This is a genomic window from Promicromonospora sp. AC04, from assembly GCF_003058225.1.
Taxonomy (GTDB): Bacteria; Actinomycetota; Actinomycetes; order Actinomycetales; family Cellulomonadaceae; genus Promicromonospora.
Window position 1 is genome coordinate 1 of the sequence record NZ_QBUG01000018.1, and the last position, 57,671, is coordinate 57,671.

41 protein-coding genes (1 of these 41 running past the window's edge) are annotated in these 57,671 nt (G+C 72.3%); 25 read left to right on the plus strand and 16 right to left on the minus strand.

The window, feature by feature from the left end; translation table 11 throughout:
• Positions 1 to 166: 166 nt before the first annotated feature.
• The 3 genes from C8K30_RS31560 to C8K30_RS29565 form a co-directional block, all read right to left on the minus strand.
• Positions 167 to 1,750, minus strand: coding sequence for an LCP family protein (locus tag C8K30_RS31560; RefSeq protein ID WP_233257566.1), 1,584 nt, complete (start codon positions 1,748 to 1,750; stop codon positions 167 to 169).
• A 4-nt stretch (positions 1,751 to 1,754) separates the two neighbouring features.
• Positions 1,755 to 3,080: an LCP family protein gene (locus tag C8K30_RS29560; protein ID WP_233257567.1), complete on the minus strand. Its 1,326-nt coding sequence runs from the start codon at positions 3,078 to 3,080 to the stop codon at positions 1,755 to 1,757.
• A gap of 146 nt (positions 3,081 to 3,226) precedes the next feature.
• Complete coding sequence (locus C8K30_RS29565) at positions 3,227 to 3,970, minus strand: TIGR03089 family protein (RefSeq protein WP_108496489.1); 744 nt, start codon at positions 3,968 to 3,970, stop codon at positions 3,227 to 3,229.
• Between the two features lie 377 nt (positions 3,971 to 4,347).
• Between C8K30_RS29565 and C8K30_RS29570 the strand changes: the two genes are divergently transcribed.
• From C8K30_RS29570 to C8K30_RS29580, 3 genes are all read left to right on the plus strand, one after another.
• A complete protein-coding gene (locus tag C8K30_RS29570) occupies positions 4,348 to 4,689 on the plus strand; it encodes a WhiB family transcriptional regulator (RefSeq protein ID WP_108496527.1) in 342 nt (113 codons plus the stop codon).
• A gap of 160 nt (positions 4,690 to 4,849) precedes the next feature.
• Positions 4,850 to 8,233, plus strand: a complete 3,384-nt coding sequence (locus tag C8K30_RS29575; RefSeq protein ID WP_108496490.1) for a glycosyltransferase family 2 protein — start codon at positions 4,850 to 4,852, stop codon at positions 8,231 to 8,233.
• Positions 8,230 to 9,846 carry a DUF5719 family protein gene (locus tag C8K30_RS29580; protein WP_108496491.1) on the plus strand — a complete coding sequence of 539 codons (1,617 nt, stop codon included), beginning with the start codon at positions 8,230 to 8,232 and terminating at the stop codon, positions 9,844 to 9,846. Before C8K30_RS29575 ends, C8K30_RS29580 begins: the two co-directional genes overlap by 4 nt.
• 58 nt (positions 9,847 to 9,904) lie before the next feature.
• On the opposite strand, the gene C8K30_RS31860 is transcribed toward C8K30_RS29580, so the two are convergent.
• Positions 9,905 to 10,519: a metallopeptidase family protein gene (locus tag C8K30_RS31860; RefSeq protein ID WP_369941717.1), complete on the minus strand. Its 615-nt coding sequence runs from the start codon at positions 10,517 to 10,519 to the stop codon at positions 9,905 to 9,907.
• 362 nt (positions 10,520 to 10,881) lie between these two features.
• Between C8K30_RS31860 and C8K30_RS29590 the strand changes: the two genes are divergently transcribed.
• Positions 10,882 to 12,549, plus strand: coding sequence for a DUF2142 domain-containing protein (locus C8K30_RS29590; protein WP_233257568.1), 1,668 nt, complete (start codon positions 10,882 to 10,884; stop codon positions 12,547 to 12,549).
• Between the two features lie 1,339 nt (positions 12,550 to 13,888).
• Here C8K30_RS29590 and C8K30_RS29605 read toward each other — a convergent pair.
• On the minus strand, positions 13,889 to 15,520 hold the full coding sequence (locus C8K30_RS29605) for a glycosyltransferase family 39 protein (protein ID WP_108496496.1): 1,632 nt from the start codon (positions 15,518 to 15,520) through the stop codon (positions 13,889 to 13,891).
• A 222-nt stretch (positions 15,521 to 15,742) separates the two neighbouring features.
• Here C8K30_RS29605 and C8K30_RS29610 point away from each other — a divergent pair, with 222 nt between their 5' ends.
• From C8K30_RS29610 to C8K30_RS29625, 4 genes are read left to right on the plus strand one after another with little or no spacing between them, the layout of a single operon-like run.
• Complete coding sequence (locus C8K30_RS29610) at positions 15,743 to 16,834, plus strand: glycosyltransferase (protein WP_233257569.1); 1,092 nt, start codon at positions 15,743 to 15,745, stop codon at positions 16,832 to 16,834.
• Positions 16,834 to 18,018 (plus strand): glycosyltransferase, encoded by a 1,185-nt coding sequence (locus C8K30_RS29615; protein ID WP_108496498.1) that lies wholly within the window; start codon positions 16,834 to 16,836, stop codon positions 18,016 to 18,018. Before C8K30_RS29610 ends, C8K30_RS29615 begins: the two co-directional genes overlap by 1 nt.
• Positions 18,015 to 19,082, plus strand: a complete 1,068-nt coding sequence (locus tag C8K30_RS29620; protein WP_233257570.1) for a lysylphosphatidylglycerol synthase domain-containing protein — start codon at positions 18,015 to 18,017, stop codon at positions 19,080 to 19,082. The genes C8K30_RS29615 and C8K30_RS29620 overlap by 4 nt, the downstream gene beginning before the upstream one ends.
• Before the next feature lie 52 nt (positions 19,083 to 19,134).
• Positions 19,135 to 19,497: a DUF3499 domain-containing protein gene (locus C8K30_RS29625; RefSeq protein ID WP_108496500.1), complete on the plus strand. Its 363-nt coding sequence runs from the start codon at positions 19,135 to 19,137 to the stop codon at positions 19,495 to 19,497.
• A gap of 99 nt (positions 19,498 to 19,596) precedes the next feature.
• Here C8K30_RS29625 and manA read toward each other — a convergent pair whose 3' ends face one another.
• Positions 19,597 to 20,847, minus strand: a complete 1,251-nt coding sequence (gene manA, locus C8K30_RS29630) for a mannose-6-phosphate isomerase, class I (protein ID WP_108496501.1) — start codon at positions 20,845 to 20,847, stop codon at positions 19,597 to 19,599.
• A 169-nt stretch (positions 20,848 to 21,016) separates the two neighbouring features.
• On the opposite strand from manA, the gene C8K30_RS29635 reads away from it, so the two are divergent.
• Positions 21,017 to 22,510, plus strand: coding sequence for a phosphomannomutase/phosphoglucomutase (locus tag C8K30_RS29635; RefSeq protein WP_108496502.1), 1,494 nt, complete (start codon positions 21,017 to 21,019; stop codon positions 22,508 to 22,510).
• Positions 22,507 to 22,707, plus strand: coding sequence for a Trm112 family protein (locus tag C8K30_RS29640; RefSeq protein WP_108496503.1), 201 nt, complete (start codon positions 22,507 to 22,509; stop codon positions 22,705 to 22,707). The genes C8K30_RS29635 and C8K30_RS29640 overlap by 4 nt, the downstream gene beginning before the upstream one ends.
• A gap of 70 nt (positions 22,708 to 22,777) precedes the next feature.
• On the opposite strand, the gene C8K30_RS29645 is transcribed toward C8K30_RS29640, so the two are convergent.
• Complete coding sequence (locus C8K30_RS29645) at positions 22,778 to 24,139, minus strand: SpoIID/LytB domain-containing protein (RefSeq protein ID WP_158281170.1); 1,362 nt, start codon at positions 24,137 to 24,139, stop codon at positions 22,778 to 22,780.
• Positions 24,140 to 24,266: 127 nt separating this feature from the next.
• On the opposite strand from C8K30_RS29645, the gene C8K30_RS29650 reads away from it, so the two are divergent.
• The 4 genes from C8K30_RS29650 to C8K30_RS29665 all read left to right on the plus strand — a co-directional run bounded on the left by C8K30_RS29650 (position 24,267) and on the right by C8K30_RS29665 (position 30,197).
• A complete protein-coding gene (locus tag C8K30_RS29650) occupies positions 24,267 to 26,228 on the plus strand; it encodes an N-acetylmuramoyl-L-alanine amidase (protein ID WP_146197652.1) in 1,962 nt (653 codons plus the stop codon).
• Positions 26,229 to 26,311: 83 nt separating this feature from the next.
• Positions 26,312 to 27,247: a hypothetical protein gene (locus tag C8K30_RS29655; RefSeq protein WP_108496506.1), complete on the plus strand. Its 936-nt coding sequence runs from the start codon at positions 26,312 to 26,314 to the stop codon at positions 27,245 to 27,247.
• 109 nt (positions 27,248 to 27,356) lie between these two features.
• The gene (locus C8K30_RS29660; RefSeq protein WP_108496507.1) at positions 27,357 to 28,691 is read left to right on the plus strand and encodes a polysaccharide pyruvyl transferase family protein; all 1,335 of its coding nucleotides are present in this window, start codon (positions 27,357 to 27,359) and stop codon (positions 28,689 to 28,691) included.
• Between the two features lie 36 nt (positions 28,692 to 28,727).
• Positions 28,728 to 30,197: a hypothetical protein gene (locus C8K30_RS29665; protein WP_146197653.1), complete on the plus strand. Its 1,470-nt coding sequence runs from the start codon at positions 28,728 to 28,730 to the stop codon at positions 30,195 to 30,197.
• Positions 30,198 to 30,312: 115 nt separating this feature from the next.
• Here the strand turns inward: C8K30_RS29665 and C8K30_RS29670 are convergent, their stop codons facing one another.
• Positions 30,313 to 32,226, minus strand: coding sequence for a glycosyltransferase (locus C8K30_RS29670; RefSeq protein ID WP_108496509.1), 1,914 nt, complete (start codon positions 32,224 to 32,226; stop codon positions 30,313 to 30,315).
• A gap of 66 nt (positions 32,227 to 32,292) precedes the next feature.
• Positions 32,293 to 34,314 carry a polysaccharide pyruvyl transferase family protein gene (locus C8K30_RS29675; RefSeq protein WP_108496510.1) on the minus strand — a complete coding sequence of 674 codons (2,022 nt, stop codon included), beginning with the start codon at positions 34,312 to 34,314 and terminating at the stop codon, positions 32,293 to 32,295.
• Between the two features lie 327 nt (positions 34,315 to 34,641).
• Here C8K30_RS29675 and C8K30_RS29680 point away from each other — a divergent pair, with 327 nt between their 5' ends.
• The 3 genes from C8K30_RS29680 to C8K30_RS29690 all read left to right on the plus strand — a co-directional run bounded on the left by C8K30_RS29680 (position 34,642) and on the right by C8K30_RS29690 (position 38,104).
• Entirely contained in the window at positions 34,642 to 35,886 is a 1,245-nt protein-coding gene (locus tag C8K30_RS29680) for an acylneuraminate cytidylyltransferase (RefSeq protein WP_108496511.1), read from the plus strand.
• 57 nt (positions 35,887 to 35,943) lie between these two features.
• Positions 35,944 to 36,837, plus strand: coding sequence for an N-acetylneuraminate synthase family protein (locus tag C8K30_RS29685; RefSeq protein WP_108496512.1), 894 nt, complete (start codon positions 35,944 to 35,946; stop codon positions 36,835 to 36,837).
• A gap of 223 nt (positions 36,838 to 37,060) precedes the next feature.
• The gene (locus tag C8K30_RS29690) at positions 37,061 to 38,104 is read left to right on the plus strand and encodes a glycosyltransferase family 2 protein (protein WP_369941729.1); all 1,044 of its coding nucleotides are present in this window, start codon (positions 37,061 to 37,063) and stop codon (positions 38,102 to 38,104) included.
• Positions 38,105 to 38,200: 96 nt separating this feature from the next.
• Here C8K30_RS29690 and C8K30_RS29695 read toward each other — a convergent pair whose 3' ends face one another.
• Together C8K30_RS29695 and C8K30_RS29700 are read right to left on the minus strand one after the other, a co-directional pair.
• Entirely contained in the window at positions 38,201 to 39,424 is a 1,224-nt protein-coding gene (locus C8K30_RS29695) for a DUF6716 putative glycosyltransferase (protein ID WP_108496513.1), read from the minus strand.
• Positions 39,421 to 40,494, minus strand: coding sequence for a hypothetical protein (locus C8K30_RS29700; RefSeq protein WP_108496514.1), 1,074 nt, complete (start codon positions 40,492 to 40,494; stop codon positions 39,421 to 39,423). Before C8K30_RS29700 ends, C8K30_RS29695 begins: the two co-directional genes overlap by 4 nt.
• Positions 40,495 to 40,657: 163 nt before the next feature.
• On the opposite strand from C8K30_RS29700, the gene C8K30_RS29705 reads away from it, so the two are divergent.
• On the plus strand, positions 40,658 to 41,653 hold the full coding sequence (locus tag C8K30_RS29705; RefSeq protein ID WP_108496515.1) for an ABC transporter permease: 996 nt from the start codon (positions 40,658 to 40,660) through the stop codon (positions 41,651 to 41,653).
• A complete protein-coding gene (locus C8K30_RS29710; RefSeq protein ID WP_108496516.1) occupies positions 41,646 to 42,656 on the plus strand; it encodes an ABC transporter ATP-binding protein in 1,011 nt (336 codons plus the stop codon). Before C8K30_RS29705 ends, C8K30_RS29710 begins: the two co-directional genes overlap by 8 nt.
• A gap of 129 nt (positions 42,657 to 42,785) precedes the next feature.
• Here C8K30_RS29710 and cysC read toward each other — a convergent pair whose 3' ends face one another.
• Together cysC and C8K30_RS29720 are read right to left on the minus strand one after the other, a co-directional pair.
• Positions 42,786 to 44,213 (minus strand): adenylyl-sulfate kinase, encoded by a 1,428-nt coding sequence (gene cysC / locus C8K30_RS29715; RefSeq protein WP_108496517.1) that lies wholly within the window; start codon positions 44,211 to 44,213, stop codon positions 42,786 to 42,788.
• Positions 44,210 to 45,304: a sulfite exporter TauE/SafE family protein gene (locus C8K30_RS29720; protein WP_233257571.1), complete on the minus strand. Its 1,095-nt coding sequence runs from the start codon at positions 45,302 to 45,304 to the stop codon at positions 44,210 to 44,212. Before C8K30_RS29720 ends, cysC begins: the two co-directional genes overlap by 4 nt.
• 242 nt (positions 45,305 to 45,546) lie before the next feature.
• Here C8K30_RS29720 and C8K30_RS29725 point away from each other — a divergent pair, with 242 nt between their 5' ends.
• The 4 genes from C8K30_RS29725 (at position 45,547) to C8K30_RS29740 (ending at position 51,059) form a co-directional block, all read left to right on the plus strand.
• Entirely contained in the window at positions 45,547 to 46,428 is an 882-nt protein-coding gene (locus tag C8K30_RS29725) for a 3'(2'),5'-bisphosphate nucleotidase CysQ (RefSeq protein ID WP_108496518.1), read from the plus strand.
• Positions 46,425 to 47,327, plus strand: coding sequence for a sulfate adenylyltransferase subunit CysD (gene cysD, locus C8K30_RS29730; RefSeq protein ID WP_108496519.1), 903 nt, complete (start codon positions 46,425 to 46,427; stop codon positions 47,325 to 47,327). Before C8K30_RS29725 ends, cysD begins: the two co-directional genes overlap by 4 nt.
• Positions 47,327 to 48,661 (plus strand): sulfate adenylyltransferase subunit CysN, encoded by a 1,335-nt coding sequence (cysN, locus tag C8K30_RS29735; RefSeq protein WP_108496520.1) that lies wholly within the window; start codon positions 47,327 to 47,329, stop codon positions 48,659 to 48,661. Before cysD ends, cysN begins: the two co-directional genes overlap by 1 nt.
• A gap of 208 nt (positions 48,662 to 48,869) precedes the next feature.
• The gene (locus C8K30_RS29740; RefSeq protein ID WP_158281171.1) at positions 48,870 to 51,059 is read left to right on the plus strand and encodes an acyltransferase family protein; all 2,190 of its coding nucleotides are present in this window, start codon (positions 48,870 to 48,872) and stop codon (positions 51,057 to 51,059) included.
• A gap of 84 nt (positions 51,060 to 51,143) precedes the next feature.
• Here the strand turns inward: C8K30_RS29740 and C8K30_RS29745 are convergent, their stop codons facing one another.
• Positions 51,144 to 52,658: a S8 family serine peptidase gene (locus C8K30_RS29745; protein WP_108496522.1), complete on the minus strand. Its 1,515-nt coding sequence runs from the start codon at positions 52,656 to 52,658 to the stop codon at positions 51,144 to 51,146.
• 189 nt (positions 52,659 to 52,847) lie between these two features.
• Here C8K30_RS29745 and C8K30_RS29750 point away from each other — a divergent pair, with 189 nt between their 5' ends.
• The gene (locus C8K30_RS29750) at positions 52,848 to 54,950 is read left to right on the plus strand and encodes an acyltransferase family protein (protein ID WP_108496523.1); all 2,103 of its coding nucleotides are present in this window, start codon (positions 52,848 to 52,850) and stop codon (positions 54,948 to 54,950) included.
• A gap of 190 nt (positions 54,951 to 55,140) precedes the next feature.
• Positions 55,141 to 56,469 carry a CHAP domain-containing protein gene (locus C8K30_RS29755; RefSeq protein ID WP_108496524.1) on the plus strand — a complete coding sequence of 443 codons (1,329 nt, stop codon included), beginning with the start codon at positions 55,141 to 55,143 and terminating at the stop codon, positions 56,467 to 56,469.
• A 116-nt stretch (positions 56,470 to 56,585) separates the two neighbouring features.
• Here C8K30_RS29755 and C8K30_RS29760 read toward each other — a convergent pair whose 3' ends face one another.
• Together C8K30_RS29760 and C8K30_RS29765 are read right to left on the minus strand one after the other, a co-directional pair.
• A complete protein-coding gene (locus C8K30_RS29760; RefSeq protein ID WP_108496525.1) occupies positions 56,586 to 57,569 on the minus strand; it encodes an acyltransferase in 984 nt (327 codons plus the stop codon).
• A gap of 11 nt (positions 57,570 to 57,580) precedes the next feature.
• On the minus strand, positions 57,581 to 57,671 hold the 3' end of the coding sequence (locus C8K30_RS29765) for an acyltransferase family protein (protein WP_146197654.1). Its footprint extends 2,369 nt past the window's final position; 91 of the gene's 2,460 nt are visible here — the last part of the coding sequence; the start codon falls outside the window, past its right edge; its stop codon occupies positions 57,581 to 57,583.

The window sequence follows — 57,671 nt, forward strand, 5'->3', positions numbered from 1 at the left end:
CCGCCAGCTCAAGCGCTACCTCACCCGCAAGATCTACCGACTCCTGACCCGGACCAACACCCTCGCACCCACCACTTGACGAACATAGAAGCGTCTCAGAGCAACACACCCCGGGGAGTACCTGTCTCACCGAGCCGATCTCGTGGTCCGGTCCGGGTGCTCCGAGTCAGGAGCCCGGCATGCCGCCGACCTTCTCGCCCGCCGGGTACTCGCCGTCGCGGATCTTGGTCCAGAACTCGGGGGTCAGGTTCTCGTCGAGCAGGACGGCCGAGGCGCCCGCGGGTGTCCGGTAGCCGATCGTGGCGATCGGCGGGGTGCCCGTCACGCCGTCCTTGCCGTTCGCGGACCGGAACGCCAGCCCGAGCATCGCGAGGTCGATGATCCCCGAGTCGGTGTCGGTCACGACGGCGGCCAGGCCGGCGTCGGCGAGCGCGACCTGCGTGGCGGGGTTGAGCAGGACGGCGGGGTCCGCGATCTTCTTGCCCACCTGCGCGATGACCTGCTGCTGGCGCTGGGCGCGGCCGATGTCGCCTGTCGGGTCGGAGTACCGCATGCGGGAGAACGCGATGGCGGTCTTGCCCATGACGGTGTGGCAGCCGGCCTTCCAGTCGAGCTTCGACTTGACGTCGTGCACGTCGTAGTCCAGGCACAGGCGCACGCCGCCGACGGCGTTGACGACGCCCTGGACGCCGCCGAAACCAACCTCGACGTAGTGGTCCACGGTGAGGCCGCTGAGCGCCTCCACGGTCTCGACCAGCAGCGGCGCGCCGCCGTAGGCGTACGCCGCGTTGATCTTGTCGCCGCCGACACCCGGGATCTCCGCGTACGTGTCGCGCGGGAGCGAGATGAGCGCCACCGGCCCGGAGGACGGCTTGTGCAGCAGCATGATCGTGTCGGTGCGGGCACCGCTCGTGGAGTCGTCGACACCGCCGGTGCCGCGCGCGTCCGAGCCCGCGATCAGGTAGGTCGTGCCCGGCGTGTTCTCCGCGCCGGACAGCGCCTCGACGTGCTGAATCTTGCCGTTGGCCCAGATCAGGAGTCCGATCGGCCAGGCGAGGATGGCGAGCAGCACCAGCACCGCGACCACGCCGAACACGCGGCCCTTGCGGATGCGGATGTTGTTGCCACCCCGGCCGCCGGAGCCGCGCCCGCCCGAGGCGAGCGCGCCGGCGGGGTAGTTGCCACCTCGGCCGCCACCGGCCGCGGGACGCGGCGCCTGCCGCACCGGCGTCGGGCGTACGGGGCCCGCGCTCGCGCGGACCGGGCGGCCCGGCGGGATGGACTGCGGCGGCTGGCCGCCGCTCGGCGGCGCCGACCGCGGCGGGATGGACCGCGGAGGCCCGGCCGACTCGTTGCGCGCCGGCATCCCCGACCTTCGTGGCGGAACAGGCGGGGGATTCGTTCCATTGCGCTGGCCGGACACCGGTACCTCCCGGGAAGACTGTCTACGGATACGTGGTTCGTGGCGCGCGTCGTCGGAGCCTTCCGGCCGTCCGATGCGATGGGCGCCACCGACGCCGGGGACACCGGCGCCGGGCGTCTCCGCGTTCGCGGGTCCGCCCTTCTCCTTGCTCGACGCCGCACCCGGCACGACCCGCGGACGCTCGCCGGTGTCACCGACCGGGATGGCGTCGTCGGCGCCGGGGCGCCCGCTCACGCCCTGGGGCGTGAAGCTGGGCGGTATCCGGACGCGCGTGACGTCGTCGTCGGCATCTGGCGCCGAGCGGTTCGACGTTCTGGGATCTGACATGGGCTCAGCCGCAGACCTTGGTGGTGTCGGCGCCGGTGAAGGCCTCTTCACCGGCCTGCTTGATCTCGGTCGAAGCCGGCGTGGGCTCGGTCTCGGAACCGTCCTCGGCTCCGGTCTCCGTTCCCGCGTCGCCCTCCGTGCTCTCCTCGTTCGAACCCTCGCTCGCCGACCCGTCGCCCGCGGTCGCGGAGCCCGAGGGGTCCGCCGACGGGTCGTCCGGGTCGCTGTCGAGCGGCCTGTCGTGCTTGACGTTGTCCCACAGCTCCACGGCCTCGTCCGTCCACACGACGTTAGCCGCGTTGTTCGGGTCGTACTCGTTGGGGACAGTCATGAACGTGATCGTGTCAGGCCGCACAGCGCGCATGGAGTAGGCCAACCCGGCGAGTCCGTCGATGCTGGCCAGCTCGTCGTTCATGGTGAGCGAGCCGGTTACCGCTTTGAGGAAATTGAGGGTCTTGGCGGGGTTGGTCAGCACTTCCTGGCTCAGCACCTTGCGGGCCAGCGAGGCCATTACCTCCTGCTGCCGGCCGATGCGGCCCAGGTCGGACCCGTCGCCCAGCCCGGTGCCCGTGCGGGCACGCGCGTAGTCGAGGGCCTTGACGCCCTGGAGCGTCTGCGTGCCGGGCTCCAGGGAAAGGTGGTTCGCCTTCTCGGAGTAGATCGCTTCCTCGACGCAGATCTCGACCCCGCCCACGGCGTCGATCATCGAGGAGAAGCCCGCGAAGTCGACCACTATGAAGCCGTTCATGAACACGCCGGTGAGCTTCTCGATCGTCTTGACGGTGCACAGCGCGCCCGACGCGACGTCGCCGCCGTACTGCACACCCTGGGAGAAGGCGGCGTTGAACTTGGTGCCGTACAGCTCGGGGGTGTCGCCGGCCGTGGTCGAGCAGCTCGGGACGTCCACCGTCGAGTCGCGCGGGATCGAGATCATCTCGACCCGCGACCGGTCGCCGGAGATGTGCATGACGATGGTGGTGTCCGAGCGGGCGCCCATCTCCCCGCCACCGGCCAATTCGCCGTTGCCGCCGTCGCGCGAGTCGCTGCCCATCACCACGATGTTCATCGGGGTGCCCGCGTTCGGGTCCTCGGGCAGCACCACCTCGGGCCGGTCCGACCCGAGCGCCGTCGTCATGTCGGCGGTGTCGATGTTCCCTGTCAGCTGGGTCACGGCCGCCGCGCCGCCCGCAACCGCGAGCGAGAGGACCGCGACGAGCACCATCCCGACCGCGCGGGTCGCGCCGCTTCCCAGGACTGCCAGCGTCCGGGCATGCGACGGCCCTTTGACGGGTGTCGTCGCACCTGGGGCGCTGAAGTCAGGAAATGTCACGGCCTCAGATCTTAGGGGCTGGTTATTGCACGGCGGCGCACCGGCGGAGGTCGGACCGTAGAGGGTTCGTGGAGAAGCCCGAAGGCCGTGTGCGGCCACGCGTTTTTCGGCGCGCGAGCGGCCGTTTCGTGAGGTAGATGGCGGGATCAGGTGTGCGTTTGTGCCTGCTCGGTGCTCAGCAGGCGGGCGCGCCGCGGCGCGTCCTGCTCAAGCTCGGCCGCGGTCGCCCGCGAGGTGAGGACCGCGGAGCCGCCGCCCGCCCATACACCGAGCAGGTCGCGCAGCACGTCCGCCACGGTCCCGCGCCCGTCCACGAGCACGCGCGCCCCGTCGCCGGGCTCCGGGACCAGACCCTTGTGCCCGACGGCGCCCGCGGCGGTCACCAGCGCGTCCTGGTCCGGGTCCACCTCGGGCACCCAGCCGATCGCGTCGCCGTAGGTCATGACTGCCGAGGCCGCGTCGACGGCGCCGGGCGGCAGGTCGCCGTCGTACCTGCGGGCGAGCGCGGGCAGGGAGACGACGACGAGGTCGGCCCCGGCGCCGGCCCACCGGTCGGGGCTGTCGGTGACTATCACGTCCGGGTGCGCCGGGGCGGCGTCGGGCAGCGCCACGGTCGCGCCCGTGCGCCAGGCCGCCAGCGCCCACACGGCGGTGCGCCAGTGCACGGGCAGGTCGACGACGATGCTGGTGCCCGGGCCGGCGTCGAACTCCTCGACGAGCAGGTTGACGGTCTTGCTGGCCCAGTTGGCCAGGACGGCGCCGGAGAGCTCGACGCGCTCGCCGTCGTCGCCGTACCAGGTGAGGCGGGGCCGGCCGCCGTCGGCGGCGAGGCGGGCGAGGAGCGAGGCGACGTCGGGCACGGGGCCGCCGCTGCGGGGCGCGATCTGCATGCCGTCAGCCTACGAGGCGGCGTAGGTGGGCCAGGTCTGCTGCGCGTCGCCCCACCCGCGTCACATTGGCTCGCGGGGCCCCGGCGTGTCGCCGCGCCGGTGGCCGGGTGGATAAGAAGAGCGGGGTTGCGGGTGAGACGTGCGCCACGACCTGCGGAAGGACTGGTGAATTACCCGTGGAACCAGCGGGCGATAGCACATTTCCGCTTGACGACTCCAGGCGACACGCGTGTAATTCCATGTATGCAGTTTTCGTAGCGAATACGCAACGGGGCCTGAAACTGCAGGTCTGGCCAGTCAGGCCTGATAGGGCGGGGCGATCGTCATGATCGACCGGCAGGGCCTCGGAGCACGGACACGGCATGGAGGGGCACGTCATGTGGAACATGCTGGAATCGGACGTGGAGTTCCCGACTGACGCTGAGAGTGAGGTGGAACCGGTGGCACCGGTCCTTCCGCTCTTCGGCGAGCTCTACCTGCTGACGGAGCCGGACGACTCGTTGCTCGGTTGGCAGGAGCGCGCCCTGTGCGCGCAGACCGACCCGGAGGCCTTCTTCCCGGAGAAGGGCGGGTCCACACGCGAGGCCAAGAAGGTCTGCTCCGGCTGCGAGGTGCGGGCCGAGTGCCTGGACTACGCGCTGGAGAACGACGAGCGGTTCGGCATCTGGGGCGGTCTCTCGGAGCGCGAGCGGCGCAAGCTGAAGCGCCGGGCCGTCTGAGCCTGAGGTGAAGCGCAGGGTGGGAGCCGAAGGACGAGGCACCCGCCCGAAGCGGAACCGCGGGCTCGGACGGCGGACAAGCAGGGCCTGAGCCGGAGCGGCTCCCGCTCGGCGCGTCTGCGGCGTGTCGGCGCGGACTCGCCGCATCATGTGAAGCGAGATGAGCGCTCCACGTACCGACAGCCTGTCGGCCCCCAGCCCGGACCGGGGCCCCCACGCGGCCACGGTGGGCCCGGTGTGGGCCAAGGTCCCGGCCCAGCCCTCCGTGCAGCCGCCGGTGGCGGTCACGGTGACCGCCGTAGTGGTGACCCGTGGCAGCAGCCCCTACCTGGCCGCGACGCTCGCGGCGCTGCGGAAGCAGTCCCGCACCCCGGACTCCGTTGTGGTGGTCGACGTCGACACCGCCCCCGCGACGTCGGGCCACCAGGACCTGCAGCTCGGCGGCGCGCGGTACGTGGCCGGCGCGGGCGCCCGCACCTTCGGCGACGCGGTCCAGGCCGCGCTCGCCGCGTCCGGGGCCCCGGAGCACGGCTGGCTCTGGCTCCTGCACGACGACTCCGCCCCGGCGCCCGGCGCGCTGGCCGCCCTGACGCGCTCGGTGGAGCACTCGAACGCCGTGGCGGTGGCCGGCTGCAAGCAGCGGCACTGGGAGACGGGCCCGGACGGGGCGCCGCTCGACCCGGAGGTGTCCGACCGGGGTGTGCTCCTCGAGGTGGGACACACCGTGTCGCCGCTCGGCCGGCGCATGACCGGCATCGACGACACCGAGATCGACCAGGGGCAGCACGACTCGCGCGAGGACGTCCTCGCCGTCGGGCTCGCCGGGGCGCTGGTGCGCGCGTCGGTGTGGCGCGAGGTCGGCGGCACCGACCCGGCCTACGGCCAGTTCGGCGACTCGACCGACTTCTCTCGGCGGGTACGGCTCGCCGGCCACCGCGTCGTCGTGGTGCCCGACGCCGTGGTGCGGCACGCGCAGGTCGCCCTGCGCGCTCCCGGCTCGCCCGGCGCGCGGCGCCGGAGCCAGCTGTACCTGCGACTGACGTCGGTGGCACCGTGGGCGCTGCCGTTCGTGATGCTCGCGATGCTGGCGTGGGCGCCGTTCGCCGCCGGCTACCGGCTGGCGATGAAGCACCCCGACCGGGCTCGCGACGAGCTGATCGCTCCACTGTGGGCGGTGTTCCGCCTGGGCCGCCTGCTGCGCGCCCGACGCCGGATCGCGCGCACCTCGACGGTCCCCCGCAGCGTGCTGCGTCCGCTCCTGGGCACCTGGCGCGAGGTCGCCGCGGAGCGGCGGGACAAGCGGCTCGCCCGCGGTGAGGCCGATCGTGTCGACGCAGCGCCGTCGGAGCTGGAGCAGGCCGAGCTGCAGGTCCTGGCCGCCCGGCGCCGCGCGGCGCTCGCGACCGTCGTCGTCTCCGCGACGGGCCTGGCGGCGGCGCTGTTCGGCCCAGCGCTGGGCGCCCTCGCGTCCGGCGGACGGCTGGTCGGCGGGGCGCTGCTCCCGGCGGACGGCACGACGGCGACCACCTGGTCGGCCGCCACGTCCGGCTGGGTGCGCGACGGGCTCGGCACGGCCGCACCGGCGGACCCGCTGCTCTTCGTACTGACTGGGCTGTCGGCGCTGGTGGGCGGGTCCCTGCAGCACGCGGTCAACCTGGTGCTCCTGCTGGCACTGCCCCTTGCCGCTGTCGGCGCGTGGGCCGCCGCGGGGGCGGTGACGCGGTCGGTGTGGCTGCGGATGCTCGCGGCGTTCGCGTGGACCGTCGCCCCCGCGTTCCTCGGAGCCCTGGACGGCGGCCTGCTCGGTGCGGTGCTGGCCCACGCGCTGCTGCCCTGGACGGCGGTCGCGCTGGTCCGCGCGGTGGGCGCCCAGGCGGGCGACCGGCTCTCGCCGCCGGACGACGCCGCGGAGCACCCGGCCGGCGCCCCAGAGCACGCGTCCGGCGGGCACGCGTCCCACGCCCGAGCCGCGTCGCTGGGCGCGGCCGGTGCGGGCGGTCTGCTGCTGGCGTGCGTCGTGGCCGGCGCGCCCGCGCTGCTGCCAGCCGCCGTCCTGGTGCTGATCGGTGCCGCGATCGTCGCCCCGCGCCGGCGCGTCCACCTGGCGCTCGCTGTCGTGCCTGCCCTCGTGGTCGGCGCCCCGCTGTGGTGGACGGTGCTGCGCGACGGCGACCGCGGCCTCCTGACCGCCGAGCCGCTCGCCGGTTCGGGCGTCCCGGCGCCCGGCACGGCCTCGGGCCTGGAGCTGCTGCTCGGCCTGCCGGCGGCGCCCACCCCCTGGTTCGAGGTGCCTGACGGCGGCCCCGTGCTCGACGCCGCCCGCGCCGTCGTCGCGGCCGGTCCGTGGGCGGCCGGTGTGCTGGTGCTCGCGCTGGCGGTGCTCGGTCTCGTGGGGGCGCTGCTCGGGATCGGGCGCAGGCAGGCCGGAGACGCCGCGCGCCAGGTCGCGGCGACCTCCCTGGTCGGCTGGCTGGTCGCCGCGGCGGGCCTCGCCGTGGCGGTGCTCGCCCAGGACGACGGCCGGTGGTCCGGCCCCGGGCTGTCGCTGCTGCTTCTCGGCCTGGGTACCGCAGCGCTCGCCGGCGCCGGTGTGCTGGCGCGGCGCGGGGCGTCGCTGAGCGGCTTCCGCGGCTCGGCGCGCAGGGTCGCGGTCGGCGGGCTGGTGGTGGTCGCGCTGCTGCTCCCCGCGACGCAGGCGGCCGTGTGGCTGACCGGCTCCGGGAGCGTCGCGGCCGGCGGGCGGGCCGGGCTGCTGCACGTGACGACCGACCCGGTGGTGCCCGCAGTCGGGCAGCAGATGCAGGCGCCGCCGCGGCAGGCGCGCGTGCTGGAGGTCGGGTTCTCCGGGGACGGTGCCGTGCAGTACACGCTGCTGCGGGCCGACGGCTCGCAGCTCGCCGACGCCTCGGCGGCGGCGCGGGCGGCGGCCAACGAGGCGACCGACCCGACCGCCGCGCTGGACACGGCCGTCGCGGCGCTCGCGTCCGGCGCGACCGACGGGGTACCGCAGCAGCTCGCGGACCTCGGGATCGGGGCGGTGCAGGTCCGGTCCGACGGCGGCGCGGTCGGCACCGCCGCGGAGGCTCAGCCCGCCGTCGGCGACCTCATGGCCACGCTCGACATGGTGCCCGGCATGAGCCGCGTGACCGAGGGCCAGGAGGTCTCCGTCTGGCGGGTGGCGCCTGCCGAGGAGCCGCCGCCGGGCTGGGCCCGCGTCGAGGAGGCAGGCATCACGGAGCAGGTGCTGCCGTCGGGCGGTACGGCGGTCCACGCGGAGGTGGGGGCTGGAGGTGCGGACCGCGCCGTCGTGCTGGCGGAGGCGGCCGGGCCCGGCTGGCACGCGACCCTCGACGGACGCCGGCTGGAGCCGGTCCCCGTGGACGAGTCGGCGGGGCTGCAGGCCTTCACGCTCGGGCCCGACGCCGGGCATCTGGTGGTCCGGTACGAGGCACCCCACCGCACGGCATGGCTCGTGCTCACGACGTTCACGCTGGTGGTCTTCGCGCTGCTGGCTCTGCCCGTGGGCCGCAGGAGGCTGCGATGAAGCGCAAGAAGCTCGCGGTCCCGGCCGCCGCCCGGCGGGCAGCGGCAGCGGTAGGCGGCCTGCTGTGCGCGATGGCGGTCGCCGCGCTCGCCACGACGAGCGGCGCGGAGCCGGGCGGCGCCGGGCGGGCCGACGCCCCGGCGGACGACGTGCGCGCCGTGCCCGTGGCCGCCGCCGAGGCCGGGCTGGTCTGCCCCATGCCGGCGCAGCTGGAGCAGCCGGACGTCGGCGACGACGAGTTCAGCGCGGCGCCCGTCGCGACCACCACCTCGCTGACCGCTGCAGTCCTGGAGGGGGCCGACAACGAGGAGCCCTCGCTCACCACGCTCGACGGGGCGCAGGACGCGGAGCTCACGGGCCCGCTGGAGGCGGGCGGCGTCGCCGCGGTGCGCGAGGGCACGCTGCCCGGCGCGCGCGTGCTGCACGTGACGCCCGGCGGCGCGACCTACGCCCCAGGGACGGTGGCGTCCTTGACGACCGGGGGCGACCTGCGCGGCCTGGTCGCGGGGCCGTGCGCCGAGGCCGCCGTCGAGCACTGGCTGGTCGGCGGCAGCACCTCGGTGGGTTCGAGCGGCCGGCTGGTGCTGCAGAACCCCGGCCGCACGCCGGCCACCGTGACGCTCGAGGCCTGGGGCGCTTCCGGGCCCGTGGTGCTCGGGAGCCAGTCGCTCGTCGTCGTGCCGCCGGGGGAGCAGGTGGTCACCAAGCTCGAGGCCATCGCGCCCGACCAGAGTCGCCTCGCGCTGCACGTCACCGCCGAGGGCGGACGGGTGGGCGCATACGTGCAGCACCACCGGATCGAGGGTCTGGTGCCGATGGGCGCCGACCTCGTCGTCGCGGGCGGCACGCCGTCGCGGTCGACGGCGGTGTCGGGCGTGCTCAGCACGGGTGAGGCGGTCGACGACCCGCACGCGCCGCGGCTCGACCTGCTGGCCCCCGGGACCGAGGCCGGCACAGCGCGGCTCGCGGTGCTCGGGCCGGACGGGCCGGTGCGGCTGCGCGGCGGCGAGGAGGTGGCTCTCGAACCAGGGCAGGTCACGACCCTGCCGCTCGGCGGGCTGCCCGCGGGGACCTACACGGTGGTCGTGGACGCCGACGTGCCCGTCGTCGCCGGCGCGGCCGTGGACCGGGCGGGCGCCGCCGCCGAGGGCGCGGTGATCGACGACGACCCGTACGACCGGGCGTGGCTGGCCGGGCAGGCGGTGTCCTCGGTGGGTGGCGCGGCCGACGGCGCCGTCGCGATCCCGCCGGACGTCGCCTACGCGGTGACGCTGAGCAGCCTCCCCGGCGAGCGCGGCCCCGAGGAGATCGAGGACGCGGAGGGCAGCAGCGAGGTGACGCTGCGCGGCGTCGGGCCGGACGGCGAGGAGGCCTGGACGCGTACCGTCTACGTGCCGACGGGCGAGACGGTCGAGGTGACCTGGGCCGAGCTGTCGGAGCGTGGCGACACCGTTGCGGTGGTCGCGGAGCAGCCCGCCGACGAGCCAGGGGTGGTGTGGTCGGTGCGCCTCGCGGACGTCAGCGACCCGACGCTGTTCTCGGTGCTGGCACCCACGGCACCGCTCGCGGCGGACGTCGACGTCCGCGTGCGCCGGGTGGACTCGGCGGGCTGACGACGGGCTGAGCCCGGCCGGCCGGCTGAGCCCGGTGGGCGGGCTGACCGCGGGTAGGTCAGCCGCGCTCGCCGAAGTTCGGGTCGATCTCCTCCGGCGTGCGGGCCAGCAGGTGCGCGACCTGCTCCACCACGACGTCGCGCACCAGGTCGGCGAGGTCCTCCAGGTCGACGGCCCGCACCTCGGTGGGGCGGCGGTAGACCACCACGCGCCCGGGGCGCCCGGCCTCCGGGGGGAAGAACCGGCCGAGCAGCACGCCGCCGTCTTCCCACGGCGCGGGGTCCGACGGCGGCACGTCCTCCACGGCGAACTCGGTGCCGCGCAGGTGCGTGGCCCAGGTGCGGTCGAGGTCCTCGACGACGTCGAGCACGAGGTCGTCGAACCGCTGCGCGCGCGTGCGGTGCGCCGGGGTGCCGGGCGGGAACATGGGGCCGCGCAGGCCGCGACCGCGCCGGTCCCGGCGGCGGGGCGCGGTGTTCTCCGCGGATGCCGCGCCGGAGTCACCCGAACGTGCGGCGGCGAGCCGCAGCAGGTCGGCCTGTGACGCCTTGGGGATCCCGGACGAGCTGCTGGACGAGCTGCCGGAGGAACTGCTGGACGAGCTGCCGGTCTGGCCGCCGCCGGGGCCACGACCCGACCGCCGGTTCCGGCCACGAGGAGAAAACGGAGGCACCCACTGACGATACGTCGGATCGGAGGCGTGATTCGTCACCGCCACGACGCCGTGCGGGTTCTCCCTTGCGCCGAGATCGGTCCGTTGCGGCTGGGTTGCGCGCGAGTTCGGTCGGTTGCCTCGAGATCGGTCCACCGATGGACCGATCTCGAGGCAACCGACCGAACTCGCGCGTCCGGCCGAGGCAACCGACCGAACTCGGGTGTCCGGCCGAAGCAAGGGACCGAGTTCGTGTGTCTGGTTGGGGCAAGGGACCGAACTCGCGCGTCCGGCCGAGGCAACCGACCGAACTCAGGTGTCCGGTCGAGGCAACCGACCGGATTCGCCGTGCAGCCGGGAAGCCGGCCCCTATTCTGTTGAGCGTGCGCGACGATCCTGCTGAGGTGGCGTACCGCCGGGCGCTCGCCCTGATCACCGCACTCGTGGTCCTGGTCGGTGTGCTGTGGGCGGTGCTGACCCCGGCGTTCCGGGCCCCGGACGAGCCGCAGCACGTCAACAGCGTGCTGCGTCTCGCGTACGGCGGCGGCTGGCCGGCCGCGGGCGAGGCTCTCGTGGGCCCGGCGATGACCGAGGCACGCGAGCAGGCAGCGCTGGCCACGGACGTCCCGGGCCGGCACCTGGACCGGGACGGCGTGCCCGCGTTCGTCTCCGTTCCACCCACCAAGGACGCCGAACGCGCAACGGTCAGCCGGGAGAACGCCCTCGCCGACCCGCTACCACCCGGCACCGATACCCGGCAGCTGGCCCCCGAGCTCGTGGACCAGATGACGCAGCACCCGCCGCTGTACTACGCCATGGCGGCGGGCGTGCTGCACGCCACCGGCCTGGCCGAGTCCCGGTGGGACGTGCAGCTGCTCGCACTGCGGCTGTTCGACGTCGCCCTCCTGCTACCCCTGCCGCTGCTGACCGCCGCGACCGTGCGGCGGCTGGCCGGCTCGCGCCCGGCGGCCCTCGTGGCGGCGTCGTTCACGCTGTTCGTGCCGCAGGTGGGGCACATCATGGGCAGCGTCACCAACGATGCGCTCGTGACGCTCACCGGCGCGGTGACCGCGTACCTGTGCGTCCGGGTGCTCACTGGCGACCTGCGGCTGCGGACGGCGGCCGGGCTCGGCGTGGTGGTCGGCGTCGGGCTGCTCACCAAGGTCATGGCGGCGTTCGCGCTGCCCGTGGTCGTGGCTGCCTACCTGGTGGCGTCCGGTCCGCGCGGCCGGCGCGTGCTCGGTGCGCTCATCGCCGGCGCCGCGGCGTTCGCGATCGGCGGCTGGTGGTGGCTGCGCAACCTGCTCGTGCTGGGGACGGTGCAGCCCGTGGGCATCCCGGACCGGTTCCTCGACGACGCGCAGCCGCAGGGCCTCTGGTACTTCCTGCGAACAGTGGTGACGAGCCTGACCCGGTCGTTCTTCGGCAACTTCGGCTGGCTGGAGATCCGCGTGCCCGACGCCGTCCTCTGGACCGCCGCCGTCGTCGTCGCGATCCTGTGCGTGCTGGCCGTGGTGCGCGGCCCCGCGAACCGGGCGGTCGCCGTGCTCCTGCTGCAGCCGGTGGCGCTGTGGTGCGGGGTCCTGGTCAACGCCTGGCCGGACTACGCCGCCCACGGCTGGATCTCCGCCGTGCAGGGCAGGTACCTGTTCGCCGGGCTCCTGGCGCTCGGCGCCGGGACGGCGCTGGGCCTGCTCGCCCTGCTGGGCCCGCGCCTGCGCCGCGCGACGCCCTGGGTGATCGCCGCGGCGTGCGCGGCCGCGGCGAGCGGCCTCGCCTACGGGTTCTGGGGTTTCTACCAGGGCCCGGGACAGTCCGTGGCCGACGCCGCGGCCCGCTGGGCCGGGTGGAGCCCGCTCAGCGGCGGTCAGCTCGTGCTGGTCGGATCCGTGACGCTGGTCGTGGGAGCCGCGGCGGTGGTCGCCGCCGCCCGGTTCGCGCGCGCCATGCCGATCTCCCGCATCGCACGGAACGCGAGCACCGCCGAGCCGACGACGGCGGCGGCCGCCGCTACACCCACCACGGCGGCCGGCAGCGGCAGCTCGTCGTAGTACCCCGGTTCCGCGGGCGTGGCCAGCTCGACCGACAGCCAGACCACCAGGTCGAGCACGGTCAACGCGGTCCAGGCCGGGAGCAACCGGCGCGGCCGGGTCGCCAGGCCCGCCGCGATCGCCAGGCACAGGGGGAGCGACACCACCAGCAGGTACCGCGGGTAGATACCGCCGCTGCTGGCGGCGTACCCGACCTGCACGGACAGCGAGACGACGACGGCGGCGACCGGCAGGGCGCGCAGCAGGAGCCGGTCGGTGCGGGTCTCGGGGGTCGACCGCTCGACGGCCGACCTGCGGCGTCGGACCGCCACGACCAGCGCGATCACCAGCGGCGTCCACACCAGCAGCAGGGCGGTGACCACCATCGTGGTGATCGTGAGGGGCGTGTTCGGGGGCAGGCGCCCGGCCCACCAGAACAGGTCGGGCAGGCGGACCCAGGTCGTCGGGTCGGCCAGCACCGCCCACACGGGGCGCTCCTGCCGGTTCTGGTGCTCCAGCGCCCAGTCGAAGTGCGACCCCGTGATGCTGCCGGTCAGCGCCAGGTTGCGAAGGTAGAACCAGCCGCTGGCGGCCAGCACCGCCCCCGGCCCGGCCACCGCCAGCGCGGCCACGTGCGCCCACCGGCCCCGGCCCTGGGCGGCCCGGACCGCCCCGGCGGCCAGGGCGACACCCGCGACCACGGCGGCGATGAGCGCCGCCGACAGCCGGGTGAGCGCGCACGCCGCGGCGACGAGCGACAGCAGGGCGATCAGCCGGGCGTCCAGCCCGCGCCGCACCGCTGTCGCGGCCAGGCCGAACAGGACGGTGACGAAGGCCGCGGCCAGCAGGTCGTTGTACGCGCTGCCGCCCACGTGCGCGGCGGCGGGCATGGCCCCCGCGAGGAATCCGACGAGCGGGGGCAGCACGCTGCCCGGCCGGGTCAGGCGCCGCGCGCTCCACCAGGCTGCGAGCACGAAGACGCCGCTGAGCAGCACGTTCACGCCGCGCGCCGCGTAGACGGCGGCGACCGGATGGCCGGCGTCCGCCAGGGGTCCCACGAGCGGGGCGATCAGCAGGTAGTACAGGGGCGGGTGCTGGGCGGTCCACTGCACCGGGGCGAGCCAGGCGCCGTCGGGCCGCAGCTCGAGCCCGTCCTCGAAGACCGGCAGCTCGCCGTGCCACACCTGGTAGGCGTAGTCGACGTGCGGGGGCTCGTCGCCGGTCGCGTAGGGGGCGTCGGCGAGCGCGACCATCAGGGCCAGGAGCATCCCGGAGGCCACGGCGCAGATGACCGCGAGACGCTCGGCCCGCCCGCCGATCCGGGGGCGGATCCGGGCGACGGACCGGGCCAGCACCCGCATCAGGCGGCCAGCATGGGGTCGGCGTCCAGCTCGGCGGGCCGGTCCGGCGGCCGGTCGCCGAGGGCGGTCCGGGTGAGCGAGACGGCGACGGCGGCGGCGAGCGCCAGCCCGGCTACCACCACCGTGACCAGCACGGCGCCGGGGAACGCGTACCAGTGCCCGACGGCGGCCATGGCCCGGCCGAGCGCGTCCGGCCCGCCGTCGGCCGGCAGCCAGTACAGGCGCCACACGTCGTACTGGTAGGCCAGGTGCATGGCGCCGGCGAGCGCCAGCAGCGCGAGGGGCACCGCCCGGCGCCATGCGGGCCGCAGCACCGCGGCGCCGGCGAGCGCGACGACGAGCAGGCCCACGAGGCCCGTGTAGAGGTAGCGGCCCTGCTGGGCGGCGCCGAAGTCGTGGAACGCCGCGAACTGCTCCCACGACCCGCGCGCGACGATCCCGGCCAGGGCGGGTACGGGGAACAGGAGCACGAGCGCGTCGAGCCGGGGCACGGGACGGCGCACGAGGGCGGTGACGAGCCCGGTGAGCACGACGACGAGCGCCACCCGGGCCATCCACCACGAGGCGTCGTGCTCGCGGGCCGCCGCGTGGTCCTGGACGAAGAAGAGCGTGATCATGCGCTCGGTGAACCGCCCGAGCCAGGTGAGGCCGCCGTCGGCCCATCCGTAGACCGGGGTGAGGTCGGGTGGGGTGGCGTGCGTGCCGTGCGGCTGCAGCATGCCGTGGACCACCACGTTGCGTACCCACCAGGCGATGCCGGGCAGGGTGACGACGGCGACCACCAGCAGGGACGTCGTGGCGGCCCGGAGGCGCTCGCGGTGCCGGTACGCGGCGACGAGGTAGGCCAGGAGGATCCACGCGGGGAACATCAGCGCGAAGCCCTTGGTCAGCAGGGCGAGCGTCGAGACCAGCCCGAGCAGCAGGGCTGTGCGGCGGGTGAGGTCGCCGGTGAGGACCCGGGTCACGAGCAGGGTGGCGCACGCGCCGAGGACCACCAGGAGGTTGTCGTTGTTGACCGCCGACTCCAGGTGCGTCAGCTCGGGGACCGCGAGCGGGACGAGGGCTGCCGCGACCGGTAGGGGGTCGGGGAGCCGGAGCCGGCGTGCGGTGGCGAACAGGAGCAGCGGCAGCGGCAGCGCGAGCAGCGCGTTCCACCAGCGCAGGACCAGCCACACCTGGTCCAGCGGCGCGTCCTGCCAGTCAGGCACCAGGCTGACGACGCCCGCGCCCAGCAGGTAGTACAGGGGCGGGTGCTGGACGAGCTGGTTGAACACCGGCTCGGGCTCGCCGTCGGGCCCCTCCTCGGTCATCGTGGCCGAGCCGCCGGCCTCCAGGTACGAGGGCCGCTCGCCGCGTGGCGGCACGTCCTGGCGGTCCGCGAGGTGCTGCGGCCCGTCGAGGCTGTCGGCCTCGACGAAGCCGCCCGCCGTCACGCCCTGGGTCACGAACGCGGTGCCCGGCCCTGGCCACGGCCAGGCGTCGCCCTGCCGCACCTGGAGGACGAGGTCGACGTGCTGGCGCTCGTCGGGCGAGCGGACGTTGGGGAAGACGGCGGTCTGGCCGAGCATGACCGCCAGGTGCAGGAGCACGATCAGCCATACGACGACCGGGACCGTGCGGGGTCGGGTCACGCGAGCAGAGTAGCGGCGCCGGGTTGACCGATCTGGGCGGTGTGGTCACGGCCGCGTAACAGTCACTCCATGGCATCTGCTGTTCATTTTGGCGTCATGTCCCGCTCCTACGCTTGTGACGCCACTCACTGCTGATCGAAAGTCACTGCTAATCGAAAGCACAGGGCCATGAAGCTGTTCGTGCAGATTCCCTGCTTGAACGAGGAAGAAACCCTTCCATTGGTGCTTGCCACGATCCCCCGCAGCATCCCGGGGATCGATGAGATCGAAATCCTGGTCGTAGACGACGGGTCCACAGACGGCACTGTTGAGGTCGCGCGTCGCCTCGGCGTGCGGCACTTCGTGCACCACACCCGGAACATGGGGCTGGCCCGCTCGTTCCGCGACGGCGTCGACTACGCGTTGCGGCACGGGGCGGACATCGTCGTGAACACCGACGGCGACAACCAGTACCCGCAGGAGCGGATCGGCGACCTGGTGATGCCCGTGGTGCTGGGCAACGCCGACATCGTGATCGCCGACCGGCAGACCGCCACCATCGAGCACTTCTCCCCGCTGAAGAAGGCCCTGCAGAAGGCCGGCAGCGCGACCGTGAACTTCGCCGCGGGAACGGACCTGCCCGACGCCGCGAGCGGGTTCCGCGCCTACTCGCGGGCGGCGCTGATGCGGCTCAACGTCGTCACGCAGTTCAGCTACTGCATGGAGACGATCATCCAGGCCGGGCACAAGCGGCTGCGGATCCTGAGCCTGCCGATCACCACCAATGCGAAGACCCGCGAGTCACGGCTCTTCACGAGCATGTGGCAGCACATCGCCAAGTCGGGCCAGGCCATCAGCCGGTCCTACGTGATGTTCAAGCCGCACACGGTGTTCATCACGCTCGGGCTGCTGTTCACGCTCGGTGCCGTGATCCCGTTCGGCCGGTACGCGATGCTCCTCGCCACCGGTACCGGCGGGCAGCACATCCAGTCGATAGTGCTCGGGGCGACGTCGCTGGTGGGGGCGCTGCTCAGCTTCGCCCTGCTCGTGCTGGCCGACCTCCAGCGCACCAACCGGGTGCTGCTCGAGGAGACGCTGGAGCGCCTCAAGGAGGTGCAGTACGGCACGACGGCGGCCCCGGTCGCCCCGGGTGCGCCCGAGAACGGGCGGCCGTCGGGCGGGAACCGGCCCGGTCCGGTCGACCGGACGGCGCCGATAGACCGCGCCCAGCCGGCCGGGCCCAGCGACCGGGCAGTGCCCACCGGGCCCGCCGGGCCCGCCGTGCCCGCCGGGCCTGCGGACACCGGCCTCGCGGACGTCCCGGCGGCCGTGTAGTGATCGCATTCGGCACCTACGACGCCGCACGGCACCCCCGCACCGCCGTCCTCGTCGCCGGGCTGCGCGCCCACGGGGTCAAGGTCACCGAGCTGAACCGGCCACTCGGCTTCTCCACCGCCGAGCGGGTCCGGATGCTCCAGCAGCCGTGGCGGCTGCCCATCCTCGCCGGTCGCCTGCTGCGGCGCTGGGCCGGGCTGGTGGGCGACACCGTGCGGCTGCGGCGCGCCGAGGGCCGACCCGAGGCCGTGCTCGTCGGCTACCTGGGCCACTTCGACGTGATCCTGGCGCGGCTGCTGTACCCGCGCTCCGTCGTGGTGCTCGACCACCTGGTCTTCGCCGGGGACACCGCCACCGACCGCGGGGCGACCGGCCTGCGCGTGCGGCTCCTGACCGGGCTGGACCGGCTGGCCGTCGCGTGCGCCGACGTCGTGGTCACCGACACCGAGGAGCACCGGCAGCTGCTCCCCGACCCGGACAAGGGCGTGGTGGTGCTGGTCGGCGCGCCGGACGCATGGCGGGCGGCGGGCGAGACGCCGCTGGTCGAGCTCGTCGAGGCCGGGGTCTCGACCAGCGATGAGGGCTCGGCGAGCGATGGGGTCTCGACAAGCTCGACCACCGAGGGGGGCTCGGCCGGCGACGGCGGGCTGTCCGTGGTCTTCTTCGGGCTGTACACCCCGCTGCAGGGCGCGCCGGTCATCGCCGAGGCGGTGCGCGACGCCGTCGCGGCGGGTGCGGCCCTGCGCGTGACGATGGTCGGAGCCGGCCAGGACCTGCCCCGCACCCGCGAGCTCCTGGCGGGGACGCCGGGCGTGACCTGGCACGACTGGGTCGAGCCCGACGAGCTGCCCGCCCTCGTCGCCGGGCACCAGGTCTGCCTGGGGATCTTCAGCGACACCCCGAAGGGCCTGCGGGTGGTGCCGAACAAGGTGTACCAGGGGCTCGCGGCGGGCTGCGTCGTCGTCACCTCGGACACCCCGCCGCAGCGGCGCGCCGTAGGGGAGAGCGTCGAGCTGGTACCGGCGGCCGACCCCGGGGCGCTCGCGGCCCGGCTCACTGAGCTCGGTGACCCCGGGACGCTGGCAGCCGCGCGGGTGCGCGCCGCGCGCGGGCGCGACCGGATCCGCCCGCAGGTGGTCACCGAGCCGCTGGTCGCGGCGCTGCGCGGCCGGGGCGCGCTGTGACGGCACGCGAACCGGGCATGACGACGGCGGGCGATCCGGCCCCGGCGACGACGGCGAGCGACCCCGCCCCGGCGGCAGCCGCCCCGGTGACGACGGCGACGAGCCGCCCGTTCCTGCGGGGTGCGCTCGCCGTGCTCCGGTCCCCGTGGGTGCGGTGGGGCTTCCTCGCGATCGCGCTGGCGCTGGCCGTCTGGTACGTCCTGGTCAACCGCGAGCCGCTGCTCCGGGCGGCGGCCGAGCTGTCCGTGACCGAGGTGGCGCTCGTCGTCGTCCTCGGTGCGGTGTACGTGTGGTGCACGCTGCTGGCCTGGCGCGCCGTCCTCGCGGACCTCGGCTCCCCGCTGTCGCTGCGGAGCGCCGTCGCGGTGTTCGGGATCAGCCAGCTCGGCAAGTACGTGCCGGGCGGGGTGTGGAACGTCGTGGCCGCCGCCGAGGTCGGCGCGGGGCACCGGGTGCCGCGCAGCAGGTCGGCCGCCTCGATGCTGGTGGCCGTCGCGGTCTCGGTCGCCTCCGGAGCGGCGGTGGGTGCGGTGGCGCTGCCGTTCGTCTCCGCGGGCGCGCTGGGCGCGTGGTCCTGGGTGGTGTGGGTAGCGCCCGCCGTCGTCGTGGTGCTCGCGCCGCCCGTGCTCAACCGGCTGATCGGGCTGGCCGTGCGGCTCGCCCGGCGCGGTGCGCTGGAGCACCCGATGACCTGGGGCGGCCTGGGTCGCGCCGCCGCCTGGTCGGTGGCCGGGTGGCTGGTCGCGGGGCTGCAGCTGTGGGTGCTCTGCACGGGACTGGGCCTGCCCCTCACCCCCCGGACGTTCGCCCTGGCGACGGGTGGCTGGGCGCTCGCGTGGACCGCCGGGTTCCTGTTCGTGGTCGCGCCGGCCGGCGCCGGCGTGCGCGAGGTGGTGCTCGCGGCGGTGCTCGCCGGGGCGCTGCCGGGGCCGGCCGCCGGGCTCGCGGTGATCGTCAGCCGGGTGGTCCTGACGCTGGTCGACCTGGGCTTCGCGGGTGCGGGGCTGCTGCTTGCGCGCGGGGTACGACGCGCCGATGTCGGGCTCCCGCCGTTACGGCCGTGAATGCCCGGCGTGTTCGGCGTGTCTTGCCCGGTCAGCGGCGTACTCTCAGCGCGTGAGATCGGTGAGACAGTGTTCGCGCTCGGCCTGCACCAACGCGGCCGTGGCGACGCTCACGTATGTGTACGCGGACTCGACAGCCGTGCTGGGTCCGCTCGCGCACCTGGCCGAGCCCCACAGCTACGACCTGTGTGCGGAGCACGCCGAGCGGCTGACCGCGCCGCGCGGGTGGGAAGTGGTCCGCCTCATGCCCGAGTTCGAGGACGCCGGGCCGAGCCCGGACGACCTGTCCGCCCTGGCCGACGCCGTCCGCGAGGCCGGCCGGGTGCGGCGTCCGGCAGAGCCGTCATCGGTGACGGAGACGGCACGCCGTGGCCACCTCCGCGTCCTGCGCGCGGACGACGACAACTCGGCATGACGCCGAGATAGAACCAGGGCGAGACAGAACTACGGCGAGATAGAACCGCAGACCGCTGCGGTTCTATCTCGCCCTGGTTCTATCTCGGCGGAAGCCAGGTCAGGGGACCCAGGCGCAGACCGCGTGGCCCGCGCCCGAGAGCTCCAGGTTCCCGGCGTCGTGCGGCACGAAGACCGAGTCGCCCTGGACGAGGCGCTGCGGCCCGTCCTCGGCCCGGTCGGCCGCGAGCTCCAGCTCGCCGTCCAGGCACAGCAGGATGCGCGGGCCCGTAGCGGGCAGCGTGACGGGCTCCGACGGGTCGACGTCGGCAGTAGTGAGCGCGAACTCCGTGACCGGCACGCGGTAGGTGTGCACCTGGCCGCGGCTGCCCGCCGTCGAGATCTCGGGGGCGGACGGCTGCTGCGGCGCGAACGACGTGCAGGCGACCAGGTTCTCCTCGTCCACGAGCTTGGTGGTCAGGCCCGCGCGCAGCACGTTGTCGGAGCTGGCCATGATCTCGACGCCCAGGCCGGACAGGTAGGCGTGCACCACGCCCGCGGGCGTGAACGCCGCCTCGCCCGGCTCGAGCGAGAACCGGTTGAGCATGAGGGACGCGATCGCACCCGGGTCGCCGGGGTGCTGCTCGGCGAGGTCGATCACGGTGCGGTCGGCGCGCTCGAACGGCGAGCCTGCCGCCAGGCGGGCCCGCACCGAGTCGAGAGTGGCCTGGATGTCGGCGGCGCAGGCCTCGTCGGCGCGCGCGGACAGCAGGTGGTTGAACGCCTCGCGCATGCCGTCGTGGCTGCGGTCGTGCAGCAGCGCGGAGCGGACGCTGTCGACCATCTTGCCCGCCAGGCCGTCCAGCACGTCCAGGATGGTGCGCGGCGTGCGGAAGCCCGCCAGCCCCTCGAACTGCGACAGGGCGACGATCATCTCGGGCTTGTGCTGGTCGTCCTTGAACGACCGCTTCGGCGACGTCAGCGGCATCCCGGCCTTGTTCTCGCGGGCGAAGCCCTCCCGGGCCTGCCGCGGCGACGGGTGCACCTGCAGGGACAGCGCCTTGCGCGCGGCCAGCACCTTCAGCAGGTACGGGAGGCGCGGGCCGAACTGCTCAGCGACCCGGTGGCCGAGCGTCTGCACGGGCGCCTCGCGCACCAGGCGGTCGAGGGCCACGTGATCGACCTCGCCGTCGCGCGAGATCCGGCTGACCGACGGCGCGCTGGCGTGCGCGCCGAGCCACATCTCCGCCTGCGGCTCCCCGTCGGGCTCGGCGCGGAGCAGGCTCGGGATCGCGTCGACGGATCCCCAGTCGTACCGCTGGATCGTGTTGGTCAGCGGAAGCGGGGCGTGGAATTGAGCGACTGCAAGCACCGCGCAAGGATAGCCGCACGAAACATCCTGGTACTGGACATCGTGCGCGGACCGTGCGCGCGGATCCTGCGCGCGCACCCGCACCAGGCCCCAGGGTGGACCACCCCTATCCGCAGATCGGGGGCAACCCTGATCGCGGAGTCCCGCCCGCGTTCCGTAGGCTGACCGGGTGGCCATCGACCTGAGCTCCCTCGTCAAGGCGTACGACGTACGCGGTGTAGTTCCCGACCAGCTGTCCCCGCAGGTGGCGCAGGCCCTGGGGGCCGCGTTCGCGCGGGTGATCGTGCTTTCCGACGCCGACGCCGACGCCGAAACCGCCGCACCGGGCGGCTCCGGACGCCCCGGGATGGTGATCGGCCGCGACATGCGCGACTCCGGCCCGGAGCTGGTCGACGCGTTCGCCCGGGGCGTCACCTCGGCCGGCGTCGACGTGACGCTGATCGGGCTGTGCTCCACGGACGGCCTCTACTTCGCGTCGGGGCAGCTGGACGTCCCGGGCGCGATGTTCACCGCGAGCCACAACCCGGCCCGCTACAACGGGATCAAGCTGTGCCGGTCGGGCGCCCGCCCCGTGGGGCAGGAGACCGGCCTGGCGGAGGTCCGGGAGCTGGCCCAGGGCTTCCTCGACGACGGGCTGCCGGAGCCGGTGGCCGACGTCGGCCAGGTGACTGAGCGGGACCTGCTGGCGGACTACGCCGGGTTCCTGCGCTCCCTGGTGGACCTGTCCGGGGCACGGCCGCTCAAGGTGGTCGTCGACGCGGGCAACGGCATGGGCGGCCTCACCGTCCCCGCCGTCCTCGGCGACGCCGCGGGCCTGCCCGGGCTGCCGCTGGAGATCGTGCCGCTGTTCTTCGAGCTGGACGGCTCGTTCCCGAACCACGAGGCCAACCCGCTGGAGCCGAGCAACCTGATCGACCTGCAGGCCGCCGTCGTCGCGAACGAGGCGGACCTGGGGCTGGCGTTCGACGGTGACGCCGACCGGTGCTTCGTCGTGGACGAGCGCGGCGGCGCCGTCTCGCCGTCGGCCGTCACCGCCCTGGTGGGGCTGGCCGAGGTCACCAAGGAGCTGGCCGCCGGCCGGACCCCCACGGTGATCCACAACCTCATCACCTCGCGCGCGGTCCCGGACCTGCTGTCCTCCGCCGGGGCGACGACGGTGCGCACCCGCGTGGGCCACTCCTTCATCAAGGCGCAGATGGCCGAGCACGGCGCGGTCTTCGGCGGGGAGCACAGCGCGCACTACTACTTCCGCGACTTCTGGTTCGCGGACACCGGCATGCTGGCCGCGCTGCACGTCCTGGCCGCGCTGAGCACGCAGGACCACACGATGTCCGAGCTGGCCGAGATGTTCGAGCCGTACGTCGGCTCGGGGGAGATCAACTCGACGGTGTCCGACGCCGCCGCCGCGACCGAGCGCGTGCTCGACGCCTACCGGGCGGCGTACCCGGGGATCGTCGTCGACACGCTCGACGGCGTTACCGTGTCGCACTGGGAGTCCCACCCGCAGTGGTGGTTCAACCTGCGCGCGTCCAACACCGAGCCCCTGCTGCGGCTGAACGTCGAGGCCGCCGACCAGGACATCATGGAGAAGGTGCGCGACGACGTCCTGTCGCTCGTGCGTGAGTCGGCCGACGGTCCGGCCGAGGAAGAAGAGACACTGTGAGCACAACCAAGGTCGAGCCGCTCGAGCCGTGGGTGCGCGAGATCCTGCGCTGCCCCGTGACGGGGGCGACCCTGACGGACGCCGTCGGGCCCGACGGCGAGCCGGAGCTGCACTCGACCGACCCCGAGCGCCCGCTCGCCTACCCGGTACGCGACGGCATCCCGGTGCTGCTGGAGTCGGACGCCCGCCCGCTCTGAACGCTCCGTGAACGTGGCAGAGGCTCAGGCCACCCGGTGACCTGAGCCTCTGCCGTGCTCGAGGGCCGGATCAGCCCGGGTGGATGTCCTCGAACCAGGCCGAGGGCACGTTGCCCGCGTTCGTCTTGGCCCCGACCTTCGCCCGGATCTGGTCGGCCTTGCCCGTGATGGTCTTGGTGACGCCGCTCGGCGACGTGGCAACCAGCGTCCTGGCCTGACCACTCGAGTACTTCTGGGTCACCTTGATGGACGCGACCTGCCACGACACCCCGAACAGGTCCTGCGCCCTGGCCTGGCTGATCCCCCGCCGCCAGCTGGCGTAGGTGTTCCCCGGCGCGGCCTTCGAGTACGGGTCCGCGACCGACCGCTCGTACGGAACGACCGACGACCACACGTCCTCGGTGTTCGCCGTGCGGCCACCGCTGGACGAGTAGTAGTGGGTGGCGACCGGCCGGCCGCCGTAGGTCAGGACGCTCCCGCTGGTGAGCGAGGTCGTCGTCGAGTCGACGGCATCGCGCCAGTACTCGCTCGCGAAGCCCGACGCGTGCTTCCACCCGGAGAACTGCTGGTCCCGCACGTCGTCGACGACGTCGCACCCGCAGGCCGCCTTCCACTGCGCCGTCTTGAGCACCGCGTAGGAGCGTGCGACGACGGCCTGGGCGCGCAGCGCCTGCTGCCCGCCGGCCGTACCCCAGGACGCGGGCATCTCGGCGAGGCCGTACAGGTACTGGGTGTTGAGGCGCAGGCGGTTCACGATGTTCGGCACGCCCTCGGAGGCGCTCAGCACGAGCCGCCCGTACCGGTAGGAGCCGTGCGCGCGGTCGATCGTGACCGTCGCCGGGCCCGCCGTCGGATTGAAGTACGGCGTGCCGGCCCACTGCAGCACCATCCGCTCGCGCCGGATCGTGCGACCGGACGGGGTGCGCACCACGACGTCGCCCTTCGACGTCGACACGCCCAGCGTGCCCGCCGGGCCGGAGGCGACGGTCTGCTCGCCCGCCCGCAGCCGCCAACCGCCGTCGCGAACGGTGACCCTCGTGGCGGCCGTGTCGCCGTAGCCCGCGTAGTTGTACGGGTCCGGCCCGTAGACCTGGACGTCGATCAGCGCATCCGTGGACTTCACAGCGGCCGCGGTGTTCCGGTAGTAGTGGGCGAGGATCCCCGTGGCCGAGCTGCCCCGCCGGGACATCTCGTAGGCGCCGTACTGCGGCATCCCGACGCCGTGCCCATAGCCGGAACCCTCGATGATGAACTTGCTGGGGACGGCCGCGCTCGCGGTGCCCGGCGCGGCGACGAGCGACGCGGCGGCGAGCACGAAGGGCAGGAGCAGGCGACCCCAGCGGCGCAGGCGCCAACTCCGGCGGGGGCGCTCGCGACCCTCGTCCGTTGGGAGAACCAGGGCAGTTCGGTCAGTGCCAGATCGAGTGGTCATGGTGCTCTCATTTCCTTCCAACAACTGTGCACCCCGAGGGCACGAAAGGCACCCGGGGCAACAGGGCGAAAGTTGATCCGTGCGCATCTTGGTGCGGGGCCGGTGGACCGTGGCTACCGTCGAGGTCATGAGGCCACTCGTGCGCCACCTGACCACGACGTCCCTGGTGCTCGTACTGTCGGTCGGTGGCGTGCTGCTTCCGACGGTCGAGCTGCCCCTCCCGGAGGCCGCGGCCGTACCGCCGAAGCTCGACCAGGTGCGGCTGACCGGGATCGACCCCGCGGCGCGGCGCGACCCGAGCGCCCTGCGTGCGGTCGAGGGGCACGCCGAGGTCCGTGCGGATGCACAGGCCGATCCACAGGCTGATCCACAGGCTGATCCACAGGCCGGCGCCCAAGCCGGCGCCGACGCCGCGCCCGGCCGCCTCGCGGCGCTGAGCGGCCGCGCCGAGACCCTGCGCTTCCTCGTCGCGGGCGTCACGTGGGACGCGGGCACGGGCGAGGAGGTCACCGAGGTCGCCCTGCGCGTCCGGGAGGACGGGCGATGGGGCGCCTGGCAGTCGGTGGGCGTCGAGGAGATCGGGGCGGACGGCGCCGGGATCCCCGGCGCGCGGGCCGGCACCGAGCCGTTCCTCTCGACCGGCGCCGGCGCCGTCCAGGCCCGCGTGCGGACGGTGAGCGGGCGGCCGCCGTCCGGCCTCCGCGTGGACGTGGTGGACCCGGGGGCCGCTGCCGCCGACGCGAACGTGGGGGCGGACGCGCAGCCGCCGGGTTCGGCGAACGCGGCGACGGGCGACGAGATCCGTCCGCCGCTGGTGCCGCGCAGCGGCTGGGGCGCCGACGAGTCGCTGGGGGAGACCTGGCCCGAGGTGTCGGGCCGGCTGGACGCGATGTACGTGCACCACACGGCGGGCACCAACTCGTACAGCAGGAGCCAGTCGGCGGCGATCGTCCGGGGCATCTACGCGTACCACACCAGGTCGCGCGGCTGGCCGGACATCGGCTACCAGTTCCTCGTCGACCGGTACGGGACGGTCTTCGTCGGCCGCCGGGAGGCGGCCACGGACAACCCGATCGGCGCGCAGGCCGGGGGCTTCAACACGGGCACCATCGGCGTCTCGGCGATGGGGAACTTCGTGACGGCGGGGCCGACGTCGTCGCTGCTGCGCAGCCTGGAGCGGGTGCTCGCCTGGAAGGCGTACCGCTATCACGTGCCGGTCACCGGGTCGGTCGGCCTGCCCAACGGGGGCAGCTCGGGCTCCGGGACGCGCAGCGATCCGGGCGACGTCGTCCGGGTGCCGCGCATCCTCGGGCACAGCACGACGAACTGGACCGCCTGCCCCGGCGAGGAGCTGGCCGAACGCCTCCCCGCGATCCGCCGGGCGGTGAACGCCATGAAGAACGCGGCGCTCGACCGGCACGGCACCGTCCGGTACACGACGGGCGAGGTCTCGCCGCGCGCCGCGACCCCGGGCCAGTACCCGATCCAGTGGCCCGCGCGTACGCGCTTCTCCTGGGCCCGGGAGCCCGGGGCCGTGCGGTACCAGGTCCTGGAGAGGTACGCGGGCTACTGGTCGCCGATGCCGAACGAGCGCTACTGGCGCCGCATCGTCACGGTGTCGGGCACCTCGGCCAACCTGTACGCCGCCGAGGGCCTCTCGGTGCAGTACGCGGTGCGGGCGGTGGACCGCAACGGCCAGCTCGGCCCGATCTCACACCTCGTGCGGACCAGCCGGCCCGTGCCGTTCACCTCGACGGCCCGCACCACGGGCACCTGGGTCCGGGTGAACCACGACGCCTACTTCCGCGACCGGGCCTGGTCCACCATCCACGCCGACAGCCGGCTCGTGGTGTCCGACGTCGAGCGCGTGACCCAGGTCCGGGTGATGGTGGCGACGGCGCCGGGGCGCGGCCGGGTGGGCGTCTACGTGGGGGCAGCTCGCGTGGGAGTGATCAACACCGACGCCGCGAGCGACGCGCAGCGGGTCTACACCGTCCGGCTCCCGAAAACGATGTCCGGGCGCGTGACGCTGAGGACGCTGGACGAGGCCCGGGTACGGGTCAGCGGGGTAGCTCTCGTGCGCTGGTGAGGTGTCCGTGAAGCACTTCACGAAGAGGGTGAGGACCGCCTGTATCCTCGGGGGCGTTCATCAGTCCCGAAAGGTTGATTCCCGTGAAGCACCTCGTCCTGCACGTCGGCGCCCACAAGACCGGTACGACGCTGGTGCAGAAGGCCCTGCGCACGAACCGTGAGGCGTTCGCCCGGCGCGGCTACGACGTCCTGATCCGCAACGAGTACGAGAACCTCACGGAGGGCTACCACTCGCGGTGGCGTCGGCAGGGCGCGAGCCTCGGCAACGTGACGAGGGCCTTCGAGATGGTCCGGGACGCGGCGACGCACGACAGCCTGGTCATCTCGCACGAGGACATCCTGGCCTCTGTGCACTCCTTCCGGACCGGCCCCCTGTACGCGCCGGCGGACAACGTCCTGCGGATCGCCCACAAGGTGCTGGCGCCGGAGCGCACCACGGTGCTGCTGTACGTGCGCCGCCAGGACCGGTTCGTCGAGAGCTCCTACCTCCAGACGGTCCGCGTGGGCTCGACGAAGTCCTTCGAGGAGTTCATGGAGCCCGTGGTCCCCGAGAACCTGCGGTGGGACCACCTGGTCGAGAAGATCAAGGAGTCGGTCCCCGCGGACGCGGAGGTACGCGTCAACTACTTCGAGGGGATCAAGGAGATGCACTCGCGGGCGTTCGTGCGCGAGTTCTTCCACCAGACCGGCGTCGACGTCGCGCCGAAGTTCTCGTTCAACACCGAGGCCGTGAACCGCGGGTACTCTGATTCGGCGCTGAAGCTCGCGCTCGTCGGCAACGCCGAGCTCGAGGCGGAGGACCGCCGCAAGCTCCGCCTGTTCCTCGACGCGAACTTCTCCAACGTGACGCACTCGTCGCCGCAGCTCCTGACCAAGGAGCAGCGCGAGGAGATGCTGACCGCGCTCGTTCCGTCGAACAAGCTGCTCCACGAGATGGTGACGAGCAACCTCTCGACGGGCGTGGCGGACCTCGCGGTGAACAAGGGCGAATCGCCCTATCTCCCCAGCGGGAGCTGACCCGACCCGCTCCACGACGTTCCGCCGTCACGTGACGGCGGGCTTGGCAGATCTGACCACAGTGATCAAGGATGGTGCCCGTGCATTCCAAGAACCGGCGCGTGACACGATGAAGCGACTTCGACTGTTCCACTTCGACATCAAGACGTACGGCAACTACGGGGACACCCTGCTGTTCGAGACCGTACGCGAGCTCTTCGAGGGCTTCGCGGGCGGGGACGCCTTCGAGATCGTCCAGAGCCGACAGCTGCGTGACCCCGTGACCGCGCGTCTGGTCGACTTCATCAACGAGAACGTCGACGCCGTGGTCATCGGCGGCGGTGGCCTCTTCCTGAGCGACACCAACCCGAACCAGCGGTCCGGCTGGCAGTGGAACATCTCGCTGGACCTGCTGCGTCGCATCGAGAAGCCGCTGATCATCTTCGCGGTGGGCAACAACCGGTTCATCGACCAGGCCGACTTCGCGGACCCGTTCCGCGAGCACGTCAACCTGACGCTCGAGAAGTCGATCTTCTTCGGCCTGCGCAACCACGGTTCCGTGGAGACCGTCAAGCCCTACATCACGGAGTCGAACCGGGACCGGGTCACCTACCAGCCCTGCCCGACGACGCTGTCGTCGTTCCTGTACCCGGACCTGTTCCGGGACGAGCTCCCGCACGAGCGCCGGATCTCGGCCGAGTCGATCGTGGGCAAGCGGCAGGCACGCGCCGGGTTCGACGCCGACAAGATCTACGCGGACCAGATCGACGTCCTGGAGAAGCTCAACGGTGAGGGCTGGCGGGTCGAGAGCGTGCCGCACGCGCGCGCCGACATGGGCTTCCACGACCGCCTCACCGAGCGCGGCGTCGTCAGCAGCGAGCACATCCTGTGGGGCAACCGCGACGTCCTGTACCAGGGCATCGAGTACTTCGCGGGCCTGCCGATCATCCTCGGCACGCGTGGTCACGCGCAGATGGTGCCCTTCGGCATGGGCACGATCCCGCTGTCCCTGTACGTGCACCACAAGATCCGCTACTTCGCGACCGACATCGGCCACGCGGACTGGGCGATCGACCCTCGCCAGGACGGCTTCCAGGACACCCTGTACAAGACGATCAACGAGGTCTACGAGCGCCAGCCGGAGCTGCGCAAGGAGCTCGCCGACGTCCGCCAGGGCTTCTTCGACACGTCGCTGGACAACCTCACGGCCATCTACAAGAGCCTCACGGGCGAGACGATCACGCCGTCGTTCCGCGCGCTGACGCCGCCGGAGCGCCGCACCGCGGCGCGGGCGTACGACTCGTCCATGCGGTTCGACAAGCTCGAGCAGGACAACGGCCGGCTCAAGCGCGAGCTGAACAAGGCGCGCAAGGACCTGGAGGCGGCCGGCGGTCCCCGCAAGTCGATGACGGACGGCCTGCGCCGTCGGCTGCGCCCGCTGCGCAACAAGCTCGCAGGTAAGTGACGGATCTGCCGGGATAAAACCTGGGTGAAATAGAAGGTGGAGCGGCGCGGATCGTTTGATTCGCGTCGCTCCACTGCTTTCCCGGGGCTACTCTCTTTTCGACGGTCCAGCCGTTTGATTAGAGGGATGATGAGTCGCCAGCGCCTACTTCACCTTGATCTCAAGACCGTGTACAGCTATGGGGACCAGCTCCTCTTCGAGCTCGTTCGCCACGCGTTCAACTCCTGGGGTGGTGGAGACTACCTCGAGCTGACGAGCACCAGCCCGTTCCGCGAGAAGGCCACCAGTGCGTTCGTGGACGACATCAACGAGAACTTCGACGGAGTGGTCATCGGCGGCGGCGGGATCTTCCCGCGTCGCACCAACGCCACACCCGCCTCGGGCTGGCAGTGGAACATCACGGTGGAGCTGCTCGCGAGGCTGAAGAAGCCGATCATCGTCTTCGCCGCGGGCAACCCCGCCAAGTTCGACCCGGAGCACCACAACCAGGTCTTTCGCAAGCACATCAACCAGACGATGGCGCAGAGCATCTTCTTCGGGCTGCGCTCGACAGGTGCCGTCGACGACATGCGCGCCTGGCTGGACGAGCCTGCCTCGGCGCCGCACCTGACACTGCAGCCGTGCCCGACGACGATCGGCCGGGTGCTCCTGCCGCGCATGGCGGGCGACGGCCCCGGCACGGACAAGCGCATCGGCATCCAGGTCGGCCTCGAGGTGGCCCATGTGGAGTCCGGTCTCGAGCCCGGCGCGATCTTCCCGCAGCTGCGTGACCTGATCCTGGCCCTCCAGCAGGACGGCTGGGACGTCGAGTTCGTGGGCCACAAGCGCACGGACATGAAGTTCTTCCAGGAGTACGGCGCCGAGCTCGGCCTCACCGGGCGGCAGCTGTACGGAAACACAAAGGTGCTCTTCGACGGCATCCGTAACTACGCGCAGCTACCGATCATCCTTGGTGCGCGCGGCCACTCACAGATGATCCCATTCGGGCTGAACAACATTCCGCTGTCGCTGAGCACCAATAACAAGATCAAGTACTTTGCACACGAAATTGGCCACCCCGAATTCCTGATCGACCCGTGGCGGGACGACTTCGCGAGTGCGGCCCTCACTCAGGTAGATGCGGTGGAGGCGAATCGCGCCGCACTGCGCGCGGAGCTTGCCGCGACACAGCAGCGGTTCGTCGACACGACAGTGCAAAACCTGTCGATCATCCACGAGCGCCTCACCGGCGAGAAGGTGATCGCCGAGCTCGTTCCCTACAGCGACCGTGAGATCAGGCTCGCCCAGGCAAGCTACGACAACGACTACGAGCGGCGTCGCCTCGCGGAAGCGGCACTCGCCGCGCAGACCGGTGTCCGGCGCATGGAGGGCGGCGCGACCGGCGAGGCCGCGCGGCCCGCGGCCGCCGGCACCGTGCAGTCAGCCGCCGAGCGGATGTCCCTCGGCAGCCTGCGGAGGATCGTGCGCGCAGGCCGTCGTCGTGCACGGCGCGCCTTCACCAGGTAGCCGTACCCGCCGCGTCCTCCGGTCGGCACAGCACGAAGCCCCGCGGGCAGGAACCGATCCGGGTCTGCCCGCGGGGCTCGTTCGTGCGGGCGAGCCGCCCTGGCTCACGCTCTGCCTAGGCGAGCTTCTTCTTGATGGAGCGCGCCTGCGCCAGCATCATGTCCTTCATGACGCTGCGGCGCGGGTCGATGGCGTAGGCCTGCTTGAGGACCCGGGCGCAGTCGTCGTGCCGGCCCAGGCGGCGGTACGCCTTGGCGAGCTCGCGCAGCTCGCCCGACGTGGGCTCGCGCTCAGCGATGACTGCCTCGAGGAGGCGCACGGCCTCGTTCGCCTTGTTCGTCCGGTTGGCCTGCTGGGCCTGACGGAACGGGCTGCTGCTGCCCGCCTCCGGCGGCTTGCCGCCGGCCGCGGTGTGCCGCAGCTCGCGCACCAGCTCGTTCTTCTCCCAGTCGGAGAGGTAGTCGAGCCAGGCGTAGTCCAGCTGGTCGTACCGCTCGCCCTTCGACGTCGGCTCCCACGGCTTGCGGCCCACGTAGTGGAGAACCTTGACGTCCTCCTCGTTGAACACCTGCGGGTGGTGGGAGTAGATGCGCTTGGTGGTGTTGTACTCCAGGGGCAGCTTGCGCCAGTCCGAGAAGAACTGGTTGAGGAAGCCCTGGTCACCGCCGTCGTACGACGTCGTGTGGGCCAGCTGCGACATCATCTTCTCGAACATCCCGTGCGACGGGTTCACGGCGAAGACGCCGGAGTTGAACACGTTGCCGTCGGGCAGGTCCAGGCCGGCGTCGGGCACCGCGGCGAAGTCGTCGCCGTCGAACAGCTCGTCCAGGCTGCCCTTCACGACGGTGTCGCTGTCGAGGTAGACGAGGCGGTCGAAGAAGTCGAGCCGGAACACGTGCAGCTTCGTGTAGGTCATCGCGAAGCGCGCCTGGATCTTGTTGCCGCCCGAGTTCATCGGGTTCCGGATGCCCGGGACCTGGATGGTCCGGATGCCGCTCGCGGCCAGGGCGGAGCGGTCGGCGTCCGGCGTGACCAGCGCGATGAGCGGGACGTCCGAGTGCTCGCGCAGCGAGTTCGCCAGGGCGCGCGCGCCGTGGTGGTACGAGCCGGAGACCACGGTGACGTACGCGCACTTGCGGCCGTCGATCTCCTTCCACAGCGGACCGTCGACCTTGGGGATGATGACTGACGTGTCCTCGCCGACCTCGGGGAGCTCGAGGTCCACCGTGTCCTTGGACACGGCGAGCGTCGGCACCGCCTCGGGGGTGAGGTGCGGGCGGTCGGTGAGCTCGTCGTCGGCCGGCGGCACGAACAGGTGCAGCGTGTCCGACTGGCTCACGGAGCGGATCTTCGCGTCCGGGAACTCGGCGAGGCAGGAGCGCAGGAACGCGAGGTCCGAGTCCAGGCCGTGCGCGGACTCGTAGCCCGGGGTGAGGTCCTTGTCCTTCAGCGCCGACTCCGCCGCCTGCGTGACCGTGTAGCCGTACCGGCTGTCCTTGGACTCGTACAGGTCGACACCGGCGAGGTAGACCTCGCGGAAACCGACGCCGAGGCCGAACGCCAGGGCCTGCATGCCCGTCGTGGGCAGGCCCGGCCGGCTCATGAACGCACGGGCGAGCCGCGGGTGCCGGGCCGGGATGGACCAGGAGTCCAGCTCCTCGACGCCGGTCATCGGCTCCAGACCGTACTTGTCGCCGTCGCGGTTCGCGGCGTGGCGCATCGGGCTGAGGATCCGGCGGACGTCGTACCGTCCCGAGCGGACCTCGTCCTGCAGCAGCTTCTCCAGCTTCTCGTTCGGGATGGCGCTGAAGTACGCGTCGACCCGGTCACCGAAGTGGTAGTTGCTCTCCAGGAAGAACCAGTTCATCCGGAAGACGACCACGTCCGCCGGGATCCGGTGATAGGGAGGCATGGCCGACGACGGCCCGTTGCCGACGATCAGCAGGGGCCTGTCGATCAGGTCGGCGAACGATGCGATCTCCGCGTCGCCCGGTTCACGGCCGAGCGGCACGCTCCGCATGGTGGGCATCGAGATAACTCCCTTTCGGTGTACTGAGACCGGTTGAGTCTAACGGCGATGTGAGTGCGTGTTCGATCAGGCCTTGGCGACGTCGGCGGCCGCTGCCCGGACGAGCGGGAGCAGCACCTGCTGGCGGTCCGCGACGTCGGCTCGGTAGTCGTCCTCGCGGGCCAGGACGTCGAGGGTGCGCTCCGCGAGCCGGGCGCCCAGGTCGGCGTCGGCCACGTCGTAGCCCCAGTCGACGCGGTCCACGTCCTCCAGGAAGTACCGCATCTTCGGGTGCGACACGATGCTCAGGACCGGGGTGCCCAGGCCGAACGGGATCATCGTCGCGTGGCCGCGCATGCCGATCACGAGCGACGCCTGCCGGTAGACGGCGAGCGCGTCGGCCTGGTCCATGTAGTGGAGCTCGTCGACGGGCAGCGTGAGGTCGTGCGCGGCCTCCAGGTCCTTCGCGAGCCGCAGGTCGCCGCGCGTGTGCGCCGCGATCCGCACCTCCGCGCCGCCCTTGCCCGCCTTCTCCGCGAGCTCGACGATCTGCGCGAGGAAGTCCGCGTAGCCGCCGCCGAAACGCCGCTCGCTGCGGTCGAACGCCGCGTTGAGCAGCACCGTGCCGGAGCCGGAGCGACCGGCGGGCAGGTCGGGGCGGATGTGCTCGAGCACGGTGGTCGGGCACGGCACGAAGCGGACCTTGTCCTGCAGCTCGGCGGGCAGCATGTCGCGTACGCGCTCGATCGAGCCGGTGTTGCGCAGGCCCACGAACTCGGCCTTGCGCGTGAAGGCGATCAGGCTGCGGCGGAACAGGTCGCCCTTGAACCGCTGCCCGGTGAAGAGGTTGAAGCCGACGGCGAAGGCGTAGACGGGGACGTTCAGCGCATCGAGCGCGGCGGGCGGCACGTTCCACTGCCAGCCGCTGTTCCCGTTGGGCGAGGTGTCCGGGAGGAACAGGCCGCCGCCGCCGACGACGAGCGCGCGCTGGTCGTTCGCGATCCGGACGAACTCGTCGTCGAACACCTGGTGCGCGTGGAAGGGCACCCAGTCGGTGGGCCCGGCGGGCTCGGTGATCGCGTCGCGGACGGCGTCCGGCAGCACGATGTCGCCGAAGTTCTCCCCGCGGTCCACGTAGAACGCGACGTGGCCCATGCCGCCCGAAGGGGCGTCGGCCTCGGCCGGCGTCACGGGGTGCTCGGACCGGCCGAGCACTGCCCGGACCGTCGACCGCGGCGCGTCGTGCCGCAGGGCCCGGCGGGCCAGGGCGTGCGCCGACTCGTCGTCGTGGATGATCCAGGCCACCTGGGCCGCGCGCGCCGAGCCGGCCCCGGGGCTGGCGATCCGGAAGGCCCGGCGGGCGGCGTCGTACCGGCTGAGCGCCGACAGCGAGGCCCCCAGGGCGAGGAGGTACCGCTCCGAGACGACGCCGTAGTGGCGGAACGTGCCCTGCAGCAGGAACAGGGCGCCGGCGTGGTCGCCGTCGGCAGCGAGGTACTCGGCGTTCTCGACGGCCACGTCGAGCGCGCCCGGCCGCGCCGTCAGCGCCGGCATCCGGCCGGAGTCGGCGAACTCGTCCAGGACGTCGCCCAGCGGGCCCTCGACGCCCTGGGTGAGGCAGGCGACCAGATAGCGCCCGAAGGCGGCGTCGGCCGCCTTGCGGTTCGTGATGGAGACCGACGCCGCGCGCTCGCGCAGGTCGGCCAGGTCCTCCGGGCCCTCCTGGCTGAGCATCCGGGCCCGGAAGTCGAGGAACTGCTGCAGCTCCTCGACCGCACGGTGTGCGTTGGTGTGGCGCCGCGCCACCGAGCCCGTGCCGCGCGAGGACTGGTAGAAGTGCTCCTCCGCCGCGTCCGCGTCGCCGGCGAGCAGGGCGACGATGCCGGCGAGGCGGCCCGTCTCGGGCTCGGGCGAGTCGGTCCGGAGCAGCTTCGTCAGCGTGGCCGCCGCGTCCAGGTCCCAGCGGTCGATCGCCGCGCGCGCGCCGTCCAGCATCGCCGCGCGCACCTCCGGCACCCGAGGCCAGGTGATCTGGCCCCTCGCGAGCCTGCGCGCGGTGAGCGAGTCGAGCTTCGGCCGCGAGCCCGTCACCTTCTGCAGCGCGCGCATCACCTCGGTGGTGCGGTGCGCGTTCTCCCGACGCTCGGTCCGAGAGCTTGCTCGAGGCGCGCTGCCGTCAGCGTGCGGGGAGTCTGCTTTGCGACCTTCGGTTCCGGGCACTCGAGCTGTCTCCGTTCTCGGCACGGTCACGCCGGCCTCTGGGGCGCCGCACGACCGCTTCGTGGGGAATCGTCTGGGGAGGGTGGCGGCTATCGCCGCAACGGCAGGATCCCACACCCTGGGCCGGTCCGGGTGCGGGCGCCCGTGTGCGTCGGACCGCGCGCGGAGCGCTACTGTGGCGTTATCCGTCCCGACTCAACCCCGAGAGTGCCACGTATGTCCCTACCCGGTGAAACCCCGTCCGCCGTTGTCGTCATCCCGGCCCGGGGAGGCTCGCAGGGCGTACCCCTGAAGAACCTCGCGCGGGTGGACGGGATCACGCTCGTCGGACGCGCGGTCCAGGCGTCGCTCGCCGCCCCCTCGGTGGCCGAGGTCATCGTCTCGACCGACCACGACGAGATCGCCGCCGAGGCCCGCCTGCACGGTGCGCGCGTCGTCGCCCGCCCCGCGGAGATCGCGGGCAGCACGGCGTCGTCGGAGTCCGCGCTGCTGCACGTCCTCGACCGGGTCGAGGCCGGCGACGGCGGCCTGCCCGCCCAGGAGATCCCGCCCGTGACCGTCCTGGTGCAGTGCACCTCGCCGTTCATCGACCCGGAGGACCTGGACACGGCGATCCGCCGCGTCACGGCGGGAGAGAAGGACGTGGTGGTAGCGGTCTCCGAGACCCACGACTTCCAGTGGCGCATCGACGACGGCGTCGCCACGCCCGTCGGCCACACCACCGAGTACCGCCCGCGCCGCCAGGAGCGCGCCCCGCACTACCGGGAGACCGGTGCGTTCTACGTGATGCGCACGGACGGGTTCCGTGAAAGCGGCCGCCGCTTCTTCGGCGACGTCGGCATCCAGCCGCTGGCGCCCGAGTGGTCCATCGAGATCGACGAGCCGCGCGACCTCTGGCTCGCCCGCCAGCTCGTCGACCAGGAGAGCGACGCCGCGCCGGTGCCGCTCGACGTCGACGCGCTCGTCACGGACTTCGACGGCGTGCACACCGACGACCACGCCTACGTCGACCAGGACGGCACCGAGCAGGTGCGCGTGAGCCGCGGCGACGGCATGGGCGTCGCCCGCCTGCGCCGGACCGGCCTGCCGTTCCTCATCCTGTCGACCGAGACCAACAAGGTGGTCGCGTCCCGTGCCGACAAGCTGAAGGTGCAGGTCATGCACGGTATCGAGGACAAGGCGACCGCCCTGCGCGCCTGGATCGCCGAGCAGAACCTCGACCCGGCACGCGTCGCGTACGTCGGGAACGACGTGAACGACCTGGGCGCCATGGCGGTCGTCGGCTGGCCCGTCGCGGTCGCCGACGCACGCCCCGAGGTCAAGGCTCAGGCCCGGCTCGTGCTGTCCCGCGAGGGCGGGAACGGTGCTATCCGTGAGATCTGTGACCGTATACTCGCTGCGCGTCCGAGTGCAGTCACCCCCAGTACGGCAGCTCCTCAGACCCCCGTCGTCACCGGTTAGTCCCGACGACACGTAACAGCACTACCCTGTGCTCGACCCTTTCGGAAGGACCTTCTTATGAGCGCGACGAACGCGCAGCCCGCGCCGGTCACTATCGGCGACCTGCAGGTCGGCGCCGACCAGCCCGTGTACGTGATCGGCGAGATCGGCATCAACCACAACGGTGACGTCGAGATTGCCAAGAAGCTGATCGATGTCGCGGTCGAGGCCGGATGCCAGGCCGTGAAGTTCCAGAAGCGCACTCCGGAGATCAGCACTCCGAAGGACCAGCGTGACAAGATTCGTCAGACGCCCTGGGGCGAGATGACGTACCTCGAGTACAAGTACAAGGTTGAGTTCGAGGAGCCGGAGTACACGGAGATCGACGCGTACGCCAAGGACAAGGGCGTGCAGTGGTTCGCCTCTCCGTGGGACGCCCCGTCGGTGGACTTCCTGGAGAAGATGGGCGTGCCGACCCACAAGGTCGCCTCCGCCTCCGTCACGGACCACGAGATGCTTCGTGCGCTCGCCGCCACCGGCAAGCCGATCATCCTCTCGACCGGCATGTCGACGCTTGAGCAGATCGACTCCGCCGTGGAGATCCTGGGCACGGACAAGCTCGTGATCCTGCACGCCACGTCGACCTACCCGCTTCCCCCCGAGGAGGCGAACCTGCGCACCATCACGACGCTGCAGGAGCGCTACAACGTGCCCGTCGGCTACTCGGGCCACGAGACCGGTCTGCAGATCTCGCTCGCGGCCGTGGCGCTGGGCGCCGTCGCCGTGGAGCGGCACATCACGCTCGACCGCGCCATGTGGGGCTCGGACCACGCCTCCTCGCTCGAGCCCAAGGGCCTCGAGAACCTGGTGCGCGACATCCGCATCCTCGAGAAGGCGCTCGGCGACGGCCAGAAGCGCGTCATGCCCGGCGAGTTCTCGCCCATGTCGCGCCTCCGTCGCGTCGACGCCTGAGCCTGACGCGAAGCCAGTAGGCTCAGGCGCGTCAGACAGCGCCTGGGCCGAAGGCACGACGCGGGCTCAGAGGCCAAGCAGGGTCTGAGTCCGTGGAACTGTTCATCGTCGGAGGCGGGCGCCGCACGCGCGGTGCCCGCCTCTGATGTTCCCCGGTCCGGCAGGACCCGGGAACGTCCAGGGCCGGACCGGCCCAGCTATCGCGTCCACGAGAGGGGGCCTCGTGCCCGAGAGGGTTGAGGCGGCGAACATGCCGTTGGTGACGGTCGTCGCCGTCGTACGAGACGAGGAGCCGTACCTCGAGGCGATGGTGCGGTCGATCCTGGGCCAGGACTACCCGCACCCGCTGCACATGGTGCTCGCGGTGGGTCCCTCGCGAGACCGGACGCGTGAGATCGCCGACAAGCTCGCGGCCGAGACCGGCCGCGTCACCGTGGTGGACAACCCGACGGGCTCCAAGCCGCTCGGCCTGAACGCGGGCCTGGAGCGGATGCCCGAGGGACACTCGATCTTCGTCCGGGTGGACGGCCACACTGTGGCCGAGCCGACGTACGTGCGCCGCGCGGTGGAGGCGCTCCAGGCCGCGGGGGCCGACGGCGTCGGCGGGCGCATGCTGCCCGTCGGTGACACCCCCGTCCAGAAGGCCGTCGCGCGCGCGATGAGCCACCCGGCCGGACTGGGCTCGGCGTCGTTCCACACGGGCGGCAGCGCCGGCCCGGCCGAGACGGTCTACCTGGGCACGTTCCGCCGAGAGGCGCTGGAGCGCGTCGGCGGATACTCGCCCGTGTACGTCCGGGCCCAGGACTGGGAGCTGTGCCTGCGGCTGCGCAACACCGGCAGCCTCCTGTGGTTCGACCCGTCGCTCGTGGTCGAGTACAAGCCCCGCCGGACGCTGGGCGCCGTCGCCACGCAGTTCTGGCGCACGGGCATGTGGCGCCGCGAGGTGGTGCGCCGCAACCCCGGGACCGCGAACCTCCGGTACCTCGCCCCGCCGACCGCCGTGATCGTGCTCGGCACGTCCGCGCTGGTGGCCGTCGGCGGCGCCGTCGCGGGCTCGCTGCCCCTGGCGCTGGTCGGGCTCGTGCCGCCGGCCGCCTACCTCCTGGGTGTGCTCGCCGCCTCGGCGCACGCCGCGACGCGTCAGCCGCGGCTCGACCTGCGCTCGGCGCTGGCCCTGCCCGCGACGCTCGTGACCATGCACATGGCATGGGGCGCGGGCTTCCTCCGCGGCCTGACGGACCGCGTCCGTGTCGACGACGGCGTCTGACCCCCGCCGCGTGACCCCGTGAGATCTGGTGTTCTGGTCGAGATCTGGTGGTGCACCACCAGATCTCGACCAGAACACCAGATCTCAATGCTGGGTCTAGGCCTTCTTGTCCAGGAAGAGGAGGCGGACCGGGCGGGTCGTCAGGCGGATCACGTCGTAGAAGAACTTCGGCAGGTACATCTGCAGCGCCATCCGCAGGTAGCGGGCGCGGAGCCACGGCTTGACCTCGGCCAGCTCGGTGAGCGTCCCGGCCTCGCGGCGCGCGGCCAGCTCCCGCACCGTCGCGGGCAGCTCCGAGTCGGTGGCGTGCAGGTAGTTGTCCTCGAGCCAGGCGGTGTCGGGCTGCGGCCCGCCCGCGCGGAACGCCTCGGCGGCGTCGGCCACGTGCATCACGCAGCCGCTGCCGGCGAACGGCGCGTTGAGCAGCTCGGGGGTCACGCCGAAGTCGTCGATGATGACCGTGGACAGGTCCAGGGCCAGCGACTCCATCGCGGCTGTCGAGCTGACCGTCATGAGCGCGGAGCCGGCCTGCAGCCACTCGGCCATGGGGCCGTCGACGAACCGCAGCGCGTCGCTGCGGTGCCCGAGCCGCTCGTGCTCGGTGTCCCACAGCTCGTCGTAGGGGAAGGCCTCGTTGTGCGTCTGCCGCTCGCCCTTGCGGGCGCGGAGCTTGACGATGACCTCGAAGTCCTCCTCGGCGAGCCGCGCGAGGCGGTCCAGGAGGGTGACGCGGTCGGGCCGGTTGTCCGGCACCTTGGCCTGTGCGGCGAACACGACACGCTTGACCGGCTCGGTGCCGAGGCTCGTGGCCATGTGCTCGAGGAACGGCAGGTGGGCCAGCGGGACCTCGGGGGCGACGCCGTGCGCGGCGAACGCCTCCCGGTAGGCGCCGATCTCGAGGCGGCTGTGCACCACGAACGCGTCGCACCAGCGGCGCCAGCCCGTGCCCTCGGGCGTGGCGGGCAGCGCCATGCCGGGCAGGCCGGTGATGAGCGCGGGACGGCGCTTGCCCGCGGCGGCGACGATGGCACGCGCCACGACCTCGGCGACCGGGCCGGTGGCGGCGATGAGCACGACGTCGGGCGTGTTGTCGCGGATGTGCGCGGCGAGATCCCGGACGGGGAGCACGGCGGGACGGACCACTGAGGATCCCGCGACGGCGGCGGCGATCTGACTGGTGGTCGGCGCGATCGGCGTCTTGACGATCACGGCCGAGCGGTCGAGCCCGGCCTCGTCGGCCGGGCCGAGCCTGTCCAGCGTCGCGCATGCCCACTTCAGATACGAGTCGCTGTCCGCGACCGCGAGCACGCGGATGGTCATTCGTTCGCCTCCGGGGAGTCGGTTTCATTAGCGTCCTCGGCTGCGGCCCGGGCTTGCCGGGCGAGCTCGACGACGCTGGTCAGGTGTGCTCGGTGGTCGGCCGAGGCGCGCGGGGTCCACCAGTCGGCGGGCACGTCGAGCGCGGTGACGGGGACACCGAGCGGTGAAATGATAGTGGTCAATAGGATGGTCGACGTCGACGGCAGGCTCACCACGCGCTGGCCCGCTCGCAGGCCCCGCAGGCGGATCTCGACGGGGGCGCCGGGCGCGTCGACGGTCACGCCGTCGATCTCGGCCAGGGCCGCGAGCAGCTCCGGGGTCTGCCGGCGGTGCGGGAGGTAGCGCAGCGCGCTCTCCTTGGCCAGCGACCGGATCCAGTCGACGTAGCGGTCGGCGTCGATCAGCCCGTCGGCGGCCATCGCCGAGCCGACGACGACGGTGGGCTCGGGCAGCGCGGCGTCGGCGGGCTGCGCGGTGAGCCAGCCGAAGCGGTTGTGCCGCACGTCGAACCCCTGGGCCCGCAGGCCGGTGGTCAGGTCGGGCCCGAGGGGAAGCGCCGTGAAGATCGTGACGCGGCCGTCGGCGGCCAGCGACCGCAGCCGGCCGGCGGCCACGGCGCCGAGCCGACGCCGGGGTGCGCGCACGGTGCTGCCGATCCGGACCAGCGGGTCGCGGCGCACCAGGAGGCGGCACAGCTCGAGGGTCGCCAGGCCGTCGTCGACCAGGACTATGCGGTCCGGGCGGCGCAGGGGGGCGGTGGCCTGGAAGAGGCCGGAGAAGGCGTCGCCCACGAGCCAGACGGGCTCGCGCGCCGTCAGGGCGCTGCGCCGGCCCGCCAGGTCGAAGGTGAGTCCCTCGGGGAGGGTGAGCTCGCGGACGGCGGACAGGGCGTCCCCAAGCGCGGGGACGTCGTCGCGTACGTGCACGTGCGTGTCGGTTCCGCCGAACCCGGCGGCGTGCGCTTCGACCGTGCAGAGCAGCTGCAGCGGCGACTCGACCAGGGCACCGGCGACACGCTGGGACGTGGCGCGCGGGTCGGTGGTTCGAGGAGCGGGACGGGGGTGCTGCACGCGGTGCAGTCTCTCACGTACGGAGTCTCGCGCGGTCCGGCGGTGTGGTCCCGCGGCTGCGACCTCCAATCCCGACCACACTGCTAGGGTTTGTGACCCGCTAGGATCGAACGGCCGGATCGTCCCCGGCAGTGCCCCCGACCAGACAGGTATTTCACGCACCGTGAGCACACCTACTACCGATGCGGCCGCGCCGGCAAAGCCGGCCGCCAGCGGCGACGCCAAGAAGCCGCCGCCGCCGCTCGTCCCCAGCACGACGTCTGCCGAGCGGCTCGCACTCGCGCAGCAGCACGGACTGCGCCCCCTGAACGTCCGCCCGCCGCTGGGCGAATACATCCGCAGCCTGGCGAGCCGCTGGGCGTTCATCCGGGTCCTGGCCACGTCCACGGCGTACGCCAAGAACCAGAACAACTACCTGGGCCAGCTCTGGGCAGTGCTCAACCCGATCCTCAACGCGGCCGTGTACGTGCTGATCTTCGGTGTCCTGCTCCACCTGAGCCGTGGGGTCAGCAACTCGATCGCGTACATCGTGATCGGCGTCTTCATGTTCCGGTTCGTCGAGGCCTCGGTGAGCGGCGGCGCCAAGTCGATCAGCGGCAAGACGCAGCTCCTGCGCTCCCTGCACTTCCCGCGCGCCGTGCTGCCGATGTCCACTGTGCTGTCGCTGCTCACCACGCTCGTCCCGGCGATCGTCGTGATGTGTGGCATCACGCTGCTGAGCGGCTACATCCCGACGTACACGATGGTCCATGTGACGTGGTGGTGGCTGCTGCTGCCCGCGGCCGTGGCGCTGATGTGGATCTTCAACACGGGTCTCGCGTTCATCATGGCGCGGATGGTGGCCAGCGTCCCCGACCTCGACAACATCATCGGGTTCGTCATGCGGGTGCTGATGTATGCGTCGGGCGTGATCTTCCCGGTGTCGCACTACGTCGAGAACCTCGGTGTCTCCGAGACGGCCAAGACCATCCTCACGGGGGTGCTGGACTACCAGCCCATCGCGGTCTACCTGTACCTGGTGCGCTCCGTGCTGATGCAGGAGGACGCGTTCCCGCCCAGCGGCCTGATGTGGGCGCTCGGCGGCGTGTGGGCAGTGGTGTTCTTCGTGATCGGTTTCATCGTCTTCTGGCGCGGTGAGGAGAGGTACGGACGTGACTGAGGCCGACGAGCACATGGACTTCGACCTCGAGGTCGAGCCCGAGGACGCCGGGCAGGAGGCCCTCGAGACCGAGCTCGGCGGCCCGTGTCTCGTGGTGGACGACCTGCACGTCGTCTACCGCGTCATCGGCGGACGCGCCAAGAAGGAAGCCGAGCAGGGCGCCGAGGTCCGCGAGATCAAGCTGAAGGTCCCCTTCCACAAGCGGCTGCTCCGGGCCGGACGCCGGCACGTCGGCGCCGTCAGCGAGGTGCACGCCGTGCGGGGGGTCTCCTTCACGGTGCGGCACGGGGAGTCCGTCGGGATCGTCGGCGTCAACGGCTCCGGCAAGAGCACCATGCTGCGGGCGATCGCGGGGCTCATGCCCCCGAAGTCCGGCAGCGTGCATGTCTCGGGCGAGCCGTCGCTGCTCGGCGTGAACGCGGCGCTCATGCCGTCGCTGACGGGCGAGCGCAACATCATGATCGGCGGCCTCGCGCTCGGGCTCACGCCCAAGCAGGTCGACGAGAAGTTCGACGAGGTGGTGGAGTTCTCCGGCATCGGTGACTTCGTCTACCTGCCGATGAAGACGTACTCGTCCGGCATGGGCGCGCGCCTGCGGTTCGCGATCTCGTCGGCCGCATCGCCGGACATCCTGATGATCGACGAGGCCCTCGCCACCGGCGACGCCGCCTTCAAGGAGCGCAGCAAGTCGCGCATCGAGGACGTCCGCGCCAACGCGGGCACCGTGTTCCTCGTGAGCCACTCGATCTCGACCATCGAGGCGATGTGCACGCGCGTGCTGTGGATGCACCAGGGCCAGCTCGTCATGGACGGCCCGGTGCACGAGGTCGCTGACGCGTACAAGAACTTCGTGCGGGCGCAACGCCCCGGCATGGGCCCGGCCCGCCGTCGGGCGCTGCAGCGCAAGCGTGCGGCGGAAGAGGCCGCGAAGAAGAAGGCCGAAGAGGCGGAGCAGAAGAAGGCCGAGGCCCAGGCGCTGAAGGCGGAAGAGGCCCGCGCCTGATCAGCGTGCCGAGGTAGGGCGAAGTAGAACTGGGGCGGAGCGACCTGTGTGGTTGCTCCGCCCCAGCCCTGTTTTGCCCTGGTTCTGCTTTGCGCTGGTTCTACCTCGCGCTGGTTCTCCTCGGCATGCTCAGGGCAGGAGGTTCGCCAGGTAGGCACGGACCGTCTCCACGGCGTCGGGCACCAGGACGTCGGTGGTGTCGATGACGAGCTCGGCGTCGTCGGGCTCCTCGTAGGGCGAGGAGATGCCCGTGAACTCGGCGATCTCGCCCGCCCGCGCCCTGGCGTAGAAGCCCTTGCGGTCGCGTGCCTCGCACACCGCCAGGGGCGTGCTGATGTGCACGAGGACGAAGTGCGCGCCGGCCTCCTCGGCCAGGGCCCGCACCTTCGCCCGGCCGGCCGCGAACGGCGCGATCGGCGCGGCGACGGCGATGCCGCCGTGCTTGGCCACGAGCGCCGCCACGTATCCGATGCGCTCCACGTTGGTCTCGCGGGACTCGCGGTCGAACCCGAGTCCCTTCGACAGGTGGTGCCGCACCTCGTCGCCGTCGAGCAGGGTCGTCCCCAGGCCGTCGTCGTCCAGCTCGGCGGCCAGGGCGCGGGCGACCGTCGACTTGCCCGAGCCCGACAGGCCCGTGAAGAACACGACGGCGCCCTGCCGGTGGGCGCCGCCCGCGGCGCGAGCGACCTCGGCGGCCGAGGCGGGCGGGTACAGCGCCCGCACCGCCTCGTCGCGCACGCGGGGCAGGGCCGCCACGCGCTCGGCGGTGGCCGGCGAGCGGTGCGCGGCGAGCGTCTCGACGCGCGCGGCGCCGTAGGCGGCCGCTACCTCGTCGAGCATCGTCCCGCCCAGCCCGGACCACGGCACGACGACGGTGGCCACCCGCGCGCCGGTGCGCTCGGCCAGGGTGTCGGCCAGCCCCAGTGCCGCCCGCACGAGCCCGGGAGCGCCGACGACGCCGGGCTCCGGGGCGCGGCGCGCGACCGGCACGAGCAGCAGCACGGTGCCGGTGCGGCCGCCTGCGTCGGCACCCGCGTCGGCACCAGCACCTGAGTCGGGACCTGCAGCCGCGCTGGGACCGGCAGCCGCGCTGGGACCGGCACTTGCGCTGGGACCGGTACCCGCACCGGCGCCCGAGGCGAGCGCCACCGCGGCGTCGGACTCCTCACGGGTCGGCACCTCGGTGACGAGCAGGCCGAGGCGGCTCCCGGCGTCGTCCCCGAGGTCCGCTTCGAGGGCCGCCCGCACCTCACGAGCCGGCCGGCGCACGGCGTCGTCCCACTGCGGCCCGATCGCCGCGGCGAGCGGCTTGAGCGGCTCCAGGGCGTCGGGCGCTTCGCCGGGCCCAGCAGCGTGGGGCCCAGCAGCGTGGGGCCCTGCAGTGAGGCGGGCCAGCGGGGTGTTCTCGGCGTCGGTCAGGACGGCGCTGGCCGGGGTGCCGGTCGGTGCGTCCTGCAGGGCGGCCGCGAGGGCCGACGGCGGGACCGCGCCGCCGAGGGCCAGCTCGAGGAGGTCCAGCTCGTCGTCGGACAGGACGCGGGCGGGGGAGTCGGTCATCTGCTGTGGCTCGTTTCTGCTGAGTCTTCGGTCAGGTCTTCTGCTGGGTCTCCGGCTGGGTCTCCGGCTGGGTCTCCGGCTGCGTCTCCGGCTGGTGCATCGGCCGGGTCTTCGGCCCGGTCGGCCCCGGAGCCGCGCGACGGACCCGACCGGCCCCCGGCGGGCTCCTCCGGGGACGAGTCTGCTACGGCCGCCGCCGGAAGGGCGGCGAAGCGGCGCTTGACCCAGAACCACACCAGGTTGCCGAAGACCAGCGCCGCCCCAGCGGCGCCCAGCACCACGGGGAGGCTCGCGCCCAGCAGCTTGAGCGCGGACGCGAGCAGCAGGATCGCCAGGGCGCGGCGGATGATGCCGCCCGGCGCGCGCGAGGACACGTGGGCGCCGAACCAGGCGCCGGGGATGGCGCCGATGAGGAGGGACGTCGTCAGGCCGAGCGAGAAGTCGCCGTACAGGATGTGCCCCAGTGACGCCGCGGCGACGAGCGGCACTGCCTGGACCAGGTCGGTACCGACGAGCTGGGACGCCTTGAGCGCCGGGTAGAGCAGCAGGAGCACGACGATGACCACCGAGCCGGCGCCGACCGACGTCATGCCGACCAGGAGCCCGGCCACCGCGCCGAGGATCGCGGTGGGCACGGGGCGCACCACCAGCTCCGGCGGGGCCGCCGGCTGGGTGGGCCCCTCGCCGAGCGCCGAGCGGCTCCGCACCATCTGCAGCACGGCGCGGACCACCAGCCCGCCGGACGCGATGAGCAGCGCGACCCCGAGGATCGTCTGGAGCGCGGTGTCGAGGGAGTTGCCGAACGGCAGCACCTTGATCAGCAGGGCGCCGGAGAACGCGGCGGGCACCGAGCCCACGCACAGCCACAGCACGAGCTTCAGGTTCACGGTCCTGCGCCGCAGGTGCACTATCGCGCCGGCGGGCTTCATGAAGAGGCTGGCGACCACGTCGCTGGAGACCGCCACGAGGGGGTCCACGCGGAACACGAAGATCAGCATCGGCGTCATGAGGGCGCCGCCGCCCATCCCGGTCAGGCCCACGATGAAGCCGACCGCCAGGCCGCCGAGGATCAGGGGAAGGTCGATGGTCATAGCGGGCGCCGCGCCGTCCCGGCCCGGAACCTGCTAATTCCGACTAATCTCATCGGGATAGTAGTCATTAGCGCCACCTGGAGCGGGTAGAGGTCGTTACTGGTCCACTGGCCCTGGATCGCATGCCGGAATGGTAGCCTCGGCGCGTCCGCCGGACTTTCATCCACGGCACCTTGGCCTAGTCGTCGAGCGCTGCGCAGAGACGGCTGGATCGCCGGAGAAGACGTCCACCCTGGAGATCGATGAACGCGCCGTCCCCTACGCTCCCTCAGGCGTCGCTCGACGACGACGCCCTTGCCCACGCACTCGCCTCGGGAGCGGCGGAGGTGCTCCTCGCGCTCCGCGCCGAGGTCGACGCCGCCGGCGGCTCCTTCGCCGCCAAGGAGCTCAAGGACGCGGGTGATGCCGCAGCTCAGGCATGGCTCGCGGCCGCACTGACCGCAGCCCGGCCCGCCGACGCCGTCCTCTCGGAGGAGGCCAAGGACGACGCGTCCCGCACCCGTGCAGATCGTGTGTGGATCATCGACCCGCTCGACGGTACCCGCGAGTTCGCGGAGCGGCACGCCGACGGGCCCCTGGCCGGGCAGTGGCGCGACGACTTCGCCGTCCACGTCGCGCTCTGGGAGCGCGGCGTCGGGCTCACCGCCGCAGCGGTCGCCCTGCCTGCCCGCGAGCAGGTCATGACCACCGCGGACGGCGTCGTGCCGGACGACGACAGCGCCGCCGTCCTGGCCGGGAACCGGCCGCTGCGGATCGCGGCGAGCCGCAGCCGCCCGCCGGAGTTCGTGGCCGCCCTGGCCGAGCGCGACGACGTCGAGCTGGTGCCGATGGGCTCCGCGGGTGTCAAGATGATGGCGGTCGCTGACGCTACAGTTGACGCCTACGTCCACGGGGGTGGGCAGTACGAGTGGGACTCTGCGGCCCCTGTCGCCGTGGCACGGTCCCGAGGCCTCGTCTGCACCCGCCTCGACGGATCCGAGCTCGAGTACAACCGGGAGAGCCCCTGGCTCCCTGACCTGTTCGTATGCCCCCCGGCACTGGCTCCGCGCCTGCGTGAGCTGCTCGACACCGTTGGTGTCGCGTCCGTGGTCGGGGCAGATAGCAAAGTAGGTGCCAAGGAGTGAAGAGCCACGTTCTGAGCCAGCTGCGCAGCCTGGAGGCCGAGAGCATCCACATCATGCGCGAGGTGGTGGCCGAGATGCAGCGCCCTTGCCTGCTGTTCTCCGGCGGCAAGGATTCCATCGTCATGCTGCACCTGGCGGTCAAGGCGTTCACGCCGGCGCGTGTCCCGTTCCCGATCATGCACGTCGACACCGGCCTGAACTTCCAGACCGTGCTCGACTGCCGGGACCGCTGGGTGGACCGCACGGGCGTGCAGCTCGTCGTCGCCTCCGTCCAGGAGGGGATCGACCGCGGTCTGGTCCAGGAGGAGCCCAACGGCTCGCGCAACCGGATCCAGACGCCGGTGCTGCTGGAGGCCGCGGAGAAGCACGGTTTCGACGCGCTGTTCGGCGGCGGCCGCCGCGACGAGGAGAAGGCCCGCGCGAAGGAGCGCGTGTTCTCCTTCCGCGACGACTTCGGCCAGTGGGACCCGAAGAACCAGCGTCCGGAGATCTGGAACCTGTACAACGGCCGCGTCCACCAGGGCGAGTCCATCCGCGTGTTCCCGCTGTCCAACTGGACCGAGCTGGACATCTGGGCGTACATCGAGGCCGAGAACATCGACCTGCCCGACCTCTACCTCGCCAAGGAGCGCGAGGTCGTGGAACGTAACGGCATGCTCTACGAGGTCAACGACTTCACCCCGCTCAAGGACGGCGAGACCGCCCAGATCAGGTCCACGCGCTACCGCACGGTCGGCGACGCGAACCTCACGGCCTGCGTCGAGTCCACCGCGGTCACCATGCACGACGTCGTCGAGGAGGTCGCGGCCGTGCGCCTGACCGAGCGCGGCGCCACGCGCGGCGACGACAAGGTGAGCGAGGCCGCCATGGAGGACCGCAAGAAGGAAGGCTACTTCTGATGACGATTGCTCTTTCACAGGGCGAGTCCGAGGCCGGTGCGGCCTTCGAGGCGCACGACGAGGTCGTCAGCGGCGACCTCCTGCGGTTCGCCACCGCCGGCTCGGTCGACGACGGCAAGTCCACCCTGATCGGCCGCCTGCTGTTCGACAGCAAGTCGATCTTCGCCGACCAGCTCGAGTCCGTGGAGCAGGTGAGCAAGGACCGCGGCAACGACTACGCCGACCTGTCGCTCCTGACGGACGGCCTGCGCGCCGAGCGCGAGCAGGGCATCACCATCGACGTCGCGTACCGCTACTTCGCGACGCCCAAGCGCAAGTTCATCATCGCGGACACCCCGGGCCACACCCAGTACACGCGGAACATGGTCACGGGCGCCTCGACGGCGGACGTGGCGCTCATCCTCGTGGACGCGCGCAAGGGCGTCGTCGAGCAGTCGCGCCGGCACACGTTCCTGGCCACGCTGCTCGGCGTGCCGCACGTGGTGGTCTGCGTGAACAAGATGGACCTGGTGGACTACGACGAGCAGGTCTTCGAGAAGATCCGCGCCGAGTTCGCCGAGTTCGCCTCCCGCCTGCGGGTGCCCGACCTGACCTTCATCCCGGTGTCCGCCCTGGCGGGCGACAACGTGGTGACGCGGTCCGAGAACATGCAGTGGTTCGACGGCTCGCCGCTGCTCAGCCACCTCGAGCGCCTGCACGTCGCCTCCGACCGCAACCTGGTGGACGTCCGGTTCCCCGTGCAGTACGTGATCCGGCCCCAGCAGAACGACACGCGCGACTACCGCGGCTACGCGGGCACCGTCGCGTCCGGCGTCATGAAGCCCGGCGACCGGGTGCTGGCCCTCCCAGCGGGGCTGGAGACCACCATCGCGTCCATCGACACGGCCGACGGTCCCGTCGAGGAGGCGTACCCGCCCATGTCGGTGACGGTGCGCCTGGCCGACGAGATCGACATCTCGCGCGGCGACATGATCTGCCGCCCGAACAACGCCCCGACGGTGACGCAGGACGTCGACGCGCAGATCTGCTGGATGGACGAGTCGGCCGCCCTGGTGCAGGGCAAGAAGTACGCGATCAAGCACACCACCCGGTGGGCGCGCGCGATGGTGAAGAACATCAACTACCGCGTCGACGTGAACACCCTGCACCGCGACGAGGAGGCCACGGAGATCAAGCTGAACGAGATCGCGCGCATCAAGCTGCGCGTGACCCAGCCGCTCTTCGTGGACTCTTACCAGGCCAACCGCCAGACGGGCGCATTCATTCTCGTGGACGAGGCGACCAACAAGACGGTCGCCGCGGGCATGATCGGCACCGCCGGCCACCAGTACTGAGCCACCTGCTGAGCCACCTGCTGAGCCACCGAACCGAAGGTGTCCGGACTGTGCTGGGTGACGTCACCGAGTCCTGATACGCTCCGCAACGCCAGAGGGCCGCTGACCTGGGTCGGCGGCCCTCCGACGTTGCAGAAGTGGTCCCTGGCCAGGGCGTTCGCCCGGAGTGTGCGACCACGGTCCGCGCACCTACCCGGAGGATCCCCAGGTGACCGTTGTCTCCACCCCGCTGCCGCCCCCGGGCGGGCCGGCGGGTCTGGGCAGTACGACGGGCGAGCAGCCCGCGCCGAGCGACGTCGCCCGGCCCCCGGTCAGCCTGGCGCCCGTGCGGCGGCCCGCCACGCACATCCCCGAGCTGCACGGCCTGCGCGGGCTGGCGCTCGCCCTCGTCGTCGCGTTCCACCTGTTCGGCAACGGCCGGGTCTCCGGCGGCGTCGACGTCTTCCTGGTGCTGTCCGGGTTCCTGGCGACCGGGTCGCTGCTGCGCCGCGCCGAGCGTCGCGAGCTGCGCCTGGGTGAGCACTACGGGCGGACGTTCTCCCGCCTCGTACCGCCGGCCCTCCTGGTGCTCGTCGCGACGGCGGTCCTCACCTGGCTGGTCATGCCGCGGGGCAGCTGGGTGCAGACCGGCCGCGAGATCCTCGCCTCGGCGCTGTACTACGTGAACTGGGAGATGATCGCCGGCCAGCTCGCCTACGGCGCGGCCGGTCCGCAGACCAGCCCGCTGCAGCACTTCTGGTCGATGTCCGTGCAGGGCCAGTTCTTCCTGGCCTGGCCGGTGGTCGTGCTCATCGTGGTCGCGGTGGCGCGCCGGCTGTGGATCAGCGCCCGCGACCTGCTGTTCGTGGTGGTCGCGGGGCTCACGGTGGCGTCGTTCGTGTTCGCCCTGGACCTGCACGGCGTGGACCAGCCGGTCGCGTACTTCCACTCCTGGGCCCGGTTCTGGGAGCTGGGCGTGGGCGGCGTCCTCGCCCTGGTCCTGCCGTGGCTCCGGCTCCCGGGTGCCCTGCGGCCCGTCCTGGGCTGGGCGGGCCTCGGCCTGGTGGTCTCCAGCGGGTTTGTGCTCGACGGCGGCGCGCTGTTCCCGGGGCCGTGGGCCCTGTGGCCCGTGGCGGGCGCCCTGCTCGTGCTGCTGGGCTCGGGCGGGAGTGCCGGCTGGGGCCCGCGCGGCCTGCTGCAGGTGGCGCCCCTGCGCTTCGTCGCGGACATCTCCTACGCGCTGTACCTGTGGCACTGGCCGCTGCTCATCGCCTACCTGCACTACACGGGCCTGGCCCGGGTGGACCTGTTCGGCGCCGCGGCGATCATGACGGCGTCGGTGGTGCTGTCCTGGCTCACCACGAAGCTCGTGGCCGACCCGGCGCAACGGTTCCGCGAGACGTTCGGCGGGCGGCGCGCGCTGGTGGCCGCCGTCGTCTCCGTGTCGCTCGTGGCGGGCGGGACCGTGGCCGGGCTGACCGTCCTCGAACGGCGGGACGCCCAGCTGCTCGCCGAGGCGGCGGCCGCGGCCGAGGCGGCCGGGCCGTCCCAGTACCCGGGGGCGCTCGCCCTGAGCCCCACGCACACCGAGCCCGTGCCGGACGACGTCGCGATCCAGCCCGCCCCCGCGGTCGCGGCGCTGGACCTGCCCGACGTCGACGACGACGGCTGCATCCAGGAGAACGTGGTGACCCCCGGGACGGACGTCCCCCTGACGTGCACCCTCACCGACGCGCCCGACCCGGACCACGTGGTGGTCATGGTGGGGGACTCGCACATCATCCAGTGGGCGCCCGCGATGACCGAGGTCGGCCGGCAGGAGGGCTGGCAGGTGCAGCTGATCGCCCGGCGCGGCTGCCGGCTCGCGGCCCCCGTCGGCGAGGTGAACACCACCGACATGTGCTGGTCGTGGCGGGTCAACGTGCTGGAGGCGCTCGAGGAGATGCACCCCGACGCCGTGGTGGTCGTCGGGAGCCGTACCTCGACGACAGAGCCCGGCGACACGGTGATCGCGGCGGAGTCCCGCGCCTGGCGGCGCCTGGCGAACGCGGGCATCCGGGTGGTGACGCTGCGCGACAACCCCCGGTTCGGGTTCCAGGTCCCGGCCTGCGTCGAGCAGCACCCCGACGGCGCCGGCTGCGCGCGCGCCCGGGCGGACGTGTACTCGCCCGTGAACCCGGTGGAGGACGCCGAGGGGGTGCCGTCGTCGGCGGTGCACCTCGACCTGACCCGGTTCATCTGCGGGGACCGGCTGTGCGAGGGCGTGGTCGGGAACGTGCTGATCTACCGCGACGACAACCACATGACCGCCACCTACGCGGCGACCCTCGCCCGCCCGCTGCACTACGCGCTGCGCGCGAAGGCGCAATGGCTGTTTATCGACCCGATGGACTCCCCACCGGTCCGCCAACGCTTCTGACCGCCCGCCGGCCTGTGTTGAGTGCGGGATATTCGCCCTGTCGAGACGTCTCGACGGGGCGAATATCCCGCACTCACCGAAGGGTTACTTGCGGAGGGTTACCGCGTTCAGGGCGTTTGTGATGCCGTCGCCGTAGAAGCTGTTCTCCGTGAGGCCGCCCACGCAGGCCGGGCCGGCCGTCGTGGTCGTGCACTCGTGGTCGTCGGCCTGGGTGCGGACGGCCGCCTCCAGCTTCGCGGGGCTCCAGCGCGGGTGCGCCGACTTCAGGAGCGCCAGCACGCCGGCGACGTGCGGGGACGCCATCGAGGTGCCGCTCTTGGTGTCCCAGGTGCCGTTGAGCTCGGTCGAGACGATGGCGCTGCCCGGGGCGGCGACGTCGATCTCGCCGAGGCCACGGTTCGAGAACGAGCTCAGGGCCGCCGTGGACGTGATGGACGAGACCGTCACCACGCCGTCCAGCTCCGTGGGGATGTCCTCGCAGCCCGAGTTGATCACGCGCTGCACCGCCGTCGAGTCGTTCGGGCTGGACGCGTCGGTCGTGTTGTTCGCCAGGTCGGTGGCGGCGTTGCCCGCGGCGGCGGCGTGCACCACGCCACGCTTCGTCGAGAAGTCCACCGCGCGGCGCACGGCCTCCTTCGCGGCAGCCTGGTCGGGCTGGTCCTCGCACCAGTACATGAACGGGTCGATGTAGTACGAGTTGTTCGTGACGTCCATGTGCTGCATGCCCGCCCAGATGAAGCCGCAGATCGCGTACTCGGGGTAGATGAACCCGTCGTCGTTCACGACCTTGACCGAGGCCATCTTCACGCCCGGGGCCACACCGACGATGCCGACGCCGTTGTCGGCGGCGGCGATCGTGCCGGCCACGTGCGTGCCGTGGTCCGACGTGGTGGGCAGCCAGCCGGTCGCCGACAGATCTGGCTTGCCGCCGTCGGTGCAGTTCACCGACTGGTCGACGTCGACCTGGCTCGCCAGGTCCGGGTGCGACGCGTCGATGCCGGAGTCGAGCACGCCCACGACGACGTCGGACGAGCCAGGGTTGACCAGGAGGGACTGGTCGGCCTTGATCATGGCCATGTCCCACTGCGTCGCCTCGCCCGGGTCGGGCACCACGGTGACGCCGGTGTCGTCCGACGGCTCGTCGACCGCGTCACCAGGTGCCTTCTTCGTGGCCTTGCTCACGACGGACTTGCTCGCCTGGGCGCCCGCCGCGCTGTCCGCGCCCGGCGTGCCCTCGGTGGGGGAGACGGTGCGGGTGGCGCCGACGGAGTCGACGACGCCGAAGCGGTCGGCCTCGAGCACGTCCTCGCGGAACGAGCCGTTCGCCGAGTGCACCACGACGACGCCGATCTGCGGCCACGCCTGCACGACGACGCCGTCGGCTCGCGTGATCGCCCTGGTGGCGAGGAGCGTCTGAGCGGCGCCGGCCTGCTCGGTGTTCACGACGTAGGAGAACAGGGCTCCGTCCGGCGTCACGATCGGGACCGGCGTGGACTCCGGCTCATCGGCCGCGTACCCGGCGACGCTGCCGAGCGCGGTGAGCGCGAGCGTCGTCGCGGTGGCGACGGCGAGTGCTCGCCGGGAGGGGGAGATGCGCATGGTTCACTCTCCTGTGGGTGAAGAACGAGTCCCCGTGCGGGACCCGTAGGGCAACCTACGCGTGTGCGCGGAGATTGCCACCGCATCTGCACATTTGAAACCGGTGCGAAACGAGAAGTTTTCGCCCCACGGTTCCCCTGTGGGACAGTTGGGACGTCCGTGCCCCCGAGACGAAGAGCCTGCTACTCCATGACGGCAACGACGACCGCGCCCGCCGCCACGCCGGACCGGGCACCTGCGGATCAAGTCCGCCCCCGCAAGTTCCGCGCCGAGGTCCAGGCACTGCGAGCCCTCGCGGTGCTGCTGGTGCTCGTCTACCACATCGACCCCGCCGTCCTGCCGGGCGGCTACATCGGCGTCGACGTTTTTTTCGTGATCTCCGGCTTCCTCATCACGGGCCACCTGTGGCGCGAGGCCTCCACCACGGGCTCGGTGAGCCTCAAGAAGTTCTGGGCCGCCCGGGCCCGGCGTATCCTGCCCGCGTCGCTGGTCACCACCGTGGGCGTGATCGTGATCGCGCTGGTCCTGCTGCCGCCGTCCCTGGTGGAGTCGTGGTGGCGGCAGGCGCTCGCCTCCGTGCTCTACGTGGAGAACTGGGCGCTCGCCGCCGAGGCGGTCGACTACCAGGCGGCCACCAACGACCCCACCGCCTTCCAGCACTTCTGGTCCCTGGGCGTGGAGGAGCAGTTCTACCTGGTCTGGCCGCTGCTCGTGCTGCTGGCGGTCGGGCTGTGGGGCGGGGCGCGCCGCGGCATCGTCGTCAAGAACCCCGCGGCGCTGCGCGGCGTCCTGCTCGCGATCTTCAGCGCGGTCGGCGTCGCCTCCCTGGTCTGGGGCATCACCGAGTCGCTGGGTGACGACCCGGTGGCGTACTACTCGACGCTGACCCGCGTCTGGGAGCTCGCCGCCGGCGGCATCCTGGCCCTGCTGATCCGGGACACGCAGCGGTTCGCGCCGCTGCGCAACACGCTGGCCGTGTTCGGCGTCGCCACCATCGTCGCGGCGGCAGCCCTGTTCGACGACGGCACCCCGTTCCCCGGCGTCGCCGCCCTCGCGCCGACGCTGGGCGCGTGCGCCGTGATCCTGGCGGGCCGCACCTCGGGCCCCGGCTCGCTGCGCGTCGTCGCCGAGTCGTGGGCCGTACAGCGTGTCGGCGACATCTCGTACTCGCTGTACCTGTGGCACTTCCCGGTGATCGTGTTCTTCGGCCTCTACACCGGCCGGGAGCCGAGGCTGACCGACGTCCTCGTGATCCTCATCGCCTCGTTCGCCATGGGCATCGCGAGCTACACCCTCGTCGAGCAGCCGATCCGCACCGCGCGCTGGTTCCGAGCCGACGGGCGCATGCTCGTTGCCGCCCTCGTCGCGATGGTGCTGGTCGGCGGGCTCACCCTCACGCTGCCGTGGCGCGTCCAGGGCACCATCGACCGCTGGGACCTCAATGCCCAGGCGGCCGCCGGCGACGCGGACCAGACCATCCCGGAGGGCATCAAGCGGGACTTCGCCCCGTTCGTCGACGGGAGCACCGCGATCTCGCCCAACCCGATGAAGGCCGCCGAGGACAAGAACGCCGAGGTCAACGCGTGCCAGGCGGCGCAGCGGGCCACGGTGACGACCATGTGCGAGTTCGGCGTGACCGACAACCCGAAGGCGACGGTCGCCGTCGTCGGCGACTCGCACGCCGCGATGTTCACCGAGCCGATCACGAAGGTCGCCACCGAGCGCGGCTGGCGCGTGGTCACGTACCTGCACTCGGCGTGCCCGTACAGCGCGGACCCCCGCAGCGGCAGCGGGCCCGAGGTGGAGGCCTGCGCCGCGGCCAACGTCCAGACCCGCGCCGCGCTGACCGAGCTCGGGCCCGACGTCGTGGTCACCACCTACCAGGAGTCCTACGCGCTCGCTCCGCGCGGCTCGGAGGAGCACCCGGGCGCCGCCGGCCTCGCCGAGGTCTGGAACGAGCTCGCCGACCGGGGCTCGCAGGTAATCGTGCTGCGGGACACGCCGCACGCGCGGGACGACGTCATCGAGTGCGTCACCGAGAACTACACGGACCCCACGCAGTGCGACCAGCCGCGGGCGAACGCCCTGGGCGGCCGCGACACCATCCCGGCCGCGCTGGAGGCGGCGCCCCGGGTCAAGGTCGCGGAGTTCCTCGACTACTTCTGCGACGACGCGACCTGCCCGGCGGTGATCGGGAACGTGCTCGTGTACCGCGACCCGAACCACGTGACCGCCACCTACATGAACCAGCTGACCGACCGGCTGCGCGAGGTGCTGCCCAAGGCGCTGTGACCCGGCGGGGCCCGCGCGGGCCCCGCCGTCGGTCCCGTCGTCGGTCCCGCGCACGCTGCGCGGGCCCCGCACGGTCTCCGCGTGTCAGCGGAGGGCTCCGCGCGCGGGGCTGCTTTTCACCCCGCCTTTCACCCCGCTTTTCACCCTGTACCTTCTGCGGATCGGGTCGGGCGGACATAGCCTGCCGGACATGGAGCGCCCCCTCGCTCGGCAGTCCCGTCCGGCGTCGAGCCGGGCACGGTCCGGCGTCCGCCATCCGCGCCGCGGGGCGGGTGTGCTGCTGGCAGTCGCCCTGCTCCTTCCCGCCAGCGTCGTGGCGACGGGCACGGTGGCCGAGGCGACGGCGGCACCTGCCGCGGCCGGCACCGTCTCCACTGCGGCAGGCACTGTCTCCACCGCGCAGGGCAGCGTTGCCACCGCGGCCCGGCAGAGCGCGCTCACCGCGGGCGTCGTTGAGCGGCGGCTCCGCAAGGGTGAGACGTTCTGGATGTTCGGTCGGCTGACGGTCGGCGGGTCCCCGGCACGAGGCCGCACCGTCGTCGTGCAGAAGAAGCGGATGGACGAGCGCGGCTGGCGCACCGTCGGCACGGACACCACGAACCGCGCCGGGCGGTACAGCGTGCGGATCCGGGCGGGTGCCGTCTACGAGTACCGGGCCATCTACCGCGGGTCCACCACCGCACGGGCGTCGTGGACGGGGCGGATCGGCGTGGGGCTCACGACGACGGACCGGTCCATGGCCTCCCGCGACCGGCAGATGGGCGTGGCGATCGGACGGCCGACGTCGGGCCACCGGCAGGTGACGCGGTCCGTGATCTCCCGCTCGTACCAGCACGGGATCCTCGTGAAGGTGACCCGATCGGGCCGCGACCGCACCTGGTGGGTGCACGGCGGCATCCTGGGCGAGTACCGCGAGCGGGGCGGCGCCAGGGGCCGCCTGGGCGCTCCGGTGATGGATCCGCTGTGCGGCCTGGACCGGGGTGGTTGCGTGCAGCGGTTCGAGGGCGGCGTCCTGTACACCAACGCCGACGGCGCCGAGGCGTCGACCGGCCTGAAGGGTGTCCTGGGCGAGGTGGTGGCGACCGCTCGCTCCCAGGTGGGTTACGCCGTGCGGTACGACGGCGGCAACGGCTCGCGCTACGACTGGTACAGCAAGTACAACGTGTGGGCGCGCTCGAACGCGCCATGGTGCGGCCTGTTCCAGTCCTGGATCTTCAAGGGCTCGGGGCACTCGACGCTCGTGCCGCAGTCGACCACGTGGGGTGCTTACCGGGATGCGGTCCGGCGCACCCGGCCGACGGGCTCGACACCGCGCGTCGGGGCGCTGGCGTTCGTCTCCTACATCGCGTCGGGCGAGGCGTCGCACACGATGTTCGTGGTGCAGGTCGACGGCTCACGGATCAAGGTGATCGACGGCAACACCGGGGGCGGCGGCATGCTTCCGTCGGGCGTGCGCGGCGTGGTGGAGCACTGGGTCGCGGAGTCGCAGGTCCTGTACTACGCGTACCCGCGGTACTGACCTACGGGTGCCCGCGGTACTGAGCCACGCTTACTCGCGGTACTGAGTCATGCGTGCTCGCGGTACTGAGTCATGCGTACCCGCGGTACTGAGTCATGCGTACCCGCGGTACTGAGTTATGCGTACCCGCGGAACCGACGCCGCCGCGCACCGACTCGTTCCAGGATGCCCGCCACGATGCAGCTGGCCACGAGGATCGCGACTGTGACGGCGACGCCGAGCACCATGGAGCGCGCCCAGCCGACCTCGGGGGTGTGCAGCGCGTCCGTGACGAACGGGTGCAGCAGGTACACGTACAGCGAGTGGTGGCCCACCGTGCGCAGCGCCCCGCCGACGATCGGCAGCGGGGCGCGCAGGGCGTCGCGGAGCGCGGGCACGCACAGCGACGCGCCCAGGGAGAGCACGGTGAACGCGGCGACGCTCCACCAGGGTCCGGCGGCGTCAGACGTGTAGACCCAGCTCCGGGCGACGAGGCCGACGACGACCACCGGCGCGACCCACCACAGGCCGAGGCGGGGGAACCACCCGTTGCGCACCGCGACACCGAGCAGGATCCACACGAAGTACCCGGCGTACCGGGCGTCGACGTTGTCCAGGACCACCTGGGGGACCAGCTCCTTCAGCGGCGTCTGGAACAGCAGGGCGCCCGCGACGGCGGCCACGCCGAGCGCCGCCCGAGCCGCGGGGGAGGCGTTGAGCGGCCGGCCGAGCAGGCGCAGGAGCAGCACGCTGAGGAACAGCATCGGGACGTACCAGAGGTGGAACGCCGGGCGCAGGAGCAGTACCTCGAGGAACGACTGCATGCTCTCGAACGCGTCCGGCTCCTGCAGCGCCAGCCACAGCACGCTGACCACGAGCCAGGCCGCGATCATGCGCTTCCAGTAGTGGCGCAGCAGGTCGCCCCACGGCCGGGTGCCGAACCGGGCCATCGAGATCATGTACCCCGAGAGGAACAGGAACATCGGCATGTGGAAGCCGTAGATCATCCACTTGGTCCACGAGTCGCCCACGCCCTGCCAGAACGTGTGCCCGAAGATCACGAGCACCATGAGGATGCCCTTGAGCTGGTCGGGTCCGGGGTCGTGCTGCGTGCTGCTCATCGCCGCTGAGGTTACCGGGATCCGGCAGTGAGCCTGTTCTCGGCGTCCGGCCCGGCGTCGAACAGCCAGGGCGCGCCCGACCGGAGCTGCCGGCCGATGACC

Bases quoted from the DNA above. Each gene is read 5' to 3' on its own strand.
- C8K30_RS31560 (WP_233257566.1), bottom strand. From the start codon at position 1,750: ATGTCAGATCCCAGAACGTCGAACCGCTCGGCGCCAGATGCCGACGAC.
- C8K30_RS29565 (WP_108496489.1), bottom strand. From the start codon at position 3,970: ATGCAGATCGCGCCCCGCAGCGGCGGCCCCGTGCCCGACGTCGCCTCG.
- C8K30_RS29570 (WP_108496527.1), top strand. From the start codon at position 4,348: ATGTGGAACATGCTGGAATCGGACGTGGAGTTCCCGACTGACGCTGAG.
- C8K30_RS29575 (WP_108496490.1), top strand. From the start codon at position 4,850: ATGAGCGCTCCACGTACCGACAGCCTGTCGGCCCCCAGCCCGGACCGG.
- C8K30_RS29580 (WP_108496491.1), top strand. From the start codon at position 8,230: ATGAAGCGCAAGAAGCTCGCGGTCCCGGCCGCCGCCCGGCGGGCAGCG.
- C8K30_RS29645 (WP_158281170.1), bottom strand. From the start codon at position 24,139: ATGACCACTCGATCTGGCACTGACCGAACTGCCCTGGTTCTCCCAACG.
- C8K30_RS29650 (WP_146197652.1), top strand. From the start codon at position 24,267: ATGAGGCCACTCGTGCGCCACCTGACCACGACGTCCCTGGTGCTCGTA.
- C8K30_RS29660 (WP_108496507.1), top strand. From the start codon at position 27,357: ATGAAGCGACTTCGACTGTTCCACTTCGACATCAAGACGTACGGCAAC.
- C8K30_RS29670 (WP_108496509.1), bottom strand. From the start codon at position 32,226: ATGCCCACCATGCGGAGCGTGCCGCTCGGCCGTGAACCGGGCGACGCG.
- C8K30_RS29675 (WP_108496510.1), bottom strand. From the start codon at position 34,314: ATGCGCGCGCTGCAGAAGGTGACGGGCTCGCGGCCGAAGCTCGACTCG.
- C8K30_RS29680 (WP_108496511.1), top strand. From the start codon at position 34,642: ATGTCCCTACCCGGTGAAACCCCGTCCGCCGTTGTCGTCATCCCGGCC.
- C8K30_RS29685 (WP_108496512.1), top strand. From the start codon at position 35,944: ATGAGCGCGACGAACGCGCAGCCCGCGCCGGTCACTATCGGCGACCTG.
- C8K30_RS29695 (WP_108496513.1), bottom strand. From the start codon at position 39,424: ATGACCATCCGCGTGCTCGCGGTCGCGGACAGCGACTCGTATCTGAAG.
- cysC (WP_108496517.1), bottom strand. From the start codon at position 44,213: ATGACCGACTCCCCCGCCCGCGTCCTGTCCGACGACGAGCTGGACCTC.
- C8K30_RS29720 (WP_233257571.1), bottom strand. From the start codon at position 45,304: ATGACCATCGACCTTCCCCTGATCCTCGGCGGCCTGGCGGTCGGCTTC.
- C8K30_RS29725 (WP_108496518.1), top strand. From the start codon at position 45,547: ATGAACGCGCCGTCCCCTACGCTCCCTCAGGCGTCGCTCGACGACGAC.
- cysN (WP_108496520.1), top strand. From the start codon at position 47,327: ATGACGATTGCTCTTTCACAGGGCGAGTCCGAGGCCGGTGCGGCCTTC.
- C8K30_RS29745 (WP_108496522.1), bottom strand. From the start codon at position 52,658: ATGCGCATCTCCCCCTCCCGGCGAGCACTCGCCGTCGCCACCGCGACG.
- C8K30_RS29750 (WP_108496523.1), top strand. From the start codon at position 52,848: ATGACGGCAACGACGACCGCGCCCGCCGCCACGCCGGACCGGGCACCT.
- C8K30_RS29755 (WP_108496524.1), top strand. From the start codon at position 55,141: ATGGAGCGCCCCCTCGCTCGGCAGTCCCGTCCGGCGTCGAGCCGGGCA.
- C8K30_RS29760 (WP_108496525.1), bottom strand. From the start codon at position 57,569: ATGAGCAGCACGCAGCACGACCCCGGACCCGACCAGCTCAAGGGCATC.